This is a genomic window from Paractinoplanes polyasparticus, from assembly GCF_019710575.1.
GTDB classification, from domain to species: domain Bacteria; phylum Actinomycetota; class Actinomycetes; order Mycobacteriales; family Micromonosporaceae; genus Actinoplanes; species Actinoplanes polyasparticus.
In genome coordinates, this window is sequence record NZ_JAHWFK010000050.1 from 1 (window position 1) to 57,671 (window position 57,671).

Genomic DNA, 57,671 nt, shown 5'->3' on the forward strand with positions numbered 1-57,671 from the left:
CGTCGCCCGCGAGATCTACCAACTCATCACCTCAGAGCACCCAAAACCCGCCACTTGAAATCCATAGGAGCATCCCAGGGACGTGGCCGAAGCTACTCGACAATCGGCGGACAAATCGTCTTGTCCACAGGTCGCCTTTCGTCCACAGGGCGGGTTGCTGATGCGGCCGCGCCTGAGTCTGGGTGTCGCGGTCTCGGTCTTTCTGATCGGCGCCACCGACGCTGTCGCGGATGGGGCCTTCATCGCGGCGGCCTCGGCGAGTCTGGCCCCGGCTGCTGTGATCGCTTCGCTCTATCCGGCGGTCACGCTGCTGCTCAACCGCTCACTGCTGCGGGAGCGGCTGCACACCGTGCACCTCTACGGCGTCCTGGCCGCGCTCTTCGCCGTCGCCTGCCTGGCCCGCTGAGCTGCCCGCCCACCTGGGCCGCCGAGCTGCCGGATGCGGCCCCACGGCTTGTAGACGGACAGGACGGTGGCCACGCTGAGCAGCGTCAGCGAGACCACGGGCGGCATGACCAGGCTGCTCACGTCGAAGGTCACGGCCTCGCCGGCCGACAAGCTTCTCCCGTACGCCGCGACCTCCGGCATGCTGGGCCGGAGCAGCAGCAGGATCAGGGTGCAGAGCGCCACATTCAGCACCAGCTTGACGGCGACCCACCAGTAGCGGACCAGCCCCCACTTCGTGCCCAGCCCCAGCACCAGGCCGGTGACCAGGCAGACCAGCCCGGAGACGAGCATCGGCCACACCAGGAACGAGCCCAGTGCCTGATAGGCCAGGCCTCGCCGCGCGCTGTCGTCGCTGAGGGCGCCCACGCCGACCAGCACCGCCACCATCACGTCGACGCCGATCCACGCGCTCGCCGACACGATGTGCAGCACGAGCCAGAACTTGCGGTAAACGGGCACCATGCGCCCAGGGTGCTCGCCGGCGGCGGCGTGCGCGTCGGGGCAGGGACGTACGCCCACTGACGTACGCATACCGGCCGCCCGCATGGCACGGTAACCCCATGCGCGCACGCGACCTGGCCCTCCCTGTCGCTCTGGCGGCGGTCGGCCTGGCCACGCTGCCCGTGCTCGACGACCTGTCGGCCACCGACCGCCCGGTCAACGCCGTCGCTTTCGCGCTGGTGGTCGCCACCGCGGCGCTGACCGCGGTGCGTCACCGCTGGCCCGGGCCCGCCCTGCTCGCGGCGGCCGCGACCACCTCGGCGTACCTGATAACCGGTTTCCCGTACGGGCCGATCCTGCTGGCCTTCGCCGTCTGTGTCTACGGTGTCGCCCGCGCCCGGCCGGTCCGGCAGGCCGCCGCCTGGTCCGTGCCCGCACTGTTCGTGCTGTTGCTGCACCTGTTCGAAGATCCGCTGTCGGGTCTCGCTCCGGGCACCGCGTGGGTGGTGGTCCCGTTCACGATCGGCGTCGCCCGCCGCCAGGTCGTCGACGCGCAGGCCCGCGAGCGTGCCGAGGCCGAACGTCACATCGCCGACGCCGAACGGCTGCGTGTCGCCCACGAGGTGCATGACGTGGTCGGCCACGGGCTGGCCGCGATCCAGATGCAGGCCGACATCGCGCTGCACCTGCGTGACACCCGCCCCGAGATGGCCGTCGAGGCGCTGACCGCGATCAGCGCCGCCAGCTCGGAGGCGCTCGAGGAACTGCGCGCAACCCTGGCCGGGCTGGCCGAGACCCCGGGCCCGGCCCAGGCCGAGGAGTTGTGCGCCCGCGTCCGACGGGCCGGCGTCGACGTGGACCTGGTCGTCGACGGCGCGCCGGCCCCGCTGCCGCCGGCCGCTTACCGGGTGCTGCGCGAAGCGCTCACCAACGTGGTCAAGCACGCCGCCGACCCCCGCGTCCGGGTGACCATCGAGCACCGGCCGGAGAGCGTCGACCTGCGCATCTCCAATCCCGTACGGGCCACCGGCCACGCCGACGGCTTCGGCCTCACCGGCATGCGCCGCCGCGTCGAGCAGGCCGGCGGCTCCCTGACCACCGATGCGCGGGCCGGCACCTTCGCCGTCCACGCCGTCATCCCCCGGAGCCCTCGATGATCACCGTCCTGCCGGCCGACGACCAGCAACTCGTACGCCTGGGCCTGCGCGCCCTGTTCGAGTCCTCCGACGGTTTCGCGGTGGTCGCCGAGGCCGCCGACGGCCTGGCCGCGGTGGCCGAGGCCCGGCGCACCCGCCCCGACGTCGTCCTCATGGACATCCGCATGCCCGGCATCGACGGCCTCGAGGCCACCCGTCGCATAGTCGCCGACCCCGCCCTCGCCACCACCCGCGTCCTGGTGCTGACCACTTTCGAACACGACGAGTACGTCTTCACGGCCCTGCGGTCCGGCGCGAGCGGCTTCCTGCTGAAGAACACGAGCCCGCCCGCCCTGCTCGACGCCGTCCGCACCATCGCCGACGGCGGCGCCCTCCTGGCCCCCTCGGTGACCCGCACGTTGATCCGCGAGTTCACGGCCGCGGCGCCCCGCCCGCTCACCCCGCACCCCGACCTGACCCGCCTGACCGACCGCGAACGCGAGATCGTCGCGCTGGTCGCCCGGGGCCTGAACAACCACGAGATCGCCGCCCACCTGACCGTCAGCCCCGCCACCGCCCGCACCCATGTGAGCCGGGCCATGACCAAGCTCGGCGCCCGCGACCGTGCCCAACTGGTCGTCTTCGCCTATCAGTCCGGCCTCGCCTGAGGCGACCGCGGCGGACGCGCTTGTTGATCCTGGGAAGAACACTCGAATTTCCCCGAAGAGACAAATTCCGCAAGCTGGACGCTCGCGTTTCCGAGGCGTCACACGGAAGGGCGCTCGAGGTCGCGGGATCGGCGCTGAAAGGACGGAATTTCAGGCGACCTGCGCGATTATACGGGATTTCTCCGGCGACCGGAACTCCGAAATGTCGGCACGCACTCCGGTCAATGCCGTTGCCGAGATTCCCCGTACTCCACGCGTCCCGGTATTGCTGAATCCGGCAAGTCGATAGGTAGCATGGTGCTGCCAGTAGTTGCCGATCTTGAGCCGACGAGAAGAGGCCGCCACCACGCCGATCCGTTTCGCCAAGCCCTGAGGAGCTGATCGCATGGATCCCCGCCCCACCTTGCGGAACCGGCTCAGAGGAGCACGGACGGACTCCGGCGCGAGCCCGCAGCAACTGGCCGCGGCCCTGGGATGGTCGCTCGTCGATTTCCTCGCGGTCGAAGCGGTCGCCGGCGGCATCGACGACGGCCGGCTGTCAGCCTTGCTCGACCACTACGGCCTGGCCGACCAGCGGATCCCGGCGTCCGGCCTCGGGGAGGACGTGCTGAGCCGGGAAGTCCGGTTGCTCGCCACCTACGAGCAGGAAGCTTCCAGCATCCGCACCTTCGAGCCGTACGTGATCCCGGGGCTGCTGCAGACCAGGGAGTACGCCGAGGCAGCGCTCAGTTTCTTCGCCACCGCCGGGACTCTCGAGCCCTTGGTGCAGGCCCGCCTGGCCCGGCAGGTGCTTCTCGCTCGCGACGACGGTCCGGCGATGCGCTTCGTGATCGACGAGTCCGCGCTGCACTGCTGGGAGGGGGCCGCCGGTGACGGGCCGCGGATCATGCGGGCCCAGATGGACCGCCTGCGGCAGCTCGCGGCGCACCCGGGCCTGGACATCCGGGTGGTGCCCTATCGAGCCGGTCTCCACGAGGGAATCAAAGGCCCGTTCGTCATTCTCGAGCAGCCGGACCTGCTTTATCTGGAGGACGCGAAAGGTGACGTCGTGCGGGCCGGGCCGGAAGAGGTCCGCGCTCATCGTGAACGCTTCGACGTCTTGTCCGGCCTGGCCGTTCCGCTTCTGACAGCGTGGGCCTGAGCTCAGGCGAACAATGACAGAATCACCAGCAAAAGGGCGATGACAGCGAGCACGACCGCCAGCCCCATGGCGGCCGCCGATTTGAGCACCTCCGCCACCGGCCGCAGCGACCGTGCGATCAGCCGGAGCGCGAGCATGATGAGGATGGCCGCGCCGACGACCATAACTATTGAGGCGTCGTGTTCGGGCGGCGGCTGTTGTGCGGACAGCACGAGTACTAGACTTTTCACCGGCTCGTCCTTTCGATCCGTGTGACCGGCTTGGCGGGACAGTTGGACAAGTGAGCACCTCCGGTGGCAGCCGGGGGTGCTCGTTCCGTTCGGGCCTCTGGGCCTACGTTCAGTTTGCGTGGCAACACGCCGAGTTGGCAATTGCCAAAACTCAGGTTGACACACTATGTTTTTCCGGCGGCGCCGTTGCCATCTGACGCCTTGACAATGATCACGGCGCAGTGGTAGGAGTTGACGGGTGACTAGGCGGAGCAGCCCAACGGTGCGCAACCGTGAACTCGGTGCGCTCCTCCGGCGGTACCGCGAGGCCAAAAACCTCACCGCTGCTCAGGTCGCGAAAGACGTGGGCCTGTCCCCCGCCGCGATCAGCCGGCTCGAAACCGCCTCCCGGGCGTCACCGCGCTCCGGGGCGCCGAATGTCCGCGCGCTCTGCAGCTACTACGGGCTCGACGATCGCACCACCGAGCGGCTCGTCCAGCTGGCCAGGGAAGGCTCCCAGCCGGGCTGGTGGCAGCGCTACGACCTCGAGTCACCGACGGCGACCTACCTGGACCTGGAGACCGCCGCCGTTTCCATCGACAACTTCGAGGCGTCGGTCGCACCCGGCCTTCTGCAGACGCACGACTACGCCCGAGAGGTGATCGCCCCGCTCCGGCTGCATTTCTCGGCCGATCAACTGGCCGAGACGGTGGAGTCCAGGATCCAGCGTCAGCGGATCCTGACCGGCGACAGCCCTCTGCAGTTCCGCGCGGTGATCGACGAGACAATTGTGCACCGGGTCGTGGGCAGTGCTGCCGTGCTGCGGGAACAGCTGATTCATATAAGACAGCTCGCGACCGATCTACCGCATGTCTCCGTTCAGATCCTGCCGTTCTCCGCCGGCGTGAACCCGGGGCTGGACGGCCCGTTCTCGGTTCTCGAATTCGCCGAGGACCTGCTGCCGCCCGTGATCTACACGGAGGGCCAGCTGGGCCAAATTTTCGAGGACGAACCGGAAGAAGTCGAACGTATCCGGCGGGCTTTCGGTACGCTGACCGACCTCGCCCTCGATGCCAGACGCTCACTGAAATTGATCGACGAACGTATCCGCGACCTATCCTAGAAATCAGGGAAACGACATCATGAGCCTGATGAACATCGACCGTGAAGCGCTTGCCTGGCGCATTGCCGAGCGCAGCGCCGGTGGTAATTGTGTGGAGATCGCCCGAACGCGGGACCTCATTGCGGTGCGTAACTCGAAGCGTCCGGAAGGCGAGATGGTTCTTTATACCCAACCGGAATTCGCGGCGTTCCTGGACGGGGCCAAGAAGGGCGAATTCGACGACCTCCTGGACTGACCGGAGGCCATGAGCACCACACGTCGATCAGTCGGTGAGGGGACGGGCGGCAACCGCGAAAGGTTGCCGCCCGTCCGTCGTCTCAGAGGGCGGCGACAGCCTCGGAGAGGCGGGCCCGGGCCCACTGCTGCTGCGGGGAGCCGGCCCGGCCCCGGTAGGCCGACTCGATGACCATCGTGGCGGTCAGATAGAGGTTGTAGAGGCGGCGCCGGGCGCGTTCGTTCGCTGTGAAAGCGGCCTTGCCGTAGCCCCGGACGAAGGCGGTGGGATTGCCGAAGGACGGTTGCTCGGTGGCGACGAACCCGGCCTCGATGAGCGGGTCGCCGTAGAACGCCCGCTCGTGGTCGATGACGCAGACGATCCGGCCGTCGCGCACCAGGACGTTGCTCGACCACAGGTCCCAGGCCACGAAACGCGGACCTGTGACCTCGTCGAGGCAGTCGGCGTGGGCAGCGACGAGCGCGCGCAGACCGGCGTAGTCGAGTTCGACCGCGCGCCGCTCGCCGTCGTGCAGGACATCGGAGACCATGCCGAGGAAGCACTGCCGCCAGGTGGCGACGCCGGGACCGTCGAGCGGGCCGAAGGCCGGGCCGGTCAGGGCGTTCAGGGAGCGGGTCGCCGCGCCCACGGCCACGTCCAGCTTGTCCTGCTCGCAGGCTGACAACGACGAGCGGATCACTCCGTAGTTGTCGGCGTCGACGTAGGGCATGACGAACCAGTCGGCGTCGACCAGCTCGCGGGAGCTGTCCGCGAAGTCGACCGTGGGCACCGGCACATCCGTTCCGGCCAGGAGGGCGAGCGCCGCCAGCTCAGTGGCCATCGCCCGGCGTTCGTACGTCATCACCTCGACCCCGGCGGGCGGCGCGACCTTGAGGACGGCCTGGTAGCCGTCGCGCAGGCGCAGGCGGTAGGCGACGTTGAACCAGCCGTGGCCCAGTTCGTGCACCCAGTCGGCCGTACCGGAAGGAACCTGATCTTTGCCGTAGGCGCGCGCCACCATCGCTCGCAGCGTGTCGAGCGACTGCCGGTTCTTGGTGATGCTCTCCATCGTGGCTCAGGATCCTACGTAGTCCGCCAGGTGTTCGCCGGTGAGGGTGGAGCGGGCCGCGACCAGGTCGGCCGGGGTGCCCTCGAAGACGATCCTGCCGCCGTCGTGGCCGGCGCCGGGGCCCAGGTCGATGATCCAGTCGGCGTGGGCCATGACCGCCTGGTGGTGCTCGATGACGATCACCGACTTGCCCGATTCGACCAGGCGGTCGAGAAGCCCCAGCAGATTCTCCACATCGGCCAGGTGAAGACCGGTGGTCGGCTCGTCGAGGATGTAGACGCCGCCTTTCTCGGCCATGCGGGTGGCCAGCTTGAGCCGCTGCCGCTCGCCGCCCGACAGCGTGGTCAGCGGCTGACCCAGCTTGAGGTAGCCGAGGCCGACGTCGGCCAGCCGCACCAGGATGGCGTGCGCGGCCGGGATCTTCGCGTCGCCGGCGGCGAAGAACTCGACGGCCTCGCTGACCGGCATCTCGAGCACCTCGCTGATGTCCTTGCCGCCGAACTTGTATTCGAGCACCGACGCGTCGAACCGCCTGCCCTCGCACACCTCGCAGGTGGTGGCCATGCTCGCCATGACGCCGAGGTCGGTGTAGATGACGCCGGCGCCGTTGCAGTTGGGGCAGGCGCCCTCGCTGTTGGCGCTGAAGAGCGCCGGCTTGACGCCGTTGACCTTGGCGAAGGCCTTGCGGATCGGTTCCAGCAGGCCCGTGTACGTGGCCGGGCTGCTCCGCCGCGAGCCGCGGATCGCCCCCTGGTCGACGGCCACCACGCCCTCGCGCGGCGCGACCGAGCCGTGGATCAGCGAGCTCTTGCCCGAGCCGGCCACGCCGGTGACGACCGTCAGCACGCCGAGCGGGATGTCCACGTCGACGTCGCGCAGGTTGTGGCTGTTCGCGCCGCGCACCTCGAGCGTGCCCGACGGCTCGCGCACCTTGTCCTTGAGCGAGGCGCGGTATTCCAGGTGGCGGCCGGTGAGCGTGTCGCTGGCCCGCAACCCGTCGAGGCTGCCCTCGTAGACGACCTGGCCGCCCCCGCTGCCGGCGCCCGGGCCCAGGTCGACGATGTGGTCGGCGATCGCGATGGCCTCGGGCTTGTGCTCGACGACCAGCACCGTGTTGCCCTTGTCGCGCAGCTGGACGAGCAGGTTGTTCATCCGCTGGATGTCGTGCGGGTGCAGGCCGATGGTGGGTTCGTCGAAGACGTACGTGACGTCGGTGAGCGCCGAGCCGAGATGCCGGATCATCTTCGTACGCTGGGCCTCGCCGCCCGACAGCGTGCCGGACGGACGGTCGAGCGAGAGGTAGCCGAGCCCGATCTCGACGAACGAGTCGAGGGTCTCGCCCAGCGCCGTGAGCAGCGGCGCGACCGACGGCTCCTGGAGGTCACGCACCCACTCGGCGAGGTCGCTGATCTGCATCGCGCAGCAGTCGGCGATGCTGATCCCCTTGATCTTGGAGGAGCGGGCGGCTTCGCTCAGCCGCGATCCGTCGCACTCGGGGCAGGTCTTGAAGATGGCCACCCGTTCCACGAAAGCGCGCACGTGGGGTTGAACGGCGTCGAGGTCCTTGGACAGGAAGGATTTCTGGATGGAGGGGATCAGACCCGCGTACGTCAGATTGATGCCCTCGATCTTGACCTTGGTCGCCTCGCGGTAGAGCAGGTCGTCCATTTCCTTCTTGGTGAACTTCTTGATCGGCTTGTCGGGGTCGAAGTAGCCGACGCCGCGGAAGATGCGGCCGTACCAGCCCTCCATGCTGTAGCCCGGGATCGTGATGGCGCCCTCGTTGAGCGACTTCTCCTCGTCGTACAGCTGGGACAGGTCGATGTCGTTGACCGAGCCGCGCCCCTCGCAGCGTGGGCACATGCCGCCCAGCAGGCTGAAGGTGCGCTTCTCCTTGACCTCGCGGCCGCCCTTCTGCAGGGTGACCGCGCCCGCGCCGCTGACCGAGGCGATGTTGAACGAGAAGGCCTGGGGCGAGCCGATGTACGGCTTCCCGAGCCGGCTGAACAAGATGCGCAGCATGGCGTTGGCGTCGGTGGCCGTGCCAACGGTGGAGCGGACGTCACCGCCCATCCGCTCCTGGTCGACCAGGATGGCCGTGGTCAGACCGTCGAGCACGTCGACGTCGGGCCGCGCCATGGACGGCATGAAATTCTGCAGGAAGGCGCTGTAGGTCTCGTTGATCAGCCGCTGCGACTCGGCGGCGATCGTGCCGAAGACCAGCGAGCTCTTGCCCGAGCCGGAGACACCGGTGAACACCGTGAGACGCCGTTTCGGGATCTCGACGCTGACGTCCTTGAGGTTGTTCACGCGTGCGCCGTGCACGCGGATCATGTCGTGGCTGTCGGCGTCGTGCATCCCCGGCTCCCTCGTTCGTCGGCTTCCCCGGGAACTCTAGGCAGGTGGTACGACACTCTGCTTCTCGATTCCTGATCAGGGAATGAGCAAGTCTGCCAGGTCGAACGAATCGCCGCGGGCACGCAGCACCGGCTGCCAGTCCGGTTCCAGACTCAGGTAGCTCGCCGGATCGGCCCGCAGCAGCCCCAGCAGCACCTCGGCCACGATCCGGCCCCCGACCGGGCCGAGCCGGTCACCGTGCTCGGCCTCTTTCAAGATGTAGAACCAGAGCGGCGTGCCGTGCGGCCAGTCCTCCGTCACATCAAGAGGCTCCAATCCCATCAGCCGGGCCACGGCTTCGCCGCTGGGCAGCCGGGTGGTCTCGCCGCGCAGCAGGTCGCGGACGGCCAGCGAGCGGTAGGCGCTGGTATCGACGACGCCGGTGACCTGCTCGGGCAGGCCGATCAGGCTGCGCGCCAGGCGGCCGTCCAGGCGCTTGGCCCGCTGGGCCGGCGGGCGGCCGGGCACGTCGAAGATCTGGGCGAGGTCGATGCGCTGGGCCGGGTCGAGCGGGCCGAAACCGACCAGGTCGGGGAAGAGCGGCACCTCGGGTCCGCCCTCGACCAGCCGGTAGGTGTGCCGGATCTGGCCGTGTCCGTAGCGGAAGGCGGCGTCGGCGAACTCGAGCGGGATGAAAGCCTCACCCTTCGCCGGCCGGAACCAGCGGCCGCCCTCGGCCAGCACTTCCTTGGTCAGCTCGGCACCGACCAGGCGGGGCAGGAAGTCGTTCACGATCACCCATTGGTAGTGCCACGTGAGGGTGACGCGGGCCGCGTCGCCTACAAGATCAACGAGGCGGTTGTGCGCTTTGAGGAGGGCTACGTGGAGGGCGAGGGCGAAGCGGTGCGAGTCGTTGCGCGGGTCGCCGATCAGGGCGACGCCCTGAGAGTTACGGGGCACGTCGTCGCCGACCAGGAACTTCGCGGGTTCCCGGACGTCGAACAGGAACGGCGAGCCGACCGGGCCGTCGGAGTACAGCATCTCGAGGTCGAGCATCGGCGCGCGGGCGTTCTTGAGCGCGTCGGTCGCGGTGCCACCCATCAGGGCCGACCGGTCGGCGGTGATGTCGTGGGCGATGAGCTGGCCGAAGAACGGCCATCCCGCGGCGCCGGCGGCGTCGTCGCCGCCCGGCGCGAGCTGGTCGAGGACGGCGGCGGCGTCGCACACACCGCCGCTGTCGCCGGCCCGCATCAGCAGCTCGGGATCGGCGCCGAGCGGCTCCAGGCCGTCGAACATGCGGCCGTACCGCGCCGCGCCGGTCGGCCGGTCGACAGCCCGGACGAGGCTGAGACAGTGGTTGACGGTCATGTCAGCTACGACCGGACAGCGCCCCCGGCTGTGACCAGTCCTGGACGGCGGCCAGCTGTCGGGCGACCGCGGACGCCGGGGTCAGGCGCAGCAGCGTGTCACGTAGCGGGTTGCGGCTCTGCAGCAGACGTCCCATCAGGCGGGCCCGGCGGGCGATGGCCTGGGTGCGGGGCCGGCGGTTTTTGTCGTACGCGGTGAGGGCCTCCCCGATGGGCCGAGTGCACAGCAGACGACTGAGGGTGGCCGCGTCCTCCAGGGCCATGTTGGCGCCCTGGCCGAGGTCGGGGGTCATGGCGTGAGCGGCGTCGCCGAGCAGCACGGTGGTGCCGAGCACATAGGACGCGAGCGGCTTCGCGAGGTCGTGGATGTCGGTGCGCACGACGGCGGCCGGGCCGGTGGCGTCGAGAACCTCGGCGATCGGCGCGTGCCAGCCCCCGAAGCGGCGGCGGACCTCGGCGAACTCGTCCGGGAAGGCCGTGCCGGCCGGCATCGACGCCACCCCGAACCAGTAGACGCGTCCGTCGGGCAGCGGCGCGAGGCCGAAGCGCTCACCCCGGCCGAGCGACTCGCCGGCCCCGCCCAGCAGGTCGACCGGTCGCAAGGTGACACCGCGCCAGCTCGTGTAGCCGCTGTAACGGATCTCCGTGCCCCGCGTGGGCGACCGCAATCCGTCGGCCGCGACCACCACGTCGTAGCCGGTCAAAGGCTCGACGACATTTTTCCCGTACGCGATGGTGCCCGGCCCGAGCGCGTCGGTGAGCACGCGGTGCAGGTCGGCCCGGTGCACGACGCGCAGCTCGCGGACGGCCCCCGGCGGCGTGGTGGCCAGCCAGCGCCCGTCACGCCGGCGCGACCCCGCGGTCAGCGCCTGCTCGGGCCCGGCAATGGCGCGGACGGCGTCGCCCAGGCCGATGGCGTCGAGCGCCCGGAATCCGTTGGCGAACAGCGAGAGGCCCGCCCCGACCTGCGAATCCGGGGCCGAACGCTCGAAGACGGAGACATCCCACCCGTGCCGCTGAAGGCCGACGGCAGTGGCGAGGCCGCCGATGCCGGCCCCGATGATCGCAACTCTACTCATGTAGAGGACTCTACGCGTGTAGAGTTGCCGTGTGAAGGTGTCCCCGAACACAGACCGTCGCGAGGCAATCGCCGACGCGGCCATCTCCCTGGTGGCAGCCGAGGGCCTGCGGTCGCTGACGCACCGGGCGATCGACCGGGCCCTCGACCTGCCGGCCGGCTCGACGTCGTACTACGCCCGCACCCGCCGCCAGCTGATCGAGCTGATGGTCCACCGCCTGGCCAACCGCACCGTGGCCGACATGGCTCCCGGCCCGGCCTCCCTGCTCGACCGGCTCGCCGCGCGGGCCGCCGACCACCGCGTCCGGTACGCCCTGCTGGTCGACCTGGCGGACGACGCCGAGTTGCATCCGCTGCTGACCACCGCCTCGCCGGCCCGAGCCCAGTTCCTGGCCGCCGCCGAAACCACCCTGGCCCAGGCCGGCGTGGCCGACCCCGCCCGCCACGCTCCCGCCCTGATCGCCCTGGTCGACGGCCTGCTCTTCGACCGTGTGGCCGGCTCCCGGGTGGAGAACGCGGACGAGGTGATTGCGGCCTACCTGCGGGGTATCCGGTAGACCATGGCCACCGGAGAACCCCTGGACGCCGAGGACCGGAACGCGATGCCGGACAGTGCTTTCGCCTTCCCCCGCGTCCGCAAGGAGCCCCTCAACGACGCCCGCCACGTGCGCAACGCGCTCGCCCGCTTCGACCAGGTGCGCGACGTCACCGACCACGAACGCGACGAGGCGTTCCAACGCATCAAACGCGCCGCCGCCAAGTTCGGCGTCGACATGACCGAAGACAGCTGGCGAGAGCTCGGCAAGCCCGCCAAGGCCCGGCGCTCGTCCGACAAACCCCGCACCCAGGCCCCCAAGAAGGACCTTTACGCCGAGGCCCAGCGCAAAAAGATCCCCGGCCGCAGCACCATGACGAAGGACCAGCTCATCGAGGCCCTCCGCAAATAGCTCAGCTCAGCTCGTCGGCCGGACGGGGAGGCGTTCGCCGGCCAGGAGGCGGCGGCCGCCTTCGACCTTGGCGTCGGTGGGGTCTCGGAAGTGCCACAGCCGGGCCAGTATCTCGGCCTCCGTCCAGCCGTAGCCGGCCTCGAAGTAGGCATTCATCTCGAGCTCGCCCGGGGCGGGCGGGGGACTTTTCGTGGGGGCGGTTCTGGGAGCGTCCGGCCGGATGGTGGGTGCTGGGGATGAGGGAACGGCGGCGCTGGGAGTCGCGGCTGGGGGCAGGGCTGCCACGCCGCCCTGGATGAAGGTGTGCATCTGGACCAGGCCGGCGACCAGGCCCGCGCTGAGCACGACGCTGCCGGCCGAGCGCAGGATCAGGCTGCGGCGGCGGTAGATCTGCGCGAGCAGTTCAATCCTGGCCCAGACCGTGGCCTGGTCGGGAGCCAGGTACTCGTGCTCCTCCATCGCGTAGCGGAGCCGTTCCTCGTGGTCGCACACATCTGCTTGGACGCGGCTGACCTCACGTTTGTGCAGTTCCGCGGCGGTTGGCCTCGTCGGCGTAGTCGTTCATCGCGGCGCTCACGGCGGTGAGCAGGGTCTCGAACTGGGCCAGCACCTCGGGTGGGTAGCGGCTCATCACGGTGGCCATCCGGTCGGCCAACGGGTCGACGAAGCGGTGCAGCAGGGTCTCGACGCTGTCGGCGGCGATCAGGGTGATCACCCGGCGGTCCCGGGTGTCGCGGACGCGGCGGATGTGGCCGGCCGTTTCCAGGCGGTTGAGCAGGGTGGACGTGGCGCCGGGGGTCAGGCCGACGCGCCGGCCGAGCTGGGTCTGGGTGAGCGGGGCGCCCCTGTCCTGCGCGCCGAGGATCTCGACCAGCGCGGTGGCGTCGGTGACGTGCAGGCCGATCGCGCTGCCGAAACGGCGGCCGAGTTCGCCGTACGCCAGGCCGTGGTCGTGCAGGGCCTCGAGCAGGCGGGCTCGCTGGGCGTCGGACACGGAACCTGCCATGGCCAAACCGTATCAGCGCTTGATAGTTTGATGGTGGAACTATCGAGGAGGCCTCTTGAGCGCACGGGTTCTGGTCACGGGAGCGAGCATCGCGGGTCCGGCGGCGGCATACTGGCTGGCCGAGGCCGGTTTCGACGTCACGGTGCTCGAACGCGCGGGGGCACTGCGCGAGGGTGGGCAGAACATCGACGTACGGGCCACCGGGCGCGAGGTCATCCGGCGCATGGGCCTCGAGGAGGCGGTGCGCGGGCGTAACACCGGCGAGCTGGGCACCCGGTTCGTCAACGAGGCGGGCGCGGTGATCTCCGAGTTCCCGGTGGGCGGGGACGACGGACCGACCGCGGAACTCGAGATCCTGCGCGGCGCGTTGTCGCGGCTGCTGGCCGAGGCGTGCCCGGGGAGCGTGCAGTGGCGGTTCGGCGACGAGATCACCGCCGTCGACCAGGACGAGCGGGGCGCCGCGGTGACCTTCGCCTGCGGCGGGCGGGAACGCTTCGACCTGGTCGTGATCGCCGAGGGCGCCGGCTCGCGTACGCGAGAGCTGGTCTTCTCCGACGAGCCGCGGGAACGCGCGCTGGGCATGTACGTCACCTACGGCACGATCGAGCGCGAACCTCAGGACGACAACTGGTGGAAGTTCCTGGTCGTGCCGGAGGCCCGGCAGGTCTCGCTGCGGCCGGACGACGTCGGCACCATGCGGGCGATGCTCAACTTCCGTGCCGACACCCCGGTGCTGGCGGGTCTGAGCGCGTACGAGATCCGGCGCGAGCTGTGCAAGAAGTTCGCCGACCTGGGCTGGGAGGTGCCGCGCATCCTGGACGGCTTCGAGATCGCCGATGACCTGTACGTCGAATGGCTGCGGCAGGTCCAGGCCGCCACCTGGCATCGCGGCCGTGTCGTGCTGCTCGGCGACGCGGCCTGGTGCGTCACCCCGATCGGGGGCGGCGGCACGTCGCTGGCCCTCACCGGCGCGTACGTGCTGGCTGCCTTCCTCTCGGAGGGTGATCACGGGCAGGCCTTCGCCCGCTACGAGCAATGGATGCGCCCGCTCGTCGACGACGCCCAGCACCTGCCGCCCGGCGTCCCCCGGATCGCCGCCCCGGAAAGCTGGGCCGGCGTACAGGCGCTGCGCTGGGGCACCCGCGTGGCGGCCCTGCCGCTCGTCCGCACTCTGGCCGGCCGGCTGACCTCGAGCCCGGCCGGCGGGCGCGAGCTGCCCGGCCTATAAGCGGCCGGGAATGCGGACGGCGAGCATGGCGATGTCGTCGGCGCGGTCGCCGGGCAACTCGGCGGCCAGGCGGGTGAGCAGGTCACGCGGCATGCCGAAGTTGCGGATGGACAGGCGGCGGTAGAAACGGGCGAAGCTCTCGTCGATGGTGTGCGCCCGGTTCTCGACCAGGCCATCGGTGTGCAGCAGCACCGTCGAGCCGGCCGGCAGCGGCGCCGTGTAGGTGTGACGAGGGGTGCCGAGGCGGGCGCCGAGCAGCATGTCGTTGCCGGTCAGCGGGCGCACCTGGCCGTCGGGCTGGATCACCACGGGCGGCGGGTGCCCGGCGTTCGACCAGCGCAGACGGTGGCCGCCGTTGGGCGCGCGGTCGATGAACGCGACCACCGCCGTGGCCATGGTCGGCTCCCCCAGCGCGTGGTTGGCCGCGTCGAGACGGCGCAGCACGGCCGACGGCGGTTCACGGCGGTCGACCAGGTAGGCCCGCAGCATGTTGCGCAGCTGGCCCATCTTGGCCGCGGCGGCCGTGTCGTGGCCGACCACGTCGCCGATGACCAGGGCCAGCCGGTCGTTGGAGCCGGGGATCACGTCGTACCAGTCGCCGCCGACCCGCTGGGCCGCCGCCGCCCGGTAGTAGGCGGCCAGGTCGTAGTCGTCGACGTCGGGCAGCTGCGACAGCATCGCCCGCTGCAGGGTCTCGGTGACCGCGGCGCGGGCGTCGTGCTTGACCGCCCGGTCGAGCGCCTGACCGATGTAGAGGGCGAGCGTGGCGATGACGGCCCGGTCGAAGACGTAGAACGTCTGCGGCTCGTCCCAGGCGATCAGCACGGCGCCGGCCTGATCGGGCAGCGGGGCGCAGACCGCGGCCTGCCAGCCGAGCTCGTCGAGCGCCTCGGCCAGTCCCGGGTGGACGATCATGAGGTCCATCGGGCTCTCGTGGTACTGCGAGCGCCGGTCGCGGATAGCCGTGCCGGTCAGCGTGTCGGAAACGGCCTTCGCCGCACCCCCGCGCGGATTGGGAGTGATGCCGGCCAGAACCACGGCGGCGTGCGTAGCGGACAGCGAGTCGCGCAACAGGGCCGGCACGGTCGCCAGGACGTCAGCCGTGGTCGACGTGGCAGCCAGCGCTTCGCTGGCGTGCAACAGCAGGCGGCTGCGGCGCAGGGCGGCGTCGCTCTGAACGGTCGGTTCCAGCAGGACGGGATTTCGCTCGGTCATCATCGGTCTGCTCCCCCCAATTTCTTGGTTAGAGCCTGCCGACCCGAGCGCTTCCGTGCATCCGCCATATTACTGTCGTGTTCCCCGCGACCTTGTCGTCAGCGCTGCCCTTTGCTCATGTTTTGAGATAGACGGTAGGCAGTTGCACCCCGGTCAGAATTCGGCTCACCTCGAGCTCAGGTGTCACCGGGCCGGGGTTGACCAGCACGAGAAGGCCGGCCAGGCGAGTCGGGGTGCGGAGCTCTGCCCCACCATCTGACCGCAGCGCGGTCAGGGCACCGCCACCGGCACCCTGACCGCAGGGTTCAGCTCGGGCAGCGGTCGTCGCAGCTGCCGATCGGGAAGATTATGTCGGCGCTGTCGCGCTCGGGCGGGTAGAACGCGTCGAAGCTGACGGCGACCCAGTCCCCAGCCTTGACCGGACGGGACCATTTCATCACGTACTTGTCGTCGTAGTAAGCGACAGTCGCCTTCGTTTTCAACTGGCCCTTCGGGCGCGGGTCCCAATACTTGATCGAGATCATGCAGTTGCCTTGATCGTCGCCCGGGAAGTCGACGACATGCTGCCGCTTCTCGACGCGAAACCACTGGTCGAGCACGACCGTGCCGAGTTCGGGCGCGTCCAACGCCGGGATGCCCTCTTCGCACGAGACGTCGGCGAGCTTGCCGGCCCCGGTCTCGGGGTCGAACGGCTGCTTGGCCAGAATCATCCCGGTCTGCCACGTCGCGCCACCCCGAGTCGGCGGCGGCGATGCCGCCTGGATGCGGCGGAAGAGCGCAGGCGGGCCACCGGCTTCATCCGTCAGCGGGACACCTTGCGGATAGCCCACCGGAGCGCCGAAGGCGAACCGCAGCGAGTGGATACACGCTCCGGTCAACTGGAACGTAGCGTCGCTGCTCCAGACAGTCATGGTCTGCTCCCCTTTGCGACAGGCGCGCTGAGAGTAATGATTGGTCCCCGTCAGTACGATTCGAAGGGTGGCCGCACAAGGCGTGGCGCAGCAGCCGTCGACGACACCATCGTCACAGATCGTGAGTGAGCTGGCCGCGACCTGGCGGTCCTACCTGCCCGAACATACGGTGCGGCTGCTCCTGACCGCCGAAAGTGTCAGTAACCCGCCAGTAACCCAGCGGGCCGAGGCGGTCGTCCTCTACGCCGATGTGGTCGGCTTCACGGCTCTGGCCGGGAGCTTTGCCGGCTCGGGCAGCTATGGCACCGAGCAGCTCACCCGCATCATCAACAACTGGTTCGCCGTCACCGCCGACGCCATCGCCGCGTCCGGTGGGAGCGTGGTCGACTTCGCGGGCGACGCGCTGGTCGGCATGTTCGACTACACGCCCGAGACCGCGGCCGCCGTGGCTCGTCGGGCGATCCGGTGCGCCGAGCTCATTCGCGAGGCCACCGCCGAGGTGCCGCCGGTGCCGACGCCGGATGGCGCGCGCTCCTTGACGATCCGAGTCGGCATAGCATCCGGCCCTGTTCTTCTGATGCTCCTGGGCGACCCCGAAACCCGGCTACAGCACCTGATCGCCGGTCCGGCGCTCGCGAGTGCGATCGACGCGCTGCACCGAGCCGACCGGGGCGGCATCGTCGTCGACGAGGTGCTCCAGCGGGTCGCCGGCCCCCTCGCATCGCCCGCGCCGCCTTACGCTCCGCCGGCGCCGCCGCCGGCCGAGCTCGAGCGGCTGATCGAGCCCTTCCTGCATCCGGCCATCCGTACGAGACTTCGATTCGGGCGCCACGAGTTGGTCAACGAGCATCGCAAGGTCACCACCGCTTTCGTGCAGCTACCCGACCTGTCGATCGACGACCCGACGACAGTTGAGGCGTTGCAGTCCTATCTGGCCGCCGGAGTCAAGGTCATCGACCGGTACGGCGGACATCTTCGCCACCTCATGGCCGACGACAAAGGAACCGTGCTGGTGGCCGTGTTCGGCACGCCGGTTAGTCACGAGGACGACGAGGAACGGGCACTGCGGTGCTGCCTCGAGCTGCTGGCCCTGCCTGGCGGAGCCGACCGAGGCGGGGTTACCACCGGTCCGGTCTTCTGCGGTGAGGTCGGGTCGGACGTCCGCCGGGAGTACGCCGTTGTCGGTGATTCGGTCATCCTGGCCTCGCGCCTCATGCAAGCAGCTCCACCGGGACACCTGCTACTGGACACCGCCACTTTTGAGCGGGTACGCGATCTGGTCGTTACCAACGGGCCGATCGAGGTGCTCGCCAAGGGTAAGACCGAGCCGGTTCCGGGTTGGGTCGTCGCTGGGTTGCGGGACACCGTAGCGAAGAGTCCTCTGCCGTCCCCCGTGTCCGGTGCGCTGGTCGGTCGTGCGGTCGAGATGGCCCAGTTGCGCGAACTGGTGCTCGAGGTGAGCGTCGGCCGGGGGCGGGTGATCTGGCTGTACGGCGAGGCGGGCGTCGGCAAGACGCGGTTGGCCGGAGAGATGTGCCGGATGGCCGCGACGGTCGGCTTCACGGGCTACAGCGGCAGTTGCCGGTCCCACCAGACCAGTTCCAGCTACCTGGTGTGGCACTCCATCTGGCGGGAGCTGCTCGAGATCGACCCGGAGCTTGATCTTGATGAGCAACGGGAGGCGCTGACCGCGCGGGTCGCCCGCTATGACGGCACGGGGCAGCGGGCGCCGCTGGTCGCCGCCGTGATCGATCTGCCGATGCCGGACAATGATCTCACCGCCCAGCTCGACCGCACCGGCCGAGACGTGCTGCTGCGCTCGACGTTGCTGGCCTGCCTGCGCGAGCGAGCCAAGCAGGGGCCGCTGGTCCTCGTGCTCGAGGACTGTCACTGGATCGACCCGGCCTCGCTGAGCCTGCTCGAGCTCATCACCAGCCGGCTCGCCGAGCTTCCCGTCCTGCTGCTGGCCACGTCACGGGAGTCCGCTCCCGACTCGCTCGTCGAGACGGAGCACGTCACAGGTCTGAGGCTGCTTCAGATGACCGGTCCGGACGCCCGGCGACTGGCCACTCGACGCCTGCACGACCGCTATGGGCCGGACGCGTTCATCGCCGCCGAGTTGATCGACCAGATCTACGACCAAGCCGGCGGCAACGCGTTCTACATCGAGGAGCTCGTCGCCTATCTGCACGGCAACGGCATCGACCCGTCGGATCCGGCCGGGCTCGCCGCGCTGCAGGTCCCCGGCAGTCTCCAGCGGCTGGTGATGGCACGCATCGACCAGTTGACCGATGATGAGAAGGCCGCCATCAAGGTGGCCAGCGTGATCGGGCGCCGGTTCCAGCCACCGTGGATCGCCTCGGTCTATCCGGCGGCCGGGTCGGCCTCCGAGGTTGCCGCCCATCTCGTCCGGCTGGACATGTTGGAGCTCACCCCGCAGATCGCGGCATTGCCCGAACCGGAGTACGAGTTCAAGCACCCGATCACCCAGGAGACGGCCTACCAGAGCATCGCCTATGACACTCGTGCCTCCCTGCACGAGCGGGCCGCCCTGTTCATCGAGGATTCGTTCGCCGACCGCCTCATCCAGTACGTCGATCTGCTCGCCCACCACTACGCGCGTACCGACCGTCTCGATAAGCAGATGATCTGGTTCCGCGCAGCCGGCGACAGGGCTAAGGCGCTCTACGCCAACAAGGCGGCCACCCACTATTACGGCCGGTTGCTTCCCTTGCTGCCCGAAGCCGACCAGGCCGCGTTGCACATCGAGATCGGCACCGTGCACCACCTCATCGGACAGTGGACCGAGGCCGAGCGTCATTACCGTCTGGCGTTGCGGGCCGCGGAGTCGACCGGACGCCGCGACATCGTCGCCGCCAGTCAGCGGCAGCTCGGTGACCTGCTCACCTACACCGGGTCGCAGGCCGAAGCCGTGAGCTGGCTGGAGCGCGCCCTGGCCGGCTTCGAGAGGCTGGGTGACGCGGCCGGCCTGTCACGCACCATGGACCGAATGACGTTCGCACTGCATCGTCAGGGCGAATACGGCGAGGCGGTCGCCATGGCGCAACGGCACCTCGCCATGGCGACCGAGGCCGGCGATCTGCCGGCGATGTGTGCGGCGCTCATCCACCTCGGCATGTGCCAATTCCATCTGGGCAACGTCGACGAGGCACTCGAACACCTGAGCCGGTCGCTGAAGACGGCGGAACAGGCGGGCGACCGGCAATGGATGCTGCACGGCGCCAACAACTTGGGGGTGGCGTTCCACCGCAACGCTGATCACAACCAAGCCGTCGCGCTCTACATGCGGGCGCTGGCCGTCGCCCGCGATATCGGCGCTCGGCCGACCGAGGGCCTCACCGTCGGCAACATGAGTGGAATCTACCGGGAGGAAGGTGACTTCGTCCGGGCCCGCGCGTGCGCCATCTATTCGCTGCGCGTAGCTGTCGAGCTGCGGGACTGGATCTGCGTCGTCGACCAGATGAGTGGTCTAGCCGCGATCGACGAGGCCGAGGGTCGGCCCGACGAAGCGCAACGCTTGCTGGAACGCGCCATTCCGCTGGCGCGCGAGCTGGATGCGCCACACTACCTCTGCGACTCGTTGCACCGGCTGGCCCGGCTTCACCTCAACGCGGGCCGGCTGCCCGTGGCCGAGCGACTGAATTCCGAGGCGCTGCGCGTCGCCGAGGAGCACGGCGAGAGGGACACGCAGCTCGATGCCTTCATCCTGGCAGTGCGGCTACGGGTCGACCGCGGCGACATCACGTTGGGCTTCGCGGCCGGCGCGCTGCGCAAGGCCGCCGAGCGGTGGACGGCGCCGCACGAGGTCGCGGCGCTACTCGACGCGGCCTGGCGCGCAGATCCGAACGACGACGATGCTCGGCGGACTGCCGCTGACATCTACCGGACGCTCTACGGGCGGGCGCCCACTCTTGAATACCGCCGCGCCTACGAGCGGCTCACCGGCGTGCGCCTGTCGCCCGGCAACCCGCTGCCGGATCTGCCGGAGTGGATCGTTGCGAACACCGGGCCCGGCCTCGAGGTTCTGCTCGACCGGATCGAACGCACCTCGGGGCGGGCCGCCGCGTCCTAGCTGTCGAGGCTTTCGCTGCCGGCGAGGCGGTGCAGGGCCGGCAGGGAGGGCGCGAACGCGTAGACCGCGCCCGTCGTCGTGACGAAGCCGCCGTACGCGGGCTTGGGGATCTTGTTGACGACGGCGGCTGGTAGACGCCTGGCCGCGTCTTCGTGCTTGTCGCCCAGCACGGGGTCGAGGCCGTCGATGCGGGGTGGTTCCTCGGCGGCGGACCGGCCGTAGGCGACCAGCGAGCTCGTCGGAAAGCCGGGGGCCTGGGCCCAGCTGCGCTGGATGAACTCGTACTGGTCCTCGATGCTGCTCAGGTAGGAGTTGAAGGCGATGCCGCGTGGCTCGTTGTCCGGGTGCTCGCTGTCGTAGACCGGGCCGAAGGGCAGGCCTCGGCGCAGCATCTTGCGGCCTCGGTCGCGGAAGACCTCGTCGTCCCTCGGATTCATCTTGCGGATGTGGGCGTAGAACGGGGTCTTCTCGCCGTCGGGATCGTCGGCGAACGTGAAGTCGTTCTCCTCGCCCGGCTTGGCGTCCGGCCTTGCCAGCGGTTTGCCGTCGAGGCGCCGACCGAGAGCCCGGGCTGCCGCCTCCTGCGGGGTCTGGCCGGGGGCCGCCAGCTCGGCCATCCGGTTCCACCAGCCGGGTACGTCCTGCACCAGCCGGCGGAACACCTGGAACGAGCCGCCCTGCATCCACCTCGCCGGGACGGGGCGCTGCTTCCACGTCGGTGGGCGGCGCTCGCCGGGGCAGCCGAGGATGAACTCGCCGGCCGCGATGACCGGGGAGCCGAAGTGCGCGCCGGGATCGGGGAAGCCTTGAACGGCCGGTTGAGAGATGCCGTCGGCGAAGCCGAAGTGCTCGATGCGGTGGCCGTCGGCCTCGTCGCGATGCACGACGCCGAACTGAGTGTAGAGCTCCTTGAGGCCGGCGCCGGTAGCGTCGGCCAGCTCGCGCCGCACCGCGTCGGCGATCGTCTGCTCGTCGCCGGCGGCGATCGTGAGCAGGGCGTCGACCGAGGGCCCGACGCCGCCGACGACCCAGTGCAGCGGGTCGCTTCCGCCGGTGTCGCCGAGCAGCGCCGGCGTGGTGGTGAGCCGATTGGCCTCGTCGAGGCGGGGGCCCAGCGGCCCGGCCCAGAAGGCCTCGTAGGCGGCCAGCCGGCCTGCGGTCTCGGGATGCAGGACGACCAGGCCAGGCGCGGTGAGGCCGACGTTGAGCAGGGTGTGGCCGGGGACGAGCCGTGTCTCGCCCCGAGGCGCCCGCGGCGGTACGTCGATGGTACCGGTGACGCGGGCCGTCACGCCGGCCAGCCAGCGGCGGGCGCCGGCCTGGTCGTTGGCGAACGACAGGGCCAGGAAGGCCTGGTGCCCGCCGCCGAACGGACGCAGGATGTTGCCCTGGATCTGCTCGGGACGGGCCAGCGGTGAGTCGGCGGGTGTCGCCATGGCTCGGGTACCCCCTCGGTCGAGTTCGGCGCGACCGATGGTAGTCCCGGTTGTTACTGACCAGTCAGGACTGTCGTGATTCGGTCGTTCGCGTAAGAGCGGGCCGGCGGGGTGAGGCTGACTGAGAGCGGCGCCGGGCGGATCGTCCGGTCGACGAAGATGGCCCACCACAGGCAGAACATGGCGACCGTCCACACCTTGCGGGAGTTGTCGGCGTGGCCGGCACGGTGTTCGGTGAGCAGGCGCAGCGCGTAGTCGACGTCGATCAGGTGGCGGGGGGCGGACCCGGAGATGAGGCCGCCGATCCAGTCGCCGATGCCGCCCTTGAGCCACAGCCGGGTCGGGGTCGGGAAGCCGAGCTTGCGGCGTTCGCGCACCGACTCGGGGACGATGCCCCGCATCGCCTCGCGCAGCGCGTGCTTGGTGGTGGTGCTGTGCGGGGGGAGTTTCATCTCGGTCGGCAGGCCGGCCGCGGCGGCGTAGACGGCCGGGTCGAGGAACGGCACGCGCAGTTCGAGCGAGTGGGCCATGGACATGCGGTCGGCCTTGCAGAGGATGTCGCCGGGCAGCCAGGTGTGCAGGTCGACGTACTGCATGGAGGCCACGTCGTCGACGTCGGCTGTCTCCGCGTACAGGTGGCTGGTGATGGCCGTGTGCGAGTCGGCCGTGAAGCGCAGCAGCTGGGCCTTCTCCTCGGGGCTGAAGATGCGGGCGTTGCCGTAGTAGCGCTCCTCGATCGGGGTGGTGCCGCGTTCCAGGAAGCTGCGGCCGCGCATCCCCTCGGGGATGGCGTGGGCCAGGCCGCGCAGGCCGCGCTTCATGCCGTTGGGCAGCCGCTCGATGGACGACAGGGACGACGGCTCGCGGTAGATGGTGTAGCCGCCGAACAGTTCGTCGGAGCCCTCGCCGGAGAGCGTGACCGTGACGTAGCGCGACGCCGTCTGGGCCAGGAAGTAGAGCGGGACCAGCGACGGGTCGGCCACCGGGTCGTCCAGCAGGTGGACGATGCGGGGCAGTTCGCGGATCACGTCGTCCTCGGTGACCACGGTCGGGGTGATGCGCAGACCCAGCTGGGCCGCGGTGTCCTGGGCGATCTCGATCTCGGAGTAGCCGTCGGCCGCGAACCCGGCCGTGAAGACGTGCAGGTCGGGCTTGACCTCGCGGGCCAGGGCGACGACGGCCGACGAGTCGACGCCGCTGGACAGGAAGGCCCCGACCGGCACGTCGGCGTGCAGGTGCTTGTGCACGCTGTCGCGCAGCGCGTCGCGGATGGCCGCCTGGGCGTCCTCGGGGGTGCTGTGCAGGGGCCGCAGCTTGGGGCGGAAGTAACGCTCGGTGCGTACGCCGCCGCCGGCCGTCCAGGTCAGCCGGTGCCCGGGCGGCAGGCGGCGGATCTGGCGGTGGAGGGTGAGCGGGTCGGGCACGTACTGGAAGGTGAAGTAGTGCGCGAGGGCGTCGGTGTCGATGGACGGGCCGGAGCCGCCGGCGAACGCCAGCAGGGCCTTGCGCTCGCTGGCCAGGAAGAGGCCGTCGACGGTCTCCAGCAGGTACAGCGGCTTGATGCCGAAGGGGTCGCGGGCCGCGTGCAGGGTGCCGGTCCACTGGTCGTAGGCGACGAAGGCGAACATGCCGCGCAGCCGGGGCAGCGCGCCCGGTCCCCAGAAGTGGAACGCCGCGGCCAGCACCTCGCTGTCACCCTCCGTGGCGAAGGTGGCGCCGTGCTCGTTGATCAGCTCGGCCCGCAGCTCCCGGTAGTTGTAGATCTCGCCGTTGAAGACGACGGTCCACCGGTCGCGGTAGTGCACGGGCTGGGCGGCCTCCTCGCGGTCGATGATCGCGAGCCGCTTGAAACCGAACGCGGCGCCGTCGGTGAACTCCACACGCGTGTCGTCCGGGCCGCGGTGGTGCATGGTCTCCAGCGCGGCGGAGAACGCGTCAGCGGTCGCCCGGTCCGGCGTGCCCGCGCCCGGGCGGCTGCTCACGAAGACGTTCAGCCCACACATGGTGTTCCTCCCCTGTCGGTTGACCGGGAAGTTAGGCCGGAATCTGTGAAGAACTTGTGGGGCCATCGGTATCGGTTCAGTTCTTCATCGGAATCTCACATTCGTTGGTGGGGGTGGCGCGGCACGGTCACAATCGCGGCGTGACCGCACGTATCCTCGTGGCCGACGACGACCCGAAGCACGCCCAGCTCATCCGCCTCTACCTCGAGAAGGAGGGGCACCAAGTCATCACCGTGGGTGACGGCCGTTCTGCGCTCGACGTCGCCCGGGCCCGCAAGCCCGACCTGGTTGTGCTCGATGTGATGATGCCGCTGGTGGACGGCCTGGACGTGTGCCGCATCCTGCGCGCCGAGTCGTCGGTGGCGATCATCATGGTCACCGCCCGCTCGTCGGAGAACGACATGCTGCTCGGGCTCGACATCGGCGCCGACGACTACCTGCCCAAGCCGGTGAGCCCGCGCGAGCTGACGGCCCGGGTGCGGGCGCTGCTGCGCCGCACGGGCACGGCCGACGGTCCGTCGTCGATCCTGCGGGTGGGCGAGCTGGAGGTGGACGCGGGACGGTTCGAGGCGCGGGTGCGCGGCGCCGCGGTGACGCTCACCGCCAAGGAGTTCGGCATCCTGGAGCTGCTGGCCCGCGAGCCGGGCCGGGTCTTCACCCGGGGCCAGATCATCGACAAGACGTTCGGCTTCGAGCACGACGTCTCGGCCCGCACGGTCGACGCGCACGTGGTCAACCTGCGCCGCAAGATCGAGGACAATCCGGCCGAGCCGCGCTACGTGCAGACCGTCTACGGCCGGGGTTACCGGATGGCCGAGCAGTGAGTTTCCGCCTGCGCATCTTCGTGCTGGTGCTGCTGGTGGCGTCGACCGCGATCGGCGCGACGGCCTGGCTCACCCTCAAGCTGAGCTCGCGCGAGGTCAGCCAGGCGCTGGAGGCGCAGAACCGGCACCGGACCGACATCATCGCGGAGATCCAGCGGTACGGGTTGCGGCACGGCCGGTGGCCCGGGGTGGACCGTGTGGTCGGCGACCTGTCGGAGCGCACCGGTCTGCACATTCAGCTGCAGACGGCCGAGGGCGAGGTGCTGGTCGACTCGGACATCCAGGCCAACCGCCCGTCGGGGCCGGTCCAGCCGGTGGCGTACGACATCGACCCGCTCCCGGTGCCGCGGTTCTCGCCGACGGCGCACCGGGGGTTGCGGCCGCCCGACCTGGCAAGGACCAACTACATTCCGAAAAACGTGTTCGGGCCGGCTGACGCGGTGCGCGACGGCCCGGCGACGCTCACCCTGCGACAGGCCGCGCAGTACCGGGCGGGCCTGGTGCTGGTGCGCTGCCTGGCTGACGTCACGGGAGCCGAGCCCGCGCTGGGGCTCGACGCAGCCCCCTACGTGACTGAGCAGCAGCTCACGCAGTCGCCCGAGTGCCTGCGCAAGGCCACCGAGAAGGTGGTCGGCGACCGGTACTGGTTCCAGGGCTACTGGGACTACCTGGTGCGGTGCGAGCGGCTCAAGCCGGGCGAGGGCATGGACGTCGACCTGACGAACACGGCCTGCCTGCGGGGCGCCTTCAACGACACCGTGGTCACCAGTGCGGCCGTGCCGCTGTTGCTGTATCTCGGCGGTCGCAACACGGTCGAGGTGGCCGACTTCGGGCGCCCGGCCCTGCTCGGCGCGGCCGGTCTGCTGATCGTGGCGCTGGCCGGCACGTTCCTGATCGCCCGGCAGGTCAGCCGCCCGGTGCGCCGGCTCACGGGCGCCTCCATCCTGCTCGCCGCGGGCCAGCACGACGTCCGGGTGCGCGACGAGGGCCACGGCGAGCTGGCCCAGCTGTCCCGGTCGTTCAACGCCATGGCCCGGGCGGTGCAGGAGAGCGAGGAGCGGCAGCGCCGGCTGGTGGCAGACGTGGCCCACGAGATGCGGACGCCGCTGTCCAACCTGCGCGGCTATCTCGAGGGCCTGGCCGACGGCGTGATCGAGCCCAGCCGGGAGCTGTTCGTCTCGCTGCACGAGGAGACCATGCTCCAGCGCCGGATCCTGGACGACCTGCAGGTGCTGGCCCTGGCCGAGGCGGGCGACCTGGGCTACACCCGTACGCCGACCGACCTGGCCGAACTGGCCGCGGCCGGGGTGACCGCGCAGCTGGCGGTGGCCGCCACGGCCGGGGTCACGCTCGAGGTGGAGGCGGCCGCGCCGGTCTGGGTCTCGGCCGACCAGGACAGGATGCGCCAGGTGCTGGGCAACCTGCTGACCAACGCGATCCGCTACACCGACCGCGGCGGGCGGGTCGTCGTCCGGACCCGGGCCGAGGCGGGCGAGGCGGTGCTGTCGGTCGAGGACACCGGCGTGGGCATCGCGGCCGGCGACGTGCCGCACGTCTTCGAGCGGTTCTGGCGGGCCGATCCGGCCCGGCAGCGTGCCACCGGCGGCAGCGGCCTCGGCCTGACCATCGCTCAGCGGATCGTCACCGACCACGGTGGCCGCATCGAGGTGGTCAGCCGTCCCCACCTGGGCACGACGTTCACGGTGCGGTTCCCACTGTCCTGAGGCGGGACGGAAAGATCCCCGCGCTGCTTTCGACTGATGACGCAAAAGTTATGTCGGTCGATCAAAAAGTCTGGACAGGACACTTCCTTACTTCATAACGTGAAGCCCACTACGGGATTGTTTCCGGCACGTGACGGCCCCCACCGTCGCGCCGTCGGAGCACGCCCGCAAGCCACAGCAACCCCGGCTGCGGCGCGGCGGCACGCGCCTTGCCTGGCGACTCGAGTCAGGAAGGGACCACGTGAACCACAGGACCCACAACCATCGAAGAACAGCGATGGGCACGGCTGCTCTTCTGCTCTCCTCCGTCCTCACGGTGGCACTAGCCCCGGCCACCCCGGCCGCCGCGGTGATCAATCCGGCCGACTTCCAGCAGGTCACCCTGGCCAAGGGTGTCGCCGAGACCGGCGAGCCGATGAGCCTGGCCGTGCTGCCCGACCGGTCGGTGCTGCACACCGCCCGCAACGGCACGCTGCGGCGCACCGACGCCGCGGGCAACACCGCGGTCATCGCCAACATCCCCGTCTACACCCACGACGAAGAGGGCCTGCAGGGCGTCGCGGCCGACCCCGGCTTCGCCACGAACCGGCAGATCTACCTCTTCTACGCGCCGCCGCTGAGCACCCCGGCCGGCGACGCCCCGGCCACCGGCTCGGCGGCCACCTGGGCCACCTGGGCCGGCGTCAACCGGCTGTCGCGGTTCACCCTCAACGCCGACTTCTCGGTCAACATGGGCAGCCAGGTCAACGTGCTCGACGTCCCGACCGACCGCGGCCAGTGCTGCCACGTCGGCGGCGACATGGACTTCGACGCGGCCGGCAACCTCTACATCTCGACCGGCGACGACTCCAACCCGTTCGACTCGGCCGGCTACTCCCCGATCGACGAGCGCACCGACCGCAACCCGGTCTACGACGCTCAGCGCAGCGCGGGCAACACCAACGATCTGCGCGGCAAGCTGCTGCGGATCAAGGTGAACGCCAACGGGACGTACTCGATCCCCGCCGGCAACCTGTTCGCCCCGGGCACGGCGAAAACCAGGCCCGAGATCTACGCGATGGGCTTCCGCAACCCGTTCCGGATCAGCGTCGACAAGGCCACCGGCGTCGTCTACGTCGGCGACTACGGGCCGGACGCGGGCACCACGTCGTCCACCCGCGGCCCGTCCGGGCAGGTCGAGTTCAACCGGGTCACCGCGCCCGGCAACTTCGGCTGGCCCTACTGCACGGGCACCAACACCAGCACCGAGACGTACAACGAGTGGAACTTCGCGACCAACGCGACCGGCCCCAAGTACAACTGCGCCGGCGGCCCGACCAACAACTCGTTCCGCAACACCGGCCTGAGCACCCTGCCGCCGGCCCAGCCGGCCTGGATCCGCTACGCGGGCGACGCCGGCACCCCGCCGGAGTTCGGCGGCGGCTCCGAGTCGCCGATGGGCGGTCCGGTCTACCGCTACAGCGCGAGCAACCCCTCCACCACCAAGTTCCCGCAGGTCTTCGACGGCAACTTCTTCGCCGGCGAGCTCGGCCGGGGCTGGATCAAGCCGATCGTGGTCAACGCCAACGGCACACGCGGCGCGATCGACACGTTCCCGTGGAACGGCAAGCAGGTCATGGACATGGCGTTCGGCCCCGACGGCGCCCTCTACGTCCTCGACTACGGCACCGGCTACTTCAACGGGGACGCCAACTCGGCGCTCTACCGCTACGACTACGTGGCCGGCGGCAACCGCGCGCCGACGGCCCAGGCGAGCGCGACGCCGACCTCCGGCTCCGCGCCGCTGACGGTCGCGTTCTCGTCGGCCGGAAGCAGCGACCCCGAGGGCGGGGCGCTGACCTACTCGTGGGCGTTCGGCGACGGCACCACGTCCACGGCGGCCAACCCGGCCAAGACGTACAGCGCCAACGGCTCGTACACGGCGACCTTGACCGTTCGTGACCCGCAGGGCGCGACCGGCACGTCGAGCGTGACCGTCACGGTCGGCAACACCGCGCCCAGGGTCACCATCAACGCCCCGGCCGCGGGCCAGCTCGCCTCGTTCGGCGACAGCATCCCCTGGAGCGTCACGGTCACCGACCCCGAGGACGGCACGATCGACTGCTCGAAGGTGACCATGGCGTACGTGCTCGGCCACGACCAGCACGGTCACCAGATCACGGCCCAGACCGGCTGCTCGGGCACGATCACCATCCCCACCGACGGGGAGCACGACGACGCCGCGAACATCTTCCCGATCTTCGACGCCTCCTACACCGACAAGGGTGGGCTGGTCGGCAACGCCCAGCACATCCTGGCCCCCCGCAAGCGCCAGGCCGAGCACTACAAGACGTCGCAGGGCATCGCCAAGATGTCCAAGACGACGGCCGAGGGCGGGCAGACCGTCGGCGACATCAACAACGGCGACTGGATCCAGTTCGACCCGTACAAGCTGAACAACGCGACGTCCTTCACCGCCCGGGTGTCCTCGGCCGGCATCGGCGGCACGCTCCAGCTGCGTACGGGCTCGGCGACCGGCACGGTCATCGGGTCGGCCACGGTCGCCCCGACCGGGTCGTGGGACACGTTCGTCAACGTCACCGGGGCGATCAGCGGGGCGCCGGCCGGCACCACGTCGCTCTACCTGACGTTCGCCGGCGGGGCCACGGGCGCGCTGTTCGACCTGGACAGCTTCTCGTTCGCCACCGGCGCGGCACAGAACCTGCTCTCGCTCAACAAGACGGCCACGGCCTCGAGCGTCGAGAACGCCAGCTACCCGGCGTCGGCGGCGGTCGACACGAGCGCGACGACCCGCTGGTCGAGTGCGCACTCGGATCCGCAGTGGATCCAGGTCGACCTCGGCGCGACGTACAACATCTCCCGCGTACGCCTGCAGTGGGAGGCCGCCTACGGGTCGGCGTACCAGATCCAGACCTCCACCAACGGCACCACGTGGACCACCGCCCGGTCGGTCACCGGCGGCAACGGCGGCGAGGACGACAACACGGGTCTGAGCGCACAGGCCAGACATGTCCGCATCAACGGCACCGCCCGGGCCACGGCGTGGGGCTACTCCCTCTTCAATTTCGAGGTGTACGGCAGCTGATCCTTCCCCGTTAGGAGTGGGCGCCCGTTCCCCCAAGCGGGCGCCCACTCTCCCCGAGCACAGGAGGTTTCATGCGCAAGCTGATAGCCGGCACGGCGACCCTGGTCGCCCTCGCCGCCTGCACGTTCACCGCGTCCCCGGCAGCCGCCGCGGACGCCCCGTACGACGTATTGGTCTTCTCCAAGACAGCCGGATTCCGGCACGACGCGATTCCGGTCGGCATCCAGACGATCCGGGATCTGGGCGCGGCCAACAACTTCACGGTCACCGCCACCGAGGACGCCGGCGCGTTCACGACGGCCAACCTGGCCCAGTACGAGACGGTGGTCTTCCTCAACACCACCGGCGACGTGCTCAACGCCACGCAGCAAACGGCCTTCGAGTCGTACGTGCGGGGTGGCGGAGGGTATGCCGGGGTGCACGCGGCAGCCGACACCGAGTACGACTGGCCCTTCTACGGCAACCTCGTCGGCGCGTACTTCGACTCGCACCCGGCGATCCAGACGGTCACCGCCCGGGTGCAGAACCGGGCGCACCCGAGCAGCGCGCACCTGCCCCAGTCGTGGACGCGCAGCGACGAGCTCTACAACTACCGGACCAACCCCCGCAGCGGCGCCGCCGTGCTGGCCACGCTGGACGAGTCGACGTACTCCGGCGGCAACATGGGCGCCGACCACCCGATCTCGTGGTGCAAGACCGTCGACAGCGGACGGTCCTGGTACACCGGCTTCGGGCACACCCAGGCCTCGTACGCCGAAGCGAACTTCCGCAGCCACCTGCTGGGCGGCATCCGCTACGCGGCCAACCGGGCCAAGGCCGACTGCCGGCCCGAGACCGGCTACACCGCGATCTACAACGGCAGCACCACCGGCTGGACGCAGGCCGGGCCGGGCAGCTTCACCAACAGCGACGCCACGCTGAGCTCGACCGGCGGCATGGGTCTCTACTGGTACTCGGCCAAGCAGTTCACGTCGTACTCGCTGAAGGCCGACTGGCGGCTCACCGGCGACAGCAACTCGGGCATCTTCGTCGGCTTCCCCAACCCGAACAACGACCCGTGGGTGGCCGTCAACCAGGGCTACGAGGTGCAGATCGACGCCACCGACGCGGTCGACCGCACCACCGGCGCCATCTACACGTTCAAGTCGGCCGACGTCGCCGCCCGCGACGCCGCGCTCAACCCGGCCGGCGAGTGGAACAGCTACGAGCTGCTCGTCGAGGGTCAGCGCATCCGGGTCTACCTGAACGGCAAGCTGGTCAACGACTTCACCAACACCGACCCGGCGCGCAACCTGGACGGCTACATCGGCATCCAGAACCACGGCGCCGGCGACCAGGCAGCGTTCCGCAACATCCGGGTCAAGGAGCTCACCGGGCAGCCGCCGGTGACGAACCTGGCCCAGGGCAAGGCAGCCACGGCCTCCAGTGTCGAGAATGCCGGCTACCCGGCCGCCAACGCGGTGGACGCTTCGACGAGCACCCGCTGGTCGAGCGCGTTCGGCGACCCGCAGTGGGTCCAGGTCGACCTGGGCGCGACCTACAACATCTCCCGCGTACGCCTTCTCTGGGAGGCCGCCTACGGGTCGGCGTACCAGATCCAGACCTCGGCCAACGGCAGCACCTGGACCACCGCGCGGTCGGTGACCGGGGGCAACGGCGGCGAGGACGATCTCACCGGGCTCAACGCACAGGCCCGGTACGTCAGGGTGCTCGGCACCACCCGGGCCACCCAGTGGGGTTACTCCCTTTTCACCTTCGAGGTCTACGGCAACTAGCACCAACCGAAAGGGGTTCGGATGACGACCGGCGTGTGGTTGATCGGAGCACGAGGATCTGTGGCAGTGACCAGCATGGTCGGGGCCACCGCACTACGCGCCGGGCTCGCCGAGCCGCTCGGTTGCGTCACCGAACTGCCGGAGCTGGCCGGCCCGGCCCTGCCGGGCCTGGCCGAGCTGGCCTTCGGCGGGCACGACATCAGCGACATCACCCTCGAGAAGAAGGTCGAGAACCTGGTCGCCGCCGGCGTGCTTCCCGCACGCCCGGCGGCGGCCGTGGCCGACCAGCTGGCCGGGCTGCAGCGCGAGCTGCGGCCCGTCCCGTCGGCCGAGACCCAGCTCGAGGTCGCACGGCTGATCGCCCAGGACATCGACGACTTCCGGCGGCGGCGCGGCCTGGAACGGGTCGTGGTCGTCAACGTCTCGTCCACTGAGCCGATCTTCCCGGCCGGGCCGGAGCACGAGACGCTGGCCGCGCTCGAGACGGCCCTGGCGACCGGCGGGCAGGTGCTGCCGCCGAGCTCGCTCTACGCCTACGCCGCCTTCACCGCGGGCTGCTCCTACGTGGACTTCACGCCCTCGACCGGCGCCCGGCTGCCGGCCCTGCGCGAGCTGGCCGACCGGGAAGGGCTGCCGTACGCGGGTCACGACGGCAAGACCGGCGAGACCCTGGTCAAATCGGTGCTGGCGCCCATGTTCGCGATGCGGCATCTGCGCGTACGCACCTGGTCCGGCACGAACTTGCTGGGCGGCGGCGACGGCGCCAACCTGGCCGACCCGGCCGCCAACGCCGCCAAGGCCACCAGCAAGCAGCGGGTGCTGGCCGAGACCCTCGGCTACCAGCCGCAGGGCACCAGCCACATCGAGTACGTCGACGACATCGGCGACTTCAAGACCGCATGGGACCTGATCACGTTCAGCGGCTTCCTCGGCACCCAGATGCGGATGGAGTTCTCGTGGCACGGCTGCGACTCGGCCCTGGCCGCGCCGCTGGTGCTCGACCTGGCCCGGCTCACCGCGGCCGCGCACGCCGCCGGCCGGGGCGGTGCGCTGACCGACCTGGCGTTCTTCTTCAAGGATCCGATCGGCGAGGTGCCGCACGCGCTGGCCGAGCAGTGGGCGGCGCTGGTCGGCTTCGTACGGGGGCTCCATGCGCCTGCGTGACCTGGCCGAGCTGGTCCGGGCGCCGGCCGCCCTGTCCGTCCCCGGCGACACGGTGGCTGGGGCGGCTGCGGCCGGCGGGATGCGCCGGTCGACGCCGGGGCTGGCAGCGGCGTCAGTGTGTCTCTACTGGGGTGGGATGGCCGCCAACGACTGGGCCGACCGTGAGCTGGACGCCCTGGAACGGCCCCAGCGGCCGATCCCGTCCGGCCGGGTGAAGCCGGCACAGGCCCTGCTCGCGGCGGCCGGGCTGACCGCGGCCGGTGTCGGGATAGCGGCGCTGGCCGGTGGAAAACGGGCCGCAGCGGTCGCCGTGCCACTGGCTGGTGCGGTGTGGGTGTACGACCTCTGGGCGAAGAACACGGCCGCCGGGCCGCCGATGATGGCAGTCTGCCGGGGGCTGGACGTGCTGCTCGGGGCGACCGGCGGCGACGTGAGGCGGGCGTTGCCTTCGGCGCTCACGGTGGCGGCTCACACCTACACGGTGACCGCGCTGTCGCGGCACGAGGTGTCGGGGGCCACGCCTGCGCTGCCGTTGAGCACGCTCGCCGGCACGGCAAGCCTGGCCGCCGTTGTCACTGTGGCGGCGTCACGCGCCGGTCGGACCAAAGTTGATCACAGTCGAGCCCACCACGGAGCCCACCCTCCCAAGGGGGAGCCCCCTCAGCCATTATCGCCCGAGAACGGTCGGTTTCGCGCAGCCCCCTGTGGACAACGCCGAACTGTGGATAACGCCCGAGCCCTCGCCACCGGGGCGCTGGCCGCCTGGTACCTCGCCGGATACGGCCGCGCCCAGCTCCGCGCGGCCGCCGACCCCTCCGCGGGCCGCATCCGGGCGGCAGTAGGCGCGGGCATCACCGACCTGCCGCAACTGCAGGGCGCTCTGACCGCCAAGTCCGGCTCCGCCGCGTACGGCCTCGGACTCGCTCTCGTCGCGCCGCTCGCCCGGCGCCTGGCGCGAAAGGTGTCGCCCACATGAGATTCGGTTACGGCACGAACGGTTTCACCAACCACCGCCTGTCCGAGGCCTTCGCCGTCATCGCCGACCTCGGCTACGACGGCGTCGCGCTCACCCTCGACACCAACCACCTCGATCCGTTCGGCCACGACCTGGCCCGCCGCACCGCCGAGGTCGCGGCCGAGCTCAGCCGGCGAAACCTGGCCGTGGTCATCGAGACCGGCGCCCGCTACCTGCTCGACCCGTGGCGCAAGCACTCCCCCACCCTGATGGACGACGACCCGGAGAAGCGTCTCGAATACCTGCGCCGGGCGGTGCGGGTGGGAGCTGACCTGGGCGCCGAGGCCGTCTCCTTCTGGGCTGGGATCGGGGCGCCGGAGCGTTGGGAGCGGCTTGTCGACGGGACGCGGCAGATCGTCGATTTCGCCGCCGCCAACCAGGTCACGCTGGGCTTCGAGCCGGAGCCGGGCATGCTCGTCAACGACATCGCGGACTGGCGCCGGCTGTACGACGACCTCCAGAAGCCGGCCAACTTCGGCATCACCCTCGACATCGGACACTGTCGCTGCCTCGAAGATCTGTCGGTGGCCAACTGTGTGATGGCGGTGGCCGATCACCTCGTCAACGTGCAGATCGACGACATGCGGCGCGGGGTGCACGAGCATCTCGAGTTCGGCGCCGGTGAGATCGACTTCCCGCCCGTGCTCGCGGCGCTCGAAGCGAATTACCACGGGCTCGTCTCGGTCGAACTACCCCGCCACTCGCACGCGGCGCCGACGATCGCCGCGCAGTCCCTGGACTTCCTGCGTAACGCGGCCAAAGAGGCAGGAGATCGTGGATGACCACCTTGGACGAGCTACGCACCTTCCTGAAGGTCGACGATTTCCAGCCGGCCGACGTGCCGGCCCTGTTCCCGGCGGCGGTCCGTCGCTACGGACGTGAGCCGCTCACCGAGGGGTGGGCGACCGACGAGGCGGCCCGGGCGCTGATGCTGGCTGCGGTGCCGCCGGCCGAGATCCACGAGATCTACCGGTACGGGGACACGGCCGAGAAACTGGCCGTGCTGAAGGCGCTGCCGCTGCTGCCGATCGGTGACAGCGCCGTTCCGCTGCTCGAGGACGCGCTGCGCACCAACGACACCCGGCTGGTGGCGGCGGCGCTGGGACCGTACGCGGACCGGCTCAGCCAAGAGGCGTGGCGCCAGGCCGTGCTCAAGTGCGTGTTCATGGGCGTACCGCTGAGCAGCGTGCACCGGCTGCACGAGCGCGCCGACTCCGAACTGGGCGCGATGCTGCGCGCCTTCGCCCACGAACGTCACGCCGCGGGCCGCGACATGCCGCCCGACGCGACCGCCCTGCTCGATCGGCTCCAGGAGGACTGATGCGCATCTTCGATCCGCACATCCACATGACGTCGCGCACCACCGACGACTACCAGCGGATGGCCGAGGCCGGGGTGCGGGCCGTGGTGGAGCCGGCGTTCTGGCTCGGCCAGCCGCGCACCAACCCGGGCTCGTTCACCGACTACTTCGACTCGCTGATCGGCTGGGAGCCGTTCCGCGCCTCGCAGTTCGGCATCCGGCACCACGCCACGATCGCGCTGAACCCCAAGGAGGCCAACGATCCGCGCTGCCGTCCGGTGCTCGACCTGCTGCCGCGCTATCTGGCCAAGGACGGCGTGGTGGCGGTGGGCGAGATCGGGTACGACTCGATGACGCCGGCCGAGGACGAGGTGTTCGCGGCGCAGCTGGCCCTGGCCCTCGATCACGAGCTGCCGGCGCTGGTGCACACCCCGCACCGGGACAAGGCGCGCGGCACCAGGCGCAGCATCGACGTGGTGCAGGAGTCGGGCATCGACCCGGGCCGGGTGCTGCTCGACCACCTCAACGAGGTGACCGTGGCCGCCGCCCTGGAAGCGGGGCTGTGGGCCGGTTTCTCCATCTATCCCGACACGAAGATGTCACCGGACCGGATGGTGGCGATCCTGCGCGAGTACGGCGTCGAGCGCGTGCTGGTCAACTCGGCGGCCGACTGGGGCAAGTCGGATCCGCTGCTCACCGTGCGCACGGCCGAGGCGATGCTGGCCGGCGGCTTCGACAAGGACGACGTCGACCGGGTGCTGTGGCGCAACCCGGTCGAGTTCTACGGGCAGTCGGGGCGGCTCGACCTCACGGACCTCGCCGAGACCGGGGCCACGTTCGCCGGCAACTCGATCCTGCGCGGAGGCAGCTGATGCATCTGAGCTACTGCACCAACGTGCACCCGGCCGAGGACCTGGCCGGGATCGTCGAGCAGCTCGACACGTACGCCGGGCCGATCCGGCAACGGCTCGGGGCCGACGTTCTCGGGCTCGGGCTGTGGCTGGCCGCACCGGTCGCCGCCGCCCTGGCCGACGACCCGGCGCTGCGCCGGGGCCTGCGGGCCGAACTCGACGCGCGCGGGCTGGAGGTGGTCACCCTCAACGGATTCCCGTACGAGGCGTTCCAGGCGCCGGTGGTCAAGCACGCGGTCTACTACCCGGACTGGACCTCGCGCGACCGCCTCGACTACACGCTCGACCTGGCCCGGGTGCTCAGCGATCTGATGCCGGAGACGGCGGCGTACGGATCGATCTCGACGCTGCCGCTGGCCTGGCGCACCCCCTGGGAGGAGTCCCGTGAGTCGGTCGCCCGGCAGCACCTCGACGAGCTCGCGCACGGGCTCGAGAAGATCGCCGGGGAGACCGGGCGGACGATCCGGGTCGGCTTCGAGCCGGAGCCGGGCTGCGTCATCGAGAACACCACCCAGGCCGCCGATCTGCTGAAGAATGTGGACACCCGGTGGCTGGGCGTCTGCCTCGACCTGGCCCACCTGGCGTGCGCGTGGGAGCAGCCGGCGCAGGCGCTCGACCGGCTGGCGGCGGCCGGGGTGCCGGTGGTGAAGGTGCAGGTGTCGGCGGCTCTGCAGGCGGATGATCCGGTGGCCGCGTCCGAGGTGCTGCGGGCGTACGTGGAACCGCGCTTCCTGCACCAGACGCGCACCTCGCTCGGCGGGGCGACCGACGACCTCGACCTGGCGCTGCGGGAGCAGCTGCCCGGGCCGTGGCGCATCCATTACCACGTACCGCTGCACGCGCTGCCCGAACCGCCGTTGAGCTCGACGGTTCCGGTGCTGCGCAACGCCATCCACGAACTGCTCGCCCGCACCGACTGCGAGCACTACGACGTCGAAACGTACACCTGGGGGGTGTTGCCGGTGTCCCAGCGACCGACCGATGCAGCGGGGCTGGTGGACGGGATCGCGGCCGAGCTGGCCTTCGCCCGCGACCTGCTGGCGGCGGAGGTGAGCGCGCGATGACACAGTTGCTGGTGCTGGACGTCGTCGGGCTCACGCCGCGGCTCCTCGAACACATGCCCCGCCTGCGGGCGCTGGCGTCCCGCGGCTTCCAGGCTCAGCTCGGCACGGTGCTGCCGGCGGTCACCTGCTCCGCGCAGTCCACCTTCCTCACCGGCGATCTGCCGTCCGGGCACGGGATCGTCGGCAACGGCTGGTACTTCCGCGAGCTGGGCGAGGTGTTCCTCTGGCGGCAGCACAACGCGCTGGTCGGCGGCGAGAAGATCTGGGACGCGGCCCGCAAGGTCGCGCCCGGCTACACCGTGGCCAACGTCTGCTGGTGGTACGCGATGGGCGCGCAGGTCGACTGGACCATCACCCCACGCCCGATCTACCGGGCGGACGGCCGGAAGGAGCCGGACTGCTACACGTACCCGCCCGAGCTGCACGACGAGCTGCCGACGTTTCCGCTCTTCACCTACTGGGGGCCGGGCGCTGGCATGCCCTCTTCGCAGTGGATCGTGAACGCGTCCCTGCACCTGCTCGACACCCGCCGGCCCGACCTCACCCTGGTCTACATCCCGCACCTCGACTACGACCTTCAGCGGTACGGGCCGTCGTCGCCCCAGGCGGCCGCGGCGGCCGCGGCCCTCGACGAGGTGCTGGCGCCGCTGCTCGACCGGACGGATGTCACGGTGGTCGCGCTGTCCGAGTACGGGATCACCGACGTCAGCAAGCCGGTCGACATCAACCGGATGCTGCGGGCCGAGGGCCTCCTCGAGGTCTACACCCAGGACGGGATGGAATACCTCGACCCTTGGGTGTCGCGGGCCTTCGCTGTGGCCGACCACCAGGTGGCCCACGTCTACGTCCGCGACCCGGCCGATGTGGCCGCCGTGACCAAGTTGTGCGAGGCGCTGCCGGGCGTGGCCGAGGTGCTGGACGAGACCGGCAAGACCGAGTACGGCCTGAACCACGACCGGGCCGGGGAACTCGTGCTCGTCGCCGATCCGGACGCCTGGTTCACCTACTACTACTGGCTGGACGACGCGCGGGCGCCGGACTTCGCGCGCTCGGTCGAGATCCATCGAAAGCCCGGGTACGACCCGGCCGAGCTGCTCTTCGACCCGGCGGACCCGGCGGCGGCCAAGCGCCGGGCGATCACGGCCGTGGCCCGCAAGAAGCTGGGGCTGCGCTACGTGATGAACCCGGTCGGCCTCGACGCGGGAGCGCGGGCCATCCGCGGCTCGCACGGGCGGCTGCCCGACGACGCGGCGGACGCTCCGGTGCTGCTGTGCTCCGACCCTTCCGCCGTACGGATGAGGATTGAGGCCACCGAGGTCAAGGCCCTGTTGCTCGGTCTGGCGGGTTTGTCATGACACTCGAGGCGACCCGCCCGCCGGCCGCCGCCGACCTGCGGCAGCGCTTCGACACCGCGCTCGCGTCCTTCATCGACCGGCAGGACCCGGCCTGGCCCGACGGCGCCCCTCGCGGCGCGCTCGACAGCCTGCGCCGGTTCGTGCTGGCCGGCGGCAAGAGGCTGCGGCCGACGTTCTGCTATTGGGGCTGGCGCGGCGGCGGCGGCGAGGACTGCGACGAGGTCGTCAACGCGGCGGCGGCGCTGGAGCTGTTCCACGCGTTCGCGCTCATCCACGACGACATCATCGACGGCAGCGACCGGCGCCGCGGCCAGCCGTCGATGCACCGCTTCTTCGCCACCGTGCACCACCGGCGTTCGTGGCGCGGCGACTCGCTGGCCTTCGGCCGCAACACGGCCCTGCTCTGCGGCGACCTGTGCGCGGCGTGGGCCGAGCAGATGTTCCACGAGTGCGGCCTGCCCCCGAAACAGATCCACCAGGGCTACGCGGCGTTCGCTCTCATGCGGACCGAGGTGATCGCCGGCCAGTACCTCGACCTGGTGTCCGGGGTGGGCGACGGCTCGGTGGCGAGTGCGCTGACCGTGATCCGGATGAAGTCGGCCCGCTACACGGTGACCCGGCCGTTGCAGATCGGCGCCTGGCTGGCCGGCGCGCCCCGCCCGTTGTACGCGGCGTTCACCGACTTCGGCGACCCCCTGGGCGACGCGTTCCAGCTGCGCGACGACGTCCTGGGCGTCTTCGGCGACCCCACCGTCACCGGCAAGTCCACCCTGGACGACCTGCGCGAGGGCAAGCCGACGGTGATGATGGCCCTGGCCCGCGCCGCCGCCTCCCGCGACCAGGCGGCCCGGCTGGCCACCCTCTTCGGCAACCCCGACCTGGACGCCGCCGGCGCCGAACAACTGCGCGCCATCATCGTCGAGACGGGAGCCCTCGACCAGATAGAACAGATGATCCGGGTCCGAGCCGACACCGCCATGACCGCCCTGGAATCGGCCCCGCTTCCGCCCTTCGTCCGAACCGCCCTCGTTGACCTGGCCACTGCCGCCGTCGACCGGGCCAACTGACCGTCAGGAGCTTGCCGGCCGGGGACGGGAGATTCACGCGCAGTGATGCGATGATCACTCTATGACCGAGCACGCGGCACGGCGGGTGGTGGCCGGGCTGAGTTGTGCCGAGTGGCATCCGGGGGCGGCGGCGACCGTGCTGGCCCTGCACGGGCTGACCGGCACCTCGCAGGTCTGGGCGGCGCTCGCCGGGGCTGTGCCGTGCTACCGGGTGGTGGCTCCGGATCTGCCCGGGCGGGGCAGCTCGTTGCACACCTCCGCCGGGGCGGGTTTGGCCGGGCACGCCGCGGCGGTGGTGGCGCTCGCGGACGACCTCGGGCTGAGCGATGTCACCCTCGTGGGGCACTCGATGGGGGCGTTTCTGGCGCCCCTGGTGGCGGCGGGACTGGGGGAACGGGTCCGCAAGGTGGTGCTGGCCGACGGGGGCGTGCCGCCCGATCCGTCGCCCCTGCTGTCACGGCCGGTCGTGCGGGCGATCTTCACTGTGCAGGGGCTGTTGCTGCGACGGCGGTGGCGGAGCGCGGAGGCGTTCATGGCGGTCGCCGAGGGCAAGGCCGTGCGGGGACGGCCCGAGCTGCGGCCGGTGGTGCGGGAGTGGGTCGCCTATCTGCTCGACGGCAACGGGCGGGCCCGGCTCGACCGGCGGCGGCTGGTCGCCGATGCGGTCGACAGCCTGACCGGGGCGGCGACCCTTCCGGCCGTACGGGACATGAGCGTGCCTGTGCATCTGCTGGCGGCGAGCCACGGAGCCCACGACGGAGCTGCGGCCTTTCTCAGCGACGCGGCGCTGGAACGGGCGGCGGCATCGCTGCCCCGGCTGACCAGCGAGCGCATCGAGGCCAACCACGTCACGCTGCTGACTGATCCGCGGCTGGCCGCCGCCGTCAGGTCAGATCCAGCGTGAACTCGGCCCGGTCGACCTTGCCCCCCACCTGGAACTCGAGGAACGCGCGGTAGCGGCCGGCGCCGGGCACCGAGACGTTGAAGCGGATCGCGCCGTCGGCCAGTTCGGGGTCGGGGTGCACGTGGACGTAGCCGAGGTCGCCCTCGCGCAGCACGACCAGATGCCCGTAGGCGCCCAGATAGCGTTCGAGCGTCGCCGGGCCGGGTGCGCCCGAGCGGGCGACCCGGAACGAGATCGGGACGGTCGAACCGGCCTTGGGGGCGCCCTCCATGGTGACCGTGAACGGACCGGCCTCGGCCTGGGTCGCAGCGGGCGGCAATGCGGTCTCGGTGGTGGCGCCGGGCACGTGATGGTCGACCCCCAGCACCAGCGGGGTGGTGGTGGCGCCGTCGGCGGTGGCCACGGTGAAGTCGGCGAAGATGCGGTAGGCGCCCGAGCGGGGCAGCGCCAGCGGCACCGACCACAGGCCGTCGGGTGACATCGTGGGGTGCAGGTGCTGGAAGCCGGCCAGGTCGCGGCCGGCGACGACCATGTGCAGCGGCTTGTCGTGCACGACGGCGAAGCGGGTGGCCGGCTGACGGTCGGCGCCGACGATGCGGAAGGCGTAGTCGACCGCGCGGCCCGCGGGCTGCGAGCGCCGCACCGGCTGGAGGGTGTAGCCACCCGCACTGACCGTGGTTCCGGCGGCCTCCACTGTGGCCGGTCCACCGTCGCCGCCGCTGTGCTGGTGTCCCCCCATGGGCTGAGCCGCGGGGGCCACCGGCTTCGGCGCGGCCGCGGTCGGCTGCGGTGCGGCGGTCGAGCGACCCAGCGCGTAACCCCCGATCAGCGCCACAACGACAGCGCCGACCGCGATCGGCACCACGGGAACCGAACCGGGAGCCTTTGCAGCACCACTCTTCGCCGTGCTGCCCTTCGCAGCACCGCCCTTGGCCCCGCCGCCCTTTCGCGGGGCGCCGGCAGACGTACGCCGGCGCCAGGCGACAACCCCGGCCACCGCGGCCACCGCGGCCACGGAGGCCGCCACCCCGCCGATCCACCCGAGCCAGTTGGTGCCGCCATCCTCTTCCGTCGGCGCCGCCGCCGGTGGAGCAGCAGCCGCTGGGCTGGACGCGACAGAAGCGGCGCCGCCGGTCAGCGCCGGATCAGCCTGATCGGTCGGTGGCGTCCACCCGGCCGGGGCCGGCGTGACCGGCCCGGTGTACTTGAAGTTCACGGTCCCGTGCACGTTGTCGCCGTCCGACGCCTTCGACTGATAGTCGACCTTGTACTCCCCGGTCACCGGCAGGTGGGCGATGCGCACCCGGGCCGGGAAGCCGGTCGTGTACTGCCGGGGCTCGAACTTCCCACCCTCCATGAAGTACTCGGTGACCGGCTTGTCCAGCGGTCGCGGGCCGGCGTGCTCCCACCCGTTGTCGACGCGGCCGCCGTTGGGTGCGGTGACGGTGAAGTACGCGTTGTCCGGCACCTTCTCGGTGAAGAACAGCTCCACGCTCATGAGCGGCGAGCTCACTGTCGAACCGCTGACCGGGTTCGACATGGCGAGCGTGCCGTGCGCGGAGGCCGGCGACGGCACAGCGAACACGACGGCGAGGACCGCGGTGGAAGCGAGGACAACTCGGTGGAAGAGTCCCATCGCACCATCCTCGGAGAACGGAAGCTTTAGTCAAGCCATCGAGATCTTTTTATTCGCCAGACCGAAGTTCTACCGGGCCGATCTCCGGCGACCTCGTCAGCCGGGCGTCGATAGATAATCGGCTTCTGTATATGTCCGGGTCACCTCGCCTGGCTAGCGTTCCGCAGGTCTTCGACCGGTGAGCGATGGGTGGTGCGAGAGATGGCCGAGCTGGATCGCCGGACCTTTCTGCAGATGCTGGGCATGCCGGCGGTCGCGTCGGCCATGCCCGCGAGCCTGGACAAGGCGCTCGCCATCCCGGCACACAACCGCACCGGCAGCATCCAGGACGTCGAGCACGTCATCTTCCTGATGCAGGAGAACCGGTCGTTCGACCACTACTTCGGCACGATGCGCGGCGTCCGCGGCTTCGCCGACCCTCATCCCGTACGCCTGAGGTCGGGCCGCAGCGTCTGGCATCAGCCCCACGGCGACGGCGAGCTGCTGCCGTTCCGGCCCGAGGTGCCGGACATGGGCGACACATTCCTGCCCGACCCGCCGCACGGCTGGAACGACACGCACGACGCGTGGAACGGCGGCCGGTACGACCGGTGGGTGCCCAACAAGGGTGTGCCGACGATGACCCACCACACCCGGGCCGACCTGCCGTATCACTTCGCCCTGGCCGATGCGTTCACGGTCTGCGACAACTACTTCTGCTCGTTGATGGGCTCGACCGACCCCAACCGGTATCACATGTGGACGGGCTGGGCCGGCAACGACGGCCGGGGTGGCGGCCCGGTCGTCGACAACGCGGAGGCCGGCTACGACTGGACGACGTACCCGGAGCGGCTCGAGCGCGCCGGCGTCCCGTGGAAGATCTATCAGGACACCGGCATCGGTCTGACCGCCGCCGGATCCTGGGGCTGGACCAGCGACCCGTTCATCGGCAACTACGGCGACAACTCACTGCTCTACTTCCACCAGTACCAGAACGCCCAGCCCGGCACGCCGCTGGCCGACCGGGCCAAGCGGGGCACCGAGATCGCGCAGCTCGGCCGCGACCCGCAGAAGCTGCTCACGGACTTCCGCGCGGACGTGGAGAACGGGCGGCTGCCCGCGGTCAGCTGGATCGTCGCGCCCGAGGCCTACACCGAGCACCCGAACTGGGGCCCGCACTACGGCGAGTGGTACGTCTCGCAGGTCATCGACATCCTGGCCGCCAACCCGGAGGTCTGGAGCAGGATGGCGCTCTTCATCACGTACGACGAAGAGGGTGGATTCTTCGACCACCTGGTGCCGCCGACCCCCGACCCGGGCCGCTCGACCGTGCCGATCACGAATGAGATTTTCCCCGGCAGCGCCAACCATCCCGGCGGCCCGTACGGGTTCGGGGTGCGTGTGCCGACGATCGTGGTCTCGCCCTGGACGCGGGGTGGCTGGGTCAACTCCGAACTGTTCGACCACACCTCGCTGATCCGCTTCCTGGAGCGGCGTTTCGGCACCCGGGAACCGAACATCACGCCGTGGCGGCGGGCCGTCGCGGGCGACCTGACGAGCGCGTTCGACTTCAAGAACCCGAACCGTCGCCGCGCCGACCTGCCCGGCACGGCCCCGTACAAGCCGGCCGACCTGACCCGGCAGCCCGACGACGTGCCGGTGCCGCCGGCCGATGCCCGCCTTCCGAAACAGGAGCGAGGCGTACGACCGGCACGGGCCCTGCCGTACGAGTTGCACGCCGACGGCAAGGCGTCGGCCGCCGGCTTCACCGTCGAGTTCAGCAACACCGGCCGGGCCGCCGCGGTGTTCCAGGCGCACTCAGCCGACCCGGCCCACGAGCCGCGCACGTACACGGTCGAGCCCGGCAAGCGCCTGACCGGCATGTGGCCGACCACCCAGGCGTACGACCTGGAGGTCCGCGGTCCCAACGGTTTCTACCGTCAGTTCACGGGACGTGCCGGTCGGCCCACGGTCGAGGCGAGCGTACGGAACGACGTGCTCGAGATCAGCAACGCCGGCCCGGCCCGTGCCCTGGTCAAGGTGACCGACCGCTACACCGGCCGGGTCACGACCGTGGCCGTCCGGCCCGGAGCCACGCACACCGAGAAGCGTCCGACCGCCAGGACCCACGGCTGGTACGACCTCACGGTGGCCGCCGAGGGCCTCGAACGTCGCTTCGCCGGGCACCTCGAGGACGGCCGGGCAAGTATCAGCGACCCGGTGCTGGGAGGCCTGGCCTGATCAGGGCGAGCTTGTCGCCGTCGGGCGTGCCCGGTTCGGCCGAGTGGATCAGCAGTCGCTGCCCGCTCGAGTCGCCCACGTCGAGGGTCTCGTAGTCGAGGCTCAGCCGGCCGACGGCCGGGTGGTCCATGAGCTTGCGCCCGGTGCGGCAATAGGTGACGTCGGCCCGCGCCCACAGCCCCCGGAACTCCTCGCTGCGCACCGACAGCTCCCCGACGAGGCGTTGCAGGGCCTCGTCGTGCGGGAAGATCCCGGCCACCGACCGGAGCGCGGCCACGCACTCGGCCTTCACCACCTCGTCCTCGACGTGCAACCCGGTCGTCGCCGGGTCGAGGAAAGCGTCGCGGACCAGGTTGCGCCCCTCGGCCAGCCCGGGATTGAGCAGGCACGCGAACTCGTTGGCGCGCAGGACGGTGAGTGTGTGGTCGAGCAGCACGGTGGGCCACGGCGAGGCGTCGACGATGCGGGCCACGGCGGGCCGGACACCGGACCCGGCGACCGGTGGGGCCACCGGCGCGGAGGCCAGCCGGTGCAGGTGCGTGGTGGCGTCGCCGTCGAGCTGCAGCGCCCGCGCCAGGGCGCCCACCACCTCGGGCGACGGGTTGCGGTCGCGGCCCTGTTCCAGCCGGACGTAGTAGTCGACGCTGATGCCGGCGACCAGGGCCAGCTCTTCGCGCCGCAGCCCGCGCACGTGCCGCCGGCCGCCCGCGACCAGCCCCACAGCCGCCGGCCCGACCAGGGCGCGTCGCGCTCGCAGGAACTCCGCCAGATCACCGGTCATCACACCACGATAGGCCGGGCGGCGTGCGAAAAACTGGCCCCGCGACCCCCAGGAACCACCGGGCCTGGGGAAAATGCCGCACCCGGCCCAGCCTCGGAGTCATGAATATGAAGAACCGTCGCGCCCTGGTCACGGGCGCCTCCTCGGGCATCGGCGCGGCCACGGTACGGGCCCTGCGCGACGCGGGCGTCCGGGTCGCTGCCGGCGCCCGCCGCACCGACCGCCTCGACGCCGACCTCGCCCTCCCGCTCGACGTGACCGACGAGGGGTCGGTCCGCTCGGCCGTGGCGGCCGCGGTCGCCGAGTTCGGCCGGCTCGACCTGGTGGTCAACGCGGCCGGCATCATGCCGCTGGGCCCGGTGCTGGAGGCGGACGTCGCCGTCTGGCGGCGGGCGCTGGACACCAACCTGCTCGGGCTGATGCTGGTCACCCACGCGGCGCTGCCGCACCTCGTCGAGGCCGGCGCGGGCGACATCGTCAACATCTCGTCGATCGGCGGGCGGGAGACCTTTCCCGGCGCGGCCGTCTACAACGCCACGAAGTTCGGTGTGTACGGCTTCTCCGGAGCGCTGCGGAAGGAGGTGGGCGCGAACGGAGTACGGGTGAGCGTCGTCGAGCCCGGCTACACCGAGACGGAGTTGTTCGGGAGCATCGGCGACACCGGGCTGCAGGCCAACCTCGAGGGCGTCATGGCCGGGCAGCGCAACCTCGACAGCGCTGACGTCGCCGCGTCGATCGTGCACCTGGTGAGCCGCCCGGCCCACGTGATCGTCAACGAGCTCCAGATCCGGCCGGTGATCCAAGCCTAGGCCGCCACCCGCCGCCCCGCTGCGGCCGGTCGGTAGTCGGCCACCGCCGCCGCCGGCATCGGCCGGCCGTAGTGGAAACCCTGGGCGTAGCGGTAGCCCAGCCGCTGCAGCTCGGCTGCCTGCTCGGCGGTCTCGACGCCCTCGGCCACCGCCCGCAGGCCGAGGCCCTCGCAGATGCCGATCAGCGCGGCCACCACCACCGCCTGCGGGCCGCCGGCGGTGACGTCGTCGACGAACGACTTGTCGACCTTCAGGACGTCGGCGGGGCAGGTGCGCAGCAGGCCCAGTGACGAGTGGCCGGTGCCGAAGTCGTCCAGGGCGATCTTCACGCCCAGCGCGGCGATCGCCCGCAGCTCGGTCAGCGCGGTGCCGCCGTCGAAGACCGCCGTCTCGGTGACCTCCACGGTCAGCACCTCGGGCGGCAGGCCGGTGCGGCACAGCACCGCGGCCACGTCGTCGGCGAAGCCGGCCTCGCGCAGCTGCCGGGCCGACACGTTCACCGTGACGGTTGTCGGGGCGGCCGCTCCCATCTCGCTGCGCCAGGTCACCGCCTGGCGGCAGGCCTCCTCGAGGACCCAGGCGCCCAGCGGAACGATCAGGCCGGTGCGTTCGGCGGCCGGGATGAACAGGTCGGGGCCGATCGGGCCGCGTTCGGGGTGCCGCCAGCGCAGCAGGGCCTCGACGCCGAACAACTCGCCGCCCGGCATCGTCACGATCGGCTGGTAGAGCAGCGTGAGCTGTTCGGTGTCGAGGGCGGTCCGCAGGTCGGCGGCGAGGCGGGACTGCTCGGCGGTGCGCTGGTCCATCGCGGTCGCGTACGTGACCTGGCGGCCCTTGCCCTGGCCCTTGGCCTCGTACATGGCCACGTCGGCGCGGCGCAGCATCTCGTCGGCGCTGTCGCCCTCGCGGGCCGGGGCCAGGCCGATGCTCGCCTCGACGACCAGCTCGTGGTCGCCCGCGCGCACCGGGCGCCGCAGGCGGCAGGCGATGGCGCCCAGGGTACGGGCGGCGTCGCCGCGCAGCAGCAGCGCGTACTCGTCGCCGCCCAGCCGGGCCGCCACGCCGCCGGCCGGGAGCTCGTTCTCGATCGTGGCCGCGACGGCCGTGAGCAGTTCGTCGCCGACCGCGTGGCCGAGGTCGTCGTTGATCGCCTTGAAGTCGTCCAGGTCGATCAGGGCGACGCTCACGTCGGCCGGGTCGTCGGCCAGCGCCGCGGTGATCTCCCGGGTGAGCACGGTGCGGTTGGCCAGCCCGGTCAGGGCGTCGTGGCCGGCCTGATGGACCAGTTCGCGCTGCCGGGCGTCCAGGTCGTCGAGCAGCCGGCTGTTGTCGCGCAGGGCGACCAGTTGCCGGGTCGCGACGAGCAGGGTCACGGTGACCGAGCCGATCGCGATCGCGAGCTGGTCGGCCGAGCGCTCGACCGCGCTCGAGAGCAGCAGCGCGCCGGTGGCCAGCACGGCCGCGTACGGCATGTGGCTGAGCCGGCGCATAGGCGGGCGCGGCAGCGGACGGCCGACCTGGGTCGCCCGGATCTGGCGGTCGGCCGCCAGGCTGAGGCACAGGCAGCAGGCCGGCAGCAGCACGTGCGCGGTGTTCAGGTACGGCTTGTCGGCCAGCAGCGGCGCGAACGCTCCGCCGCCGGCCCCGATCGCGCCGGTCAGCGCCAGCAGGTGCAGGGCCCGGCGGTCGATCGGCCCGGTGCCGGTGAAGGCCACCTTGACGAACGCGAAGATGCAGATCACGCCCGCGGCCAGGACGATCAGCACCGACGCCGAGTCGGCGAAACCACCGCCCAGCCAACTTTCCCAGCGCGGGTACGCGAGGTGCCAGGTGAACGTCAGGACGGTGACCAGCACGGTCGCGATGTCCAGGCCGAACCGGGTCCACTCGATGCCCGAGCGCCGGGCGCCGGGAATCCGCAGCAGCCCCAGCAGGAACACGGCCAGGCCGGTCACGTACACGGCCGCGGTGACGCCGCTGATGTGCTGCCCCTGCTGGGCGCCGGTCAGATAGTCGTACGCGTTGGAACCCGCACCCAGACCGATCAGCACGATGCCCGCCGAGGCGTACCGCCAATAGCTGCGACCCTCGCCCGACGCCCGCCACGAGGCCCGGGCGGCCAGTGGCACCGCGACGAGCAACGGCAGCCAGCCGAGGAGGGTCGGGGTCTTGTGCAGCAACCCCACGGCGAACCACAGGCAAGCGAGGACGAGCACCACGGCCGCCACGACGACCGTACGGGTCAGGCGGAACGGCGGAACCATCGCCGCCGCCATGCCACGATTCCTCTCCACATCGATCCCATCGGCTCGTCACCGCCACGGATGAGAAAGATCGCGGTGCTGCCCGGGCCACAGGGTAAACCCCCTGGCCGGACCGCGCGAGGGACGAAAGGACGATCAAAGGAATCGGAACCGGTCGAGACCCAGGACGGCGGCGCGGGGATCTTCCGTCCACATCGGCGACGAACGGGGGAGCCGGCTAAGAACCGCACGGCGACAACTTCTGGGCGTGGCGGTACTTTCCAAGCACCGGCTGCGCAGTGGATGATACCCGGGTTCCCGCCGCACGCACCCGAAACGCGAGATATCGCCCCTTGGCGAATTTTTCGCGCTGAACTAGGGCTGAACCCTCCTACGGAACGTAGAGGGACTTGCTCAGGTGCAATAGGTTGCACCCGACTAGTCCCTGCAGATCGAGGCCGCCTCATGTTCAAACGCACCAGTGCTGCCGAAACGCAGACCGAGATGATCTCTTTGGACGGTTGGAGCCTCGGCGATCTGCGGAACGACCCGAGCCGGGAGCTGGCCGAGGCCGTTCAGGTGGTGCTGCGCCAGGTGGCGCGCCCCCGGGCGAACCTGGGCGGAGCCGGGCCGCCCGGCCGCGCCGACTGAGCCCCGCACCGACCTCGACCGACGAAGACCGAGGAGCGTCCGATCGCCGTGTCCCCCGCGCAGATCGAAGGCCATCCGCACCACATCACTCTGCCCGCCGACGACTTCCGGGCCTTGGCGTCCGGCGGCGGCTCCCCCGAGGTCGTCGGCAAGCTTCGCAAGGCGGAACACAGCCGCCGCCTGATCATGCTGCGTGCCCTGCTCGACGCGGCCGTCGACGTCGCACCGGTCGGCGAGGCGTGGGCAGCGCTGGAGCGGGCCGAGAAGCACGATCCCTACGCGGTAGCCACCATCCTCATGCACCCGCAGGTGGGCGCCTGGCTCTCGTACGCCCTGCGACGCCACCACGGCGGCGCGACGAGCGCCGCACCCCCCGACCACGACTTCGCCCAGCTGCACGCGGTGGCGATCGCCGCCTCGGCCGCGACCGGGCAGGCCTACCGCGCGACCGTCCCGCTGACCGACGGCCGCGCCCTGATCCCCCAGTTCGGCATGGCGTCGTTCACGGGTTGCCCGCGCTGGGACGTGGCCGAGGCCGGCACCGAGGACGGCCACATCTGGCTGCGCCACGGCGATCAGCTCGTCGACGTCCCGCCCGGCGCGGCCGAGGGGAACGGATGGTGGCCGCTGCGCCGGCTGACCGTCGGCGACGACGTGCGCCTCACGGTCTGGCTCGACGACGTGGACCCCATGCGGGACCTCGCCGACCCGGTGCCCCCGCGGCGGCTGGCCCCGGCCGAGTTTCAGTGGTGGGCGAACCTGCTCCGGGACGCCTGGACCATCCTGGTGGCCGACCACCGCCCGATGGCCGAGGCAATCGCGGCCGGCGTCACGTCTCTGGTGCCGCTGCCGGTCGGTGACGGCTGGGGAACGCGTAGCGCCTCCACCGGCGACGCTTTCGGCGCGATCATGTGCTCACCCCCGCCGGACGCGGTCACCCTCGCCGTCTCCCTGGCGCACGAATTCACGCACATCAAACTCGGTGGGCTGATGCATCTGCACACCCTTACCGAGGGCCCGGGACATCCATGCCTGTACGCGCCCTGGCGGGACGACCCGCGCCCGGCCGGCGGACTGCTCCAAGGCATTTACGCCTTCATGGCGATCTCGGATTTCTGGCGCCGGCAGCCATCGAGATCCGACGATGTCATTACCGACTTCGAGTACGCCTATGCGCACGCTCAGACCGCCGAGGCGCTGGACATCGCCTTGCGGGACGGCAACCTCACCGAGCGGGGCCGCGCCTTCGCCGAGGGCATCGGCGAGGCGATGCGGGACTGGCCGGACGACGTCGACCCGCGGGCCCACGCCCTGGCCCGGCTGGTGGCCGACGCGCACCGGGCCGGCTGGCGGATCCGGCACTGCCGCCCCCGCCCGGCCGACGTCGCCGCCATGACCGGCGCCCTCCGGGGCTCAGCCACCGGCAAGGTCACCGTCGGGCCGTCCGAGGTGCAGCCCGACCCCGGCATGCGGCACTGGTCAGCGGCCCGGCTCGGCTTGGCCCGGCGGCACCTGATCGCCCCGGAACGGCAGGCCGAGGCGCGGGACGAGGACTGGGGGGCCGCGCTGACCGACGCCGATCTCGCGCTCTTCGCCGGTGAGCACCGGACGGCAGTCACGGCCTTCTGCGACGAGATCGCGAAGGACCCGGAGTCGGCCGACGCCTGGACCGGCCTGGGCCTGGCGCTCGGCGCCACCGGGGACGATCCGCGGGCCGCGACCGCCCTGCTGCGGAGACCCGAACTGGTGATGGCCGTCCACCGCGAGAGCGACGCGACCCATTCGCCGATCGCCGTGGCCGGCCTGGTGGGCGCCCTTCTTCCCGCATAACCCATTCGCCATCCACAATGATCATTGCGCCGTGAACCCGATTCACGTGTGACCGCGTATCTGTACGCCGCCAATGGTGTCGGTGATACTGATTTTCCGAGGCGGATTTCCCGCACTCGTGATGTCAGTCGCCTTTGATCATGCGGCGGGACGGAGCGGGGTGTGCCGAAGAGGGAAGACGTCGAACCGCCGGCCGTGCAGCCGCATGAGGTCACGTTCGGCATCATGGCCGCTCTGCCGGTCGAACTGAGCGCCCTCATCGAGCTGGTGGACGACGTCCGGAAGTACAAGGACGACGACGACCCCAACGACTACCGCCTCGGCCGCGTCCCCAGCAGCACCCCCGGCCGATCACACTCGGTCGTTCTGCTGATCCCGCCACGCGACGGCACCCAACTCGCGGCGACGTGTTGCGCCCACATGCTCCGGACGTTCCCGAACATCCAGGCGGTCATCATGACCGGCATAGCGGGCGGCATCCCCCGGCCCCGCCGGCCCGACAAGCATGTGCGGCTGGGCGACATCGTGGTCGCCCACGAGGGAATCGTGAACTACGGCAACGTCCGCCGCGAGGACGGCACGACCAGCCTGCGCGGTCCGCAGGGAGCCGGTTCGATCTCGCTCCAGCTGGTGCAGGCGATGAACGAACTGCGGGTGGCGGCTCACAGTGGCGAGCGGCGCTGGGAGCGCTGGCTCGATCCCGGCCGATCACCCAAGGCCGCTCAGTTTCCCCGGCCCGGCCCGGAGTCGGACGTGCTGTACGCACGCGGGTATCCCACCCCGCATCCGCCGCGCCCCGCGAGCGACACGCCCGATCACCTGCCCCGGGTCCACTACGGAGTCATCGGGTCGGCCGACACCCTGATGGCCGACGAGATCCTCCGCGACCAGCTGGCCGACGAGTACCCCAGCATGTACGCGGTCGAGATGGAGGGCGTCGGCGTCGCGGCCGGAACCAGCCTGATCGGCAAGAGCTGGTTCATGGTGCGCAGCGTCGCCGACTACTGCGAGCGCACCGGCAAGAACGACCACTGGCAGCCGTACGCCTCCTATGTGGCCGCGGCGTACGTCCGCGCGCTCCTCGGGGCGGCGGAGCCCGCCAAGGCCGGCCCGGCGCCGCAGAAGGCCTCCCCGCTGCCGCTGGTCGACGACGCCAGTCAGCAGGCCCTCGACGCGATCCTGCGGAAGGTGCCGGCCGACCTCGACATCGAGCCCGTCTGGAACGAGACGATGCAGTCCCACGTGACGTCCGGTCCCGGGCCGTCCGCGGCCGAGCCGCCGCACGCGCCGGCCGAGGCGTTCCACAGCCTGGCCAGCCGCAACGCCGGCGCGTCGGGCCTGAGCCCGGCGATCGTCTTCCTGGCCCAGCTGGCCGAGGTCATCCGCCCGACCGACGCCGGCCTGGCCGACCGGCTCGATGCCTGGATCACCGACTACACCCCCGACGCGAGCGTGGGCGAGGCTCTGCGCGCACGCCTGCAACCCGGGTCCGGCGCCCGGCCGGTCGCTCCCGGCGCCGGACCCGCACTGGTCATCGAACTGGCCGTGGACGGCATCGACCGGGAAAGGTTTCGAGTCACCTCGTACATTCAGGAACATGCCGGACCATGGCGTCCCCGCGAGCTGACCGTGGAGGACGTCACCGAGCAGCAGATCGAGGCGGCGGTCAGCCGGCACATCGACGGCGCCGAGCGCACCTGGGCCGAACTGCAGACCACGGGGCAGGCCGGCATCGAGTTCGTGCTCCCGACGAAAATGATCAACTCCCCGGTCCAGTGGTACCGGGCGCTGCGGATGGACGATCCCGAACCGATCTGCGTCCTCTACGAGGTAGCCGTCCGCAGCCAGGAACGCATGCGGGCGCACAGCGTCCGCCGCGAATGGGTCAACCGCTGGGAACGGCTGGATCAGCAGCCGTTCGCGGGCCGGGTCCGGTGGGGCATCCGCTACAACTCGCCGCAGGCCACTGTGGAGTCGTGGTCGCACGAGCTGAGCGGCGACAGCAGCTACGTGGTGGTGGTGCTGAGCGCGCCGCCGGATGACGAGGTCGGCGCCCGGGAACTGCGCGCCGCGCTCAAGGCCGGGGTGCCGGCGATCCTGTGGGATCAGCGGTCCCCCCAGGTGCCGGCCGTCACCCGGAACAGGCTGGGCGAGCTCACTCAGGACCCGGCCGACCTGCCCGCGCACCTGAGGACAGCGCGGGTCGAGGCCGCACAGCACGCGGTGGCCCAGCCGCACCACTACGCGCGGTCGGTAGCACTGCTCTGGGACGATCCGAACCGGGTGGTCGGTGACCGGGGCGGTGGGCCATGACCGACGGGCACGGCTTCGGCGGTCAGCCGGTGACGGCGCTGCCGAACAGCGACGACCTGGCGGCCGGGCTGCGGCGCTTCGTCGAGCACGCGCCCAGCCTGGCGCTGGTGGTGGACGACAGCCCGTCGATGCGGGTGTGGCAGCCCACGGTCGATGCCTTCCACGAGCTGGCCGCGACCATCTTCACCGACGTCAACGCCCACGACCTCACGGGTTTCCGCGGGCCGGGCCGCTCCACGCTGCCCGATGGGCAACTCATCATCGTGCTGACCGACGGGCTGGACGCGTTCTGGGCTCAGCGCGAGGCCGGAGTGCTGTTGCAGGCGTGGGGCCGGGCCGCCCCCGTCGCCATCGTCAACCCGTACCCCCAGGAACGCTGGCACCGCACGAATCTCGCACCGCGACTGCTCCGGCTGTCCGCGACCCGGGCCATGGCCACCAACGCCGAGCTCAGCATCCGGGAGCCGGCCGAGTGGATGAACCTGTTCGACCAGCCGCTGCACCGGTCGGCGATAGCGGTGCCCCTGCTCGAACTGAGTCCGCGCTGGCTGGACTGGTGGGCCACGCTCATCGCCGGCGCCCCGCAGCGCTGGTTCGACGCCGTCGCGTATGTGGCCGATCCGGAACGCTCACCCGGGCCGGACCGGAGCGGCTCGTCGGCCGAGCCGTTGTCGGGCATCGGCCCGGAGGATCTGGTGGGCCGGTTCCGGGCCGAGGCTTCGTCACAGGCTTTCCGGCTGGCCACCCTGATCGCGTCGGCCCCGCTCGACCTGGAGGCGCTGCGGGTGGTGCAGGGCGTGCTGCTGCCGGCGTCGCATCCGGTGCACCTCGCCGAAGTGGTCACCAGCCCGCTGCTCGTGCAGTCGGGGCCCGATGCCGAGCTGGCCTTCCGCCCCGGCGTACGTGAGGCGTTGCTTGCTTTCGCCGGCCGGGACGAGACCGTCCATGTGGTCGAGATCGTGGCCGGCTTCTTCGGCGACCGGCAACCGGCCGCGACCCGGTTGCTCCAGGTGCTGGCGGAACCCGGCGAACGGCCGGAGACTGAAGTCAGCGCTGAGAACCTGCCGTACGCCCAGGTCGAACTCGCGGTGTTGCGGGCACTCGCCGGGCCGTACGCGGCCCGTGCGGGCCGGCTCAAGCAGGTGATCGATCAGTACCCTGCCGCGCAGGCACCGGAGGTGATTGACGTGCCGTCCACACCCGGCCCGCCCGAATCGGGTCCCTGGGAGCGCCCGGCCGCGCCATCGGGCCCGACCGCCATCGCCACCTCGATCAACTCCCTGCTCCGACCCGAGACCGACGCGGTGATCTGGGGGAACGTTCCACCACGGAACGGCGACTTCACCGGCCGTGAAAGCCTGCTCGAGGCCCTTGACCTCCAGCTTCAGCGCCGGCGGGTCGCGGCCGTGCTACCGCAGGCGCTGCACGGGATGGGTGGCGTCGGCAAGTCCCAGATCGCGACCGAGTACGCGTACCGGCACCGATCCGACTTCTCCGTGGTGTGGTTCGTGCCGTCCGAGCAGCCCAGTCAGATCCTGCGAGCGCTCACCGATCTCGGCGGCAAGCTGGGTCTCGATCTGGGGGCGGACAGCGGCACCGCGATCCGTGCGGTGAAGGCGGCGCTCAAGGCGGGCTCGCCCTATCCGAACTGGCTGCTGATCTTCGACAACGCCGAGACCATCGACACCGTACGGCCCTATCTTCCGCAGGACGGCACCGGCAAGGTTCTCATCACGTCCCGCAACGAGGACTGGACCGATGTCGCCCACCCACTCAAGATCGGCGTCTTCGAACGGGACGAGAGCATCGCGCTGCTGCTCAAGCGGAACCCCGCCATGAGCGTCGAGGACGCGAGCCGGCTGGCCGAGGTGCTCGACGACCTGCCGCTGGCGATCGGCCAGGCGGCGTCCTGGCTGGCCACCACCGAGATGCCGGTGGCCGAGTACATGACCCTGCTGCTACGCAAGCGCCGGGAGCTCGGTGAGCTGACCCACCGCGAGGACTACGAGGTCGCCGTGGCCGCGGCCTGGACGGTCGCGCTCGAGCGGCTCCACCACGAGAACCCGGTCGCACTGCAGCTGCTGCAGGCCTGCTCGTTCATGGCTCCGGAGCCGATCTCGCTCGAGCTGTTCCTCACCCCGCGCAACTTCAACATCTCGCCGGAGATGGATGCGACCCTGCAGAACCCGAGCCGTTTGAACCTCGCCTTCCGCCAGATCGAGCGGTACGGGCTGGCCCGCACCGACTATCGCGAGCAGACCATCCAGCTCCACCGTCTGGTGCGTAACGTGGTGATCGACCAGTTGTCGATGGACGAACAGGAAGAGATGCGGCACGCCGCCCACCTGCTGCTGGCCGGCGGCAACCCGGGCAACGCGGGTGGCGCCGCGCAATGGCCACGGTTCCACGCCCTCCTGCCGCACGTGTTCGCCTCGAACATCGTCGACTGCGAGGACGAGTGGGCCCGCCAGCTCGCCATCGACATCGTCAGCTTCCTGTTCTTCCTGGGCGATCAACGAGGCTGCCGGGAGTACGCGCTCAAGGTCGTCGAGCGCTGGCGGACCATGCTGGCGCCGGAGGATCCGCAGATCCTGAAGGCCGCCCGGTGGCTGGCGTTCGTCGAGCGGCAGCTGGGGAATTTCACGGCGGCGGCCGCGATCAACGCTGACTGCCTGCAGAAGCTGCGGGCGTCGGTCGGCCATGACGACGAGGAGACGCTGGACGCGATGATCCTGGTCGCGGACGACATGCGGGCGGCCGGGCACTTCGACGGCGCGGTGCGGCTGGCCACCGAGGCGTACGAGATCTCGAATCGCGTTTTCGGGCCCGACTACCCGCACACCCTCACCACGGCGCACTCGCTCGGAGCCAGCCTGCGGGCGGCCGGCGACTTCCGGACGGCGTTGCAACAGGACATGGACACCGTACGACGCCGGGTCGCCGTGCTCGGCCCCGACCACCCGCTCAGCCTGCTGACCCAGAACGGCCTCACCCTCGATCTGCGCGAGTACGGCGAGTACGTGGAGGCCCACAAGCAACAAGAGCTCCTGTACGACCGCACCCACCGCGCGCTCGGCCCGAGCCACCCGATCACCCTGCTGGCCGCGCGCAACCTGGCCGTCGCCCGTCGCCGGGCCGGTGACCAGGCCGCCGCGCGGAAACTGGCCAAGGAAACCATGGACGTGCTCCGCACGATGTCCGGCGAGCTGAGCCCCGAGGCCATCGCCTGTGCCCTCGACTATGCCGTCGATCTGCGCGAGAACGATCAGTTGGGCGAGGCGCGCGAGCTCGCCGAACGAACCTGGCACGAGTACCGCGACAAGCTGCGGCCCGACCACCCGTACACGTTGTACGCCCGCACCAACCTCGGCATCGTCTTGCGCCTGCTGGGCGAGTTCGACGTGGCCCGCGAGCACGACGCGGCAGCCTATGCCGGGTTGCGGGACAGCCTGGGCCCCGACCACCTGCTGACGCTGACCTGCTCCACCAATCTCGCCAGTGACCTGGCCGCCGCCGGCGACCACGCGGGCGCCCTCGAGCTCGACGCGGACACCCTGGAACGATCCGAACGGATGCTGGGTTCGGAGCATCCCTCCACGTTGGCCTGCTCGCTCAACTACGCGTTCGACCTGACTGCGGTCGGTCGCACGGCGGAAGGACGGCAACGGTTCGACAGCGTGGTCGACGCGTACGAGCGGGTGCTGGGACGCGAGCACCCGGCGATCGTGGCCGCGCTGGCCGGCGAGCGGGCCAACTGCGACGTCGATCCGATGCCGCTCTGATCCCGCGTTCGACCGTGCGCGTGCTCAGACAGCGCGGAGGGGGCGGAAGAAGGCTCGGATCTCCTCGGCCAGGACGGCCGGCTCCTCCAGGGCGGCGAAGTGGCCGCCGTGCGGGTGTTCCGTCCACCGCCGTACATCGAAGGTCCGCTCGGCCAGCTCGCGCGGGGGCCGGCCCTCGGGGACGAACTCGTTGGGGAAGACAGCGAAGCCGGCCGGCACCGGCACCGGCGCGGTGGCGGGCGACGGGTTCTGCCGCTCCTCGTAGTAGACCCGGGTCGACGAGTTGATCGTCTCGGTGACCCAGTAGACGGTCAGGTTGGTGAGCAGCTGGTCGCGCGAGAAGCGGGATTCCAGGTCGCCGCCGCAATCGCTCCAGGCCCGGAACTTCTCGAGGATCCAGGCGGCCAGCCCGGCCGGTGAGTCGGTCAGGCCGAACGCGAGGGTCTGGGGCTTGGTTGCCTGCTGCGCGTGATAGGCGCCCTCGGTCCGGTGCCAGTGTTCCTGGGCCTCGGCGAAGGCACGCTCGGCCGGCGTCCACGGCTCGGGCGGCGCCGGAAAGGTGTAGGCGCTCAGGTGCAGGCCGAGCAGGCGATCCGGATGCTGCCGGCCGAGCGCAACGGTCACCCCACCCCCGACGTCGGAGCCGTGCGCGCCGAAGCGGTCGTAGCCGAGGCCCTGCATCAGCCGAGCCCACACGTCGGCGATGGCGGCCTTGGTCATGCCGGGCTCGCGCGGCCGGTCGGAGAAGCCGTAGCCGGGCAGCGACGCGACCACCACGTCGAAGGCGTCCGCCGGATCCCCGCCGTGTGCCGCCGGGTCGGTGAGCAACGGCAGCACCTCGAGGTGCTCGAGGAAGCTGCTCGGCCAGCCGTGGGTGAGGATGAGCGGCATCGGCCGGGGTCCGCGGCCCCGCTCGTGCACGAAGTGAACGCCGAGGCCGTCGACGTCGGCCCGGAAGTGCGCGAGCCGGTTGAGCTCGCGTTCCCGCGCCCGCCAGTCGAACGCCGTGCCCCAGTCGATGACCAGCTCCCGCAGATAGGCCGGGTCGGCGCCGTACGCCCACCCGGCCCCCTCGACCGAGTCGGGCCACCGGGTCCGCGCGATCCTCTCGCGCAGGTCCGTCAGCACCTCGTCGTCGACGGCGATCGT

At 70.7% G+C, this 57,671-nt stretch carries 45 protein-coding genes (1 of these 45 running past the window's edge); 29 read left to right on the forward strand and 16 right to left on the reverse strand.

Going from position 1 to position 57,671, the window contains the following annotated elements:
• Positions 1-160 precede the first annotated feature (160 nt).
• Positions 161-406 carry a hypothetical protein gene (locus KXC43_RS39540; protein ID WP_255645631.1) on the forward strand — a complete coding sequence of 82 codons (246 nt, stop codon included), beginning with the start codon at positions 161-163 and terminating at the stop codon, positions 404-406.
• On the opposite strand, the gene KXC43_RS39545 is transcribed toward KXC43_RS39540, so the two are convergent.
• Positions 358-909 (reverse strand): hypothetical protein, encoded by a 552-nt coding sequence (locus KXC43_RS39545; protein ID WP_221381375.1) that lies wholly within the window; start codon positions 907-909, stop codon positions 358-360. The genes KXC43_RS39540 and KXC43_RS39545 overlap by 49 nt on opposite strands.
• A 98-nt stretch (positions 910-1,007) precedes the next feature.
• On the opposite strand from KXC43_RS39545, the gene KXC43_RS39550 reads away from it, so the two are divergent.
• The 3 genes from KXC43_RS39550 (at position 1,008) to KXC43_RS39560 (ending at position 3,833) form a co-directional block, all read left to right on the forward strand.
• On the forward strand, positions 1,008-2,045 hold the full coding sequence (locus KXC43_RS39550; RefSeq protein WP_221381376.1) for a sensor histidine kinase: 1,038 nt from the start codon (positions 1,008-1,010) through the stop codon (positions 2,043-2,045).
• The gene (locus KXC43_RS39555) at positions 2,042-2,692 is read left to right on the forward strand and encodes a response regulator transcription factor (RefSeq protein ID WP_221381377.1); all 651 of its coding nucleotides are present in this window, start codon (positions 2,042-2,044) and stop codon (positions 2,690-2,692) included. Before KXC43_RS39550 ends, KXC43_RS39555 begins: the two co-directional genes overlap by 4 nt.
• A 385-nt stretch (positions 2,693-3,077) precedes the next feature.
• Entirely contained in the window at positions 3,078-3,833 is a 756-nt protein-coding gene (locus KXC43_RS39560; protein WP_221381378.1) for a DUF5753 domain-containing protein, read from the forward strand.
• 2 nt (positions 3,834-3,835) lie between these two features.
• On the opposite strand, the gene KXC43_RS39565 is transcribed toward KXC43_RS39560, so the two are convergent.
• The gene (locus KXC43_RS39565; protein ID WP_221381379.1) at positions 3,836-4,045 is read right to left on the reverse strand and encodes a hypothetical protein; all 210 of its coding nucleotides are present in this window, start codon (positions 4,043-4,045) and stop codon (positions 3,836-3,838) included.
• Between the two features lie 280 nt (positions 4,046-4,325).
• Here KXC43_RS39565 and KXC43_RS39570 point away from each other — a divergent pair, with 280 nt between their 5' ends.
• Together KXC43_RS39570 and KXC43_RS39575 are read left to right on the forward strand one after the other, a co-directional pair.
• Positions 4,326-5,165: a helix-turn-helix domain-containing protein gene (locus tag KXC43_RS39570; RefSeq protein ID WP_221381380.1), complete on the forward strand. Its 840-nt coding sequence runs from the start codon at positions 4,326-4,328 to the stop codon at positions 5,163-5,165.
• A gap of 28 nt (positions 5,166-5,193) precedes the next feature.
• Positions 5,194-5,400: a DUF397 domain-containing protein gene (locus KXC43_RS39575; RefSeq protein WP_221381381.1), complete on the forward strand. Its 207-nt coding sequence runs from the start codon at positions 5,194-5,196 to the stop codon at positions 5,398-5,400.
• 82 nt (positions 5,401-5,482) lie between these two features.
• Here the strand turns inward: KXC43_RS39575 and KXC43_RS39580 are convergent, their stop codons facing one another.
• The 4 genes from KXC43_RS39580 to KXC43_RS39595 all read right to left on the reverse strand — a co-directional run bounded on the left by KXC43_RS39580 (position 5,483) and on the right by KXC43_RS39595 (position 11,231).
• Positions 5,483-6,448 (reverse strand): phosphotransferase family protein, encoded by a 966-nt coding sequence (locus KXC43_RS39580; protein ID WP_221381382.1) that lies wholly within the window; start codon positions 6,446-6,448, stop codon positions 5,483-5,485.
• A gap of 6 nt (positions 6,449-6,454) precedes the next feature.
• Positions 6,455-8,806: an ATP-binding cassette domain-containing protein gene (locus KXC43_RS39585; protein ID WP_221381383.1), complete on the reverse strand. Its 2,352-nt coding sequence runs from the start codon at positions 8,804-8,806 to the stop codon at positions 6,455-6,457.
• A gap of 75 nt (positions 8,807-8,881) precedes the next feature.
• Complete coding sequence (locus KXC43_RS39590) at positions 8,882-10,153, reverse strand: peroxidase family protein (RefSeq protein ID WP_221381384.1); 1,272 nt, start codon at positions 10,151-10,153, stop codon at positions 8,882-8,884.
• A gap of 1 nt (position 10,154) precedes the next feature.
• Entirely contained in the window at positions 10,155-11,231 is a 1,077-nt protein-coding gene (locus KXC43_RS39595; RefSeq protein WP_221381385.1) for an FAD-dependent oxidoreductase, read from the reverse strand.
• Positions 11,232-11,262: 31 nt separating this feature from the next.
• Between KXC43_RS39595 and KXC43_RS39600 the strand changes: the two genes are divergently transcribed.
• Positions 11,263-11,787: a TetR/AcrR family transcriptional regulator gene (locus KXC43_RS39600; RefSeq protein WP_221381386.1), complete on the forward strand. Its 525-nt coding sequence runs from the start codon at positions 11,263-11,265 to the stop codon at positions 11,785-11,787.
• Positions 11,788-11,790: 3 nt separating this feature from the next.
• Positions 11,791-12,177: a DUF6582 domain-containing protein gene (locus KXC43_RS39605; protein ID WP_221381387.1), complete on the forward strand. Its 387-nt coding sequence runs from the start codon at positions 11,791-11,793 to the stop codon at positions 12,175-12,177.
• Positions 12,178-12,183: 6 nt separating this feature from the next.
• Here KXC43_RS39605 and KXC43_RS39610 read toward each other — a convergent pair whose 3' ends face one another.
• Positions 12,184-12,669, reverse strand: a complete 486-nt coding sequence (locus KXC43_RS39610; protein ID WP_221381388.1) for a hypothetical protein — start codon at positions 12,667-12,669, stop codon at positions 12,184-12,186.
• Between the two features lie 22 nt (positions 12,670-12,691).
• Positions 12,692-13,183, reverse strand: a complete 492-nt coding sequence (locus KXC43_RS39615) for a MarR family winged helix-turn-helix transcriptional regulator (protein WP_221381389.1) — start codon at positions 13,181-13,183, stop codon at positions 12,692-12,694.
• Between the two features lie 55 nt (positions 13,184-13,238).
• On the opposite strand from KXC43_RS39615, the gene KXC43_RS39620 reads away from it, so the two are divergent.
• Positions 13,239-14,411 carry an FAD-dependent monooxygenase gene (locus tag KXC43_RS39620; RefSeq protein WP_221381390.1) on the forward strand — a complete coding sequence of 391 codons (1,173 nt, stop codon included), beginning with the start codon at positions 13,239-13,241 and terminating at the stop codon, positions 14,409-14,411.
• On the opposite strand, the gene KXC43_RS39625 is transcribed toward KXC43_RS39620, so the two are convergent.
• Both KXC43_RS39625 and KXC43_RS39630 read right to left on the reverse strand, forming a co-directional pair.
• Positions 14,406-15,629, reverse strand: a complete 1,224-nt coding sequence (locus KXC43_RS39625; protein ID WP_221381391.1) for a PP2C family protein-serine/threonine phosphatase — start codon at positions 15,627-15,629, stop codon at positions 14,406-14,408. The genes KXC43_RS39620 and KXC43_RS39625 overlap by 6 nt on opposite strands.
• Positions 15,630-15,931: 302 nt before the next feature.
• Positions 15,932-16,537, reverse strand: a complete 606-nt coding sequence (locus KXC43_RS39630; RefSeq protein ID WP_221381392.1) for a hypothetical protein — start codon at positions 16,535-16,537, stop codon at positions 15,932-15,934.
• Positions 16,538-16,604: 67 nt separating this feature from the next.
• On the opposite strand from KXC43_RS39630, the gene KXC43_RS39635 reads away from it, so the two are divergent.
• Positions 16,605-20,630, forward strand: coding sequence for a tetratricopeptide repeat protein (locus KXC43_RS39635; protein ID WP_221381393.1), 4,026 nt, complete (start codon positions 16,605-16,607; stop codon positions 20,628-20,630).
• Here the strand turns inward: KXC43_RS39635 and KXC43_RS39640 are convergent.
• Positions 20,627-22,066 (reverse strand): Dyp-type peroxidase, encoded by a 1,440-nt coding sequence (locus tag KXC43_RS39640; RefSeq protein ID WP_221381394.1) that lies wholly within the window; start codon positions 22,064-22,066, stop codon positions 20,627-20,629. The genes KXC43_RS39635 and KXC43_RS39640 overlap by 4 nt on opposite strands.
• A gap of 53 nt (positions 22,067-22,119) precedes the next feature.
• Entirely contained in the window at positions 22,120-24,069 is a 1,950-nt protein-coding gene (gene asnB / locus KXC43_RS39645; RefSeq protein WP_221381395.1) for an asparagine synthase (glutamine-hydrolyzing), read from the reverse strand.
• 140 nt (positions 24,070-24,209) lie between these two features.
• Between asnB and KXC43_RS39650 the strand changes: the two genes are divergently transcribed.
• The 13 genes from KXC43_RS39650 (at position 24,210) to KXC43_RS39710 (ending at position 40,257) form a co-directional block, all read left to right on the forward strand.
• Positions 24,210-24,893 carry a response regulator transcription factor gene (locus KXC43_RS39650; RefSeq protein ID WP_221381396.1) on the forward strand — a complete coding sequence of 228 codons (684 nt, stop codon included), beginning with the start codon at positions 24,210-24,212 and terminating at the stop codon, positions 24,891-24,893.
• Positions 24,890-26,617 (forward strand): sensor histidine kinase, encoded by a 1,728-nt coding sequence (locus KXC43_RS39655; RefSeq protein WP_221381397.1) that lies wholly within the window; start codon positions 24,890-24,892, stop codon positions 26,615-26,617. The genes KXC43_RS39650 and KXC43_RS39655 overlap by 4 nt, the downstream gene beginning before the upstream one ends.
• A 277-nt stretch (positions 26,618-26,894) precedes the next feature.
• Positions 26,895-29,702: a PQQ-dependent sugar dehydrogenase gene (locus tag KXC43_RS39660; RefSeq protein ID WP_221381398.1), complete on the forward strand. Its 2,808-nt coding sequence runs from the start codon at positions 26,895-26,897 to the stop codon at positions 29,700-29,702.
• Positions 29,703-29,773: 71 nt separating this feature from the next.
• Complete coding sequence (locus tag KXC43_RS39665) at positions 29,774-31,477, forward strand: ThuA domain-containing protein (protein ID WP_221381399.1); 1,704 nt, start codon at positions 29,774-29,776, stop codon at positions 31,475-31,477.
• Between the two features lie 21 nt (positions 31,478-31,498).
• The gene (locus tag KXC43_RS39670) at positions 31,499-32,641 is read left to right on the forward strand and encodes an inositol-3-phosphate synthase (RefSeq protein WP_221381400.1); all 1,143 of its coding nucleotides are present in this window, start codon (positions 31,499-31,501) and stop codon (positions 32,639-32,641) included.
• Complete coding sequence (locus KXC43_RS39675; protein ID WP_221381401.1) at positions 32,628-33,617, forward strand: SCO3242 family prenyltransferase; 990 nt, start codon at positions 32,628-32,630, stop codon at positions 33,615-33,617. The genes KXC43_RS39670 and KXC43_RS39675 overlap by 14 nt, the downstream gene beginning before the upstream one ends.
• Entirely contained in the window at positions 33,614-34,438 is an 825-nt protein-coding gene (locus KXC43_RS39680; RefSeq protein ID WP_221381402.1) for a sugar phosphate isomerase/epimerase family protein, read from the forward strand. The genes KXC43_RS39675 and KXC43_RS39680 overlap by 4 nt, the downstream gene beginning before the upstream one ends.
• Positions 34,435-34,977 carry an EboA domain-containing protein gene (locus KXC43_RS39685; protein WP_221381403.1) on the forward strand — a complete coding sequence of 181 codons (543 nt, stop codon included), beginning with the start codon at positions 34,435-34,437 and terminating at the stop codon, positions 34,975-34,977. The genes KXC43_RS39680 and KXC43_RS39685 overlap by 4 nt, the downstream gene beginning before the upstream one ends.
• A complete protein-coding gene (locus tag KXC43_RS39690) occupies positions 34,977-35,828 on the forward strand; it encodes a TatD family hydrolase (protein WP_221381404.1) in 852 nt (283 codons plus the stop codon). Before KXC43_RS39685 ends, KXC43_RS39690 begins: the two co-directional genes overlap by 1 nt.
• Positions 35,828-36,931, forward strand: coding sequence for a metabolite traffic protein EboE (gene eboE / locus KXC43_RS39695; RefSeq protein ID WP_221381405.1), 1,104 nt, complete (start codon positions 35,828-35,830; stop codon positions 36,929-36,931). Before KXC43_RS39690 ends, eboE begins: the two co-directional genes overlap by 1 nt.
• Complete coding sequence (locus tag KXC43_RS39700; RefSeq protein WP_221381406.1) at positions 36,928-38,286, forward strand: alkaline phosphatase family protein; 1,359 nt, start codon at positions 36,928-36,930, stop codon at positions 38,284-38,286. The genes eboE and KXC43_RS39700 overlap by 4 nt, the downstream gene beginning before the upstream one ends.
• Positions 38,283-39,353: a polyprenyl synthetase family protein gene (locus KXC43_RS39705; RefSeq protein ID WP_221381407.1), complete on the forward strand. Its 1,071-nt coding sequence runs from the start codon at positions 38,283-38,285 to the stop codon at positions 39,351-39,353. The genes KXC43_RS39700 and KXC43_RS39705 overlap by 4 nt, the downstream gene beginning before the upstream one ends.
• A gap of 61 nt (positions 39,354-39,414) precedes the next feature.
• Positions 39,415-40,257 carry an alpha/beta fold hydrolase gene (locus tag KXC43_RS39710; RefSeq protein WP_221381408.1) on the forward strand — a complete coding sequence of 281 codons (843 nt, stop codon included), beginning with the start codon at positions 39,415-39,417 and terminating at the stop codon, positions 40,255-40,257.
• Here the strand turns inward: KXC43_RS39710 and KXC43_RS39715 are convergent.
• Positions 40,238-41,893 carry a copper resistance CopC family protein gene (locus tag KXC43_RS39715; protein ID WP_221381409.1) on the reverse strand — a complete coding sequence of 552 codons (1,656 nt, stop codon included), beginning with the start codon at positions 41,891-41,893 and terminating at the stop codon, positions 40,238-40,240. The two genes, KXC43_RS39710 and KXC43_RS39715, sit on opposite strands and share 20 nt — an antisense overlap.
• Positions 41,894-42,094: 201 nt before the next feature.
• On the opposite strand from KXC43_RS39715, the gene KXC43_RS39720 reads away from it, so the two are divergent.
• Positions 42,095-44,113 carry a phosphocholine-specific phospholipase C gene (locus KXC43_RS39720; protein WP_221381410.1) on the forward strand — a complete coding sequence of 673 codons (2,019 nt, stop codon included), beginning with the start codon at positions 42,095-42,097 and terminating at the stop codon, positions 44,111-44,113.
• Here the strand turns inward: KXC43_RS39720 and KXC43_RS39725 are convergent.
• Positions 44,082-44,894, reverse strand: a complete 813-nt coding sequence (locus KXC43_RS39725; RefSeq protein WP_221381411.1) for a helix-turn-helix domain-containing protein — start codon at positions 44,892-44,894, stop codon at positions 44,082-44,084. The two genes, KXC43_RS39720 and KXC43_RS39725, sit on opposite strands and share 32 nt — an antisense overlap.
• A 101-nt stretch (positions 44,895-44,995) precedes the next feature.
• Here KXC43_RS39725 and KXC43_RS39730 point away from each other — a divergent pair, with 101 nt between their 5' ends.
• Positions 44,996-45,703, forward strand: coding sequence for an SDR family oxidoreductase (locus KXC43_RS39730; protein ID WP_221381412.1), 708 nt, complete (start codon positions 44,996-44,998; stop codon positions 45,701-45,703).
• Here the strand turns inward: KXC43_RS39730 and KXC43_RS39735 are convergent.
• The gene (locus KXC43_RS39735) at positions 45,700-47,979 is read right to left on the reverse strand and encodes a putative bifunctional diguanylate cyclase/phosphodiesterase (protein ID WP_221381413.1); all 2,280 of its coding nucleotides are present in this window, start codon (positions 47,977-47,979) and stop codon (positions 45,700-45,702) included. The two genes, KXC43_RS39730 and KXC43_RS39735, sit on opposite strands and share 4 nt — an antisense overlap.
• Before the next feature lie 471 nt (positions 47,980-48,450).
• On the opposite strand from KXC43_RS39735, the gene KXC43_RS39740 reads away from it, so the two are divergent.
• The 4 genes from KXC43_RS39740 to fxsT all read left to right on the forward strand — a co-directional run bounded on the left by KXC43_RS39740 (position 48,451) and on the right by fxsT (position 56,522).
• Positions 48,451-48,597: a hypothetical protein gene (locus tag KXC43_RS39740; protein ID WP_221381414.1), complete on the forward strand. Its 147-nt coding sequence runs from the start codon at positions 48,451-48,453 to the stop codon at positions 48,595-48,597.
• 48 nt (positions 48,598-48,645) lie between these two features.
• Positions 48,646-50,427, forward strand: a complete 1,782-nt coding sequence (locus KXC43_RS52965) for an HEXXH motif domain-containing protein (protein ID WP_221381415.1) — start codon at positions 48,646-48,648, stop codon at positions 50,425-50,427.
• A gap of 162 nt (positions 50,428-50,589) precedes the next feature.
• Positions 50,590-52,740: a VMAP-C domain-containing protein gene (locus KXC43_RS39750; RefSeq protein WP_221381416.1), complete on the forward strand. Its 2,151-nt coding sequence runs from the start codon at positions 50,590-50,592 to the stop codon at positions 52,738-52,740.
• Positions 52,737-56,522 (forward strand): FxSxx-COOH system tetratricopeptide repeat protein, encoded by a 3,786-nt coding sequence (gene fxsT, locus KXC43_RS39755; RefSeq protein WP_221381417.1) that lies wholly within the window; start codon positions 52,737-52,739, stop codon positions 56,520-56,522. The genes KXC43_RS39750 and fxsT overlap by 4 nt, the downstream gene beginning before the upstream one ends.
• Before the next feature lie 24 nt (positions 56,523-56,546).
• Here the strand turns inward: fxsT and KXC43_RS39760 are convergent, their stop codons facing one another.
• Positions 56,547-57,671: the 3' portion of an epoxide hydrolase family protein gene (locus KXC43_RS39760; protein WP_221381418.1), read on the reverse strand. 18 nt of this gene lie beyond the right edge of the window; only the last 1,125 of its 1,143 coding nucleotides appear in the window; its start codon lies beyond the right edge, outside the window; it ends in the stop codon at positions 56,547-56,549.

Coding starts and splice junctions, on each gene's coding strand:
- KXC43_RS39665 (WP_221381399.1), top strand. CDS start 29,774: ATGCGCAAGCTGATAGCCGGCACGGCGACCCTGGTCGCCCTCGCCGCC.
- KXC43_RS39660 (WP_221381398.1), top strand. CDS start 26,895: ATGGGCACGGCTGCTCTTCTGCTCTCCTCCGTCCTCACGGTGGCACTA.
- KXC43_RS39560 (WP_221381378.1), top strand. CDS start 3,078: ATGGATCCCCGCCCCACCTTGCGGAACCGGCTCAGAGGAGCACGGACG.
- KXC43_RS39730 (WP_221381412.1), top strand. CDS start 44,996: ATGAATATGAAGAACCGTCGCGCCCTGGTCACGGGCGCCTCCTCGGGC.
- KXC43_RS39580 (WP_221381382.1), bottom strand. CDS start 6,448: ATGGAGAGCATCACCAAGAACCGGCAGTCGCTCGACACGCTGCGAGCG.
- KXC43_RS39725 (WP_221381411.1), bottom strand. CDS start 44,894: ATGACCGGTGATCTGGCGGAGTTCCTGCGAGCGCGACGCGCCCTGGTC.
- KXC43_RS39605 (WP_221381387.1), top strand. CDS start 11,791: ATGGCCACCGGAGAACCCCTGGACGCCGAGGACCGGAACGCGATGCCG.
- KXC43_RS39550 (WP_221381376.1), top strand. CDS start 1,008: ATGCGCGCACGCGACCTGGCCCTCCCTGTCGCTCTGGCGGCGGTCGGC.
- KXC43_RS39540 (WP_255645631.1), top strand. CDS start 161: ATGCGGCCGCGCCTGAGTCTGGGTGTCGCGGTCTCGGTCTTTCTGATC.
- KXC43_RS39590 (WP_221381384.1), bottom strand. CDS start 10,153: ATGACCGTCAACCACTGTCTCAGCCTCGTCCGGGCTGTCGACCGGCCG.
- KXC43_RS39595 (WP_221381385.1), bottom strand. CDS start 11,231: ATGAGTAGAGTTGCGATCATCGGGGCCGGCATCGGCGGCCTCGCCACT.
- KXC43_RS39740 (WP_221381414.1), top strand. CDS start 48,451: ATGATCTCTTTGGACGGTTGGAGCCTCGGCGATCTGCGGAACGACCCG.
- KXC43_RS39690 (WP_221381404.1), top strand. CDS start 34,977: ATGCGCATCTTCGATCCGCACATCCACATGACGTCGCGCACCACCGAC.
- KXC43_RS39675 (WP_221381401.1), top strand. CDS start 32,628: ATGCGCCTGCGTGACCTGGCCGAGCTGGTCCGGGCGCCGGCCGCCCTG.
- KXC43_RS39555 (WP_221381377.1), top strand. CDS start 2,042: ATGATCACCGTCCTGCCGGCCGACGACCAGCAACTCGTACGCCTGGGC.
- KXC43_RS39630 (WP_221381392.1), bottom strand. CDS start 16,537: ATGACTGTCTGGAGCAGCGACGCTACGTTCCAGTTGACCGGAGCGTGT.
- KXC43_RS39700 (WP_221381406.1), top strand. CDS start 36,928: ATGACACAGTTGCTGGTGCTGGACGTCGTCGGGCTCACGCCGCGGCTC.
- KXC43_RS39685 (WP_221381403.1), top strand. CDS start 34,435: ATGACCACCTTGGACGAGCTACGCACCTTCCTGAAGGTCGACGATTTC.
- KXC43_RS39680 (WP_221381402.1), top strand. CDS start 33,614: ATGAGATTCGGTTACGGCACGAACGGTTTCACCAACCACCGCCTGTCC.
- asnB (WP_221381395.1), bottom strand. CDS start 24,069: ATGTGTGGGCTGAACGTCTTCGTGAGCAGCCGCCCGGGCGCGGGCACG.
- KXC43_RS39575 (WP_221381381.1), top strand. CDS start 5,194: ATGAACATCGACCGTGAAGCGCTTGCCTGGCGCATTGCCGAGCGCAGC.
- KXC43_RS39705 (WP_221381407.1), top strand. CDS start 38,283: ATGACACTCGAGGCGACCCGCCCGCCGGCCGCCGCCGACCTGCGGCAG.
- eboE (WP_221381405.1), top strand. CDS start 35,828: ATGCATCTGAGCTACTGCACCAACGTGCACCCGGCCGAGGACCTGGCC.
- KXC43_RS39710 (WP_221381408.1), top strand. CDS start 39,415: ATGACCGAGCACGCGGCACGGCGGGTGGTGGCCGGGCTGAGTTGTGCC.
- KXC43_RS39715 (WP_221381409.1), bottom strand. CDS start 41,893: ATGGGACTCTTCCACCGAGTTGTCCTCGCTTCCACCGCGGTCCTCGCC.
- KXC43_RS39640 (WP_221381394.1), bottom strand. CDS start 22,066: ATGGCGACACCCGCCGACTCACCGCTGGCCCGTCCCGAGCAGATCCAG.
- KXC43_RS39670 (WP_221381400.1), top strand. CDS start 31,499: ATGACGACCGGCGTGTGGTTGATCGGAGCACGAGGATCTGTGGCAGTG.
- KXC43_RS39545 (WP_221381375.1), bottom strand. CDS start 909: ATGGTGCCCGTTTACCGCAAGTTCTGGCTCGTGCTGCACATCGTGTCG.
- KXC43_RS39720 (WP_221381410.1), top strand. CDS start 42,095: ATGGCCGAGCTGGATCGCCGGACCTTTCTGCAGATGCTGGGCATGCCG.
- KXC43_RS39735 (WP_221381413.1), bottom strand. CDS start 47,979: ATGGCGGCGGCGATGGTTCCGCCGTTCCGCCTGACCCGTACGGTCGTC.
- KXC43_RS39625 (WP_221381391.1), bottom strand. CDS start 15,629: ATGATGACCGAGCGAAATCCCGTCCTGCTGGAACCGACCGTTCAGAGC.
- KXC43_RS39615 (WP_221381389.1), bottom strand. CDS start 13,183: ATGGCAGGTTCCGTGTCCGACGCCCAGCGAGCCCGCCTGCTCGAGGCC.
- fxsT (WP_221381417.1), top strand. CDS start 52,737: ATGACCGACGGGCACGGCTTCGGCGGTCAGCCGGTGACGGCGCTGCCG.
- KXC43_RS39585 (WP_221381383.1), bottom strand. CDS start 8,806: ATGCACGACGCCGACAGCCACGACATGATCCGCGTGCACGGCGCACGC.